48 protein-coding genes, 1 tRNA gene and 1 pseudogene (2 of these 50 running past the window's edge) are annotated in these 57671 nt (G+C 73.0%); 24 read left to right on the forward strand and 26 right to left on the reverse strand.

What is annotated here, in order from left to right; genetic code table 11:
* Positions 1–1981 carry the 5' portion of a YfjP family GTPase gene (locus tag QC283_RS01485; RefSeq protein ID WP_279559448.1) on the reverse strand. Its footprint begins 158 nt before the window's first position, so 1981 of the gene's 2139 nt are visible here — the first part of the coding sequence; it begins with the start codon at positions 1979–1981; its stop codon lies beyond the left edge, outside the window.
* Between the two features lie 3 nt (positions 1982–1984).
* Entirely contained in the window at positions 1985–3592 is a 1608-nt protein-coding gene (locus QC283_RS01490) for a dynamin family protein (protein ID WP_279559449.1), read from the reverse strand.
* Between the two features lie 321 nt (positions 3593–3913).
* On the opposite strand from QC283_RS01490, the gene QC283_RS01495 reads away from it, so the two are divergent.
* Positions 3914–3989, forward strand: a tRNA-Arg gene (locus tag QC283_RS01495).
* 30 nt (positions 3990–4019) lie between these two features.
* Positions 4020–4979 (forward strand): D-2-hydroxyacid dehydrogenase family protein, encoded by a 960-nt coding sequence (locus QC283_RS01500; protein ID WP_279559450.1) that lies wholly within the window; start codon positions 4020–4022, stop codon positions 4977–4979.
* 52 nt (positions 4980–5031) lie between these two features.
* Here QC283_RS01500 and QC283_RS01505 read toward each other — a convergent pair whose 3' ends face one another.
* Positions 5032–5661, reverse strand: coding sequence for a DUF2087 domain-containing protein (locus tag QC283_RS01505; protein WP_279559451.1), 630 nt, complete (start codon positions 5659–5661; stop codon positions 5032–5034).
* Between the two features lie 205 nt (positions 5662–5866).
* Here QC283_RS01505 and QC283_RS01510 point away from each other — a divergent pair, with 205 nt between their 5' ends.
* Positions 5867–6163: a chaplin gene (locus QC283_RS01510; RefSeq protein WP_383527392.1), complete on the forward strand. Its 297-nt coding sequence runs from the start codon at positions 5867–5869 to the stop codon at positions 6161–6163.
* Positions 6164–6246: 83 nt separating this feature from the next.
* Here the strand turns inward: QC283_RS01510 and QC283_RS01515 are convergent, their stop codons facing one another.
* The 5 genes from QC283_RS01515 to chpG all read right to left on the reverse strand — a co-directional run bounded on the left by QC283_RS01515 (position 6247) and on the right by chpG (position 9596).
* Positions 6247–7113: a tyrosinase family protein gene (locus QC283_RS01515; protein WP_279559452.1), complete on the reverse strand. Its 867-nt coding sequence runs from the start codon at positions 7111–7113 to the stop codon at positions 6247–6249.
* Positions 7097–7684, reverse strand: a complete 588-nt coding sequence (locus tag QC283_RS01520; RefSeq protein ID WP_279559453.1) for a tyrosinase cofactor — start codon at positions 7682–7684, stop codon at positions 7097–7099. Before QC283_RS01520 ends, QC283_RS01515 begins: the two co-directional genes overlap by 17 nt.
* 111 nt (positions 7685–7795) lie before the next feature.
* Positions 7796–8077, reverse strand: a complete 282-nt coding sequence (locus QC283_RS01525) for a hypothetical protein (RefSeq protein WP_279559454.1) — start codon at positions 8075–8077, stop codon at positions 7796–7798.
* Between the two features lie 236 nt (positions 8078–8313).
* A complete protein-coding gene (locus QC283_RS01530) occupies positions 8314–9069 on the reverse strand; it encodes a hypothetical protein (protein WP_279559455.1) in 756 nt (251 codons plus the stop codon).
* Positions 9070–9356: 287 nt separating this feature from the next.
* Positions 9357–9596, reverse strand: a complete 240-nt coding sequence (gene chpG / locus QC283_RS01535; RefSeq protein ID WP_279559456.1) for a chaplin ChpG — start codon at positions 9594–9596, stop codon at positions 9357–9359.
* Positions 9597–9995: 399 nt separating this feature from the next.
* Between chpG and QC283_RS01540 the strand changes: the two genes are divergently transcribed.
* From QC283_RS01540 to QC283_RS01575, 8 genes are all read left to right on the forward strand, one after another.
* A complete protein-coding gene (locus QC283_RS01540) occupies positions 9996–11375 on the forward strand; it encodes a glycosyltransferase (protein WP_279559457.1) in 1380 nt (459 codons plus the stop codon).
* Positions 11372–12877: an exopolysaccharide biosynthesis polyprenyl glycosylphosphotransferase gene (locus QC283_RS01545; protein ID WP_279559458.1), complete on the forward strand. Its 1506-nt coding sequence runs from the start codon at positions 11372–11374 to the stop codon at positions 12875–12877. The genes QC283_RS01540 and QC283_RS01545 overlap by 4 nt, the downstream gene beginning before the upstream one ends.
* 5 nt (positions 12878–12882) lie before the next feature.
* Positions 12883–14433 carry an O-antigen ligase family protein gene (locus QC283_RS01550; protein ID WP_279559459.1) on the forward strand — a complete coding sequence of 517 codons (1551 nt, stop codon included), beginning with the start codon at positions 12883–12885 and terminating at the stop codon, positions 14431–14433.
* A complete protein-coding gene (murJ, locus tag QC283_RS01555; protein WP_279559460.1) occupies positions 14430–16322 on the forward strand; it encodes a murein biosynthesis integral membrane protein MurJ in 1893 nt (630 codons plus the stop codon). Before QC283_RS01550 ends, murJ begins: the two co-directional genes overlap by 4 nt.
* Positions 16323–16467: 145 nt before the next feature.
* Positions 16468–17154 (forward strand): polysaccharide deacetylase family protein, encoded by a 687-nt coding sequence (locus QC283_RS01560; RefSeq protein ID WP_279559762.1) that lies wholly within the window; start codon positions 16468–16470, stop codon positions 17152–17154.
* A gap of 1 nt (position 17155) precedes the next feature.
* Positions 17156–18316 carry a glycosyltransferase gene (locus QC283_RS01565; RefSeq protein WP_279559461.1) on the forward strand — a complete coding sequence of 387 codons (1161 nt, stop codon included), beginning with the start codon at positions 17156–17158 and terminating at the stop codon, positions 18314–18316.
* A complete protein-coding gene (locus QC283_RS01570) occupies positions 18313–19092 on the forward strand; it encodes a lipopolysaccharide biosynthesis protein (RefSeq protein ID WP_279559462.1) in 780 nt (259 codons plus the stop codon). The genes QC283_RS01565 and QC283_RS01570 overlap by 4 nt, the downstream gene beginning before the upstream one ends.
* Positions 19093–19136: 44 nt before the next feature.
* Complete coding sequence (locus tag QC283_RS01575) at positions 19137–20306, forward strand: GNAT family N-acetyltransferase (protein ID WP_279559463.1); 1170 nt, start codon at positions 19137–19139, stop codon at positions 20304–20306.
* A 43-nt stretch (positions 20307–20349) separates the two neighbouring features.
* Here QC283_RS01575 and QC283_RS01580 read toward each other — a convergent pair whose 3' ends face one another.
* The gene (locus QC283_RS01580; RefSeq protein WP_279559464.1) at positions 20350–21636 is read right to left on the reverse strand and encodes a glycoside hydrolase family 26 protein; all 1287 of its coding nucleotides are present in this window, start codon (positions 21634–21636) and stop codon (positions 20350–20352) included.
* 141 nt (positions 21637–21777) lie between these two features.
* On the opposite strand from QC283_RS01580, the gene QC283_RS01585 reads away from it, so the two are divergent.
* Complete coding sequence (locus QC283_RS01585) at positions 21778–23139, forward strand: carboxylate--amine ligase (RefSeq protein WP_279559465.1); 1362 nt, start codon at positions 21778–21780, stop codon at positions 23137–23139.
* Between the two features lie 90 nt (positions 23140–23229).
* Here QC283_RS01585 and QC283_RS01590 read toward each other — a convergent pair whose 3' ends face one another.
* The 7 genes from QC283_RS01590 to QC283_RS01620 all read right to left on the reverse strand — a co-directional run bounded on the left by QC283_RS01590 (position 23230) and on the right by QC283_RS01620 (position 33790).
* A complete protein-coding gene (locus tag QC283_RS01590; RefSeq protein WP_279559466.1) occupies positions 23230–24045 on the reverse strand; it encodes a chaplin in 816 nt (271 codons plus the stop codon).
* A 142-nt stretch (positions 24046–24187) separates the two neighbouring features.
* A complete protein-coding gene (locus tag QC283_RS01595) occupies positions 24188–24415 on the reverse strand; it encodes a chaplin (RefSeq protein WP_279559467.1) in 228 nt (75 codons plus the stop codon).
* A 229-nt stretch (positions 24416–24644) separates the two neighbouring features.
* Positions 24645–26570, reverse strand: a complete 1926-nt coding sequence (locus QC283_RS01600; RefSeq protein WP_279559468.1) for an AMP-dependent synthetase/ligase — start codon at positions 26568–26570, stop codon at positions 24645–24647.
* Between the two features lie 118 nt (positions 26571–26688).
* Positions 26689–28353, reverse strand: coding sequence for a vWA domain-containing protein (locus tag QC283_RS01605; protein WP_279559469.1), 1665 nt, complete (start codon positions 28351–28353; stop codon positions 26689–26691).
* A 252-nt stretch (positions 28354–28605) separates the two neighbouring features.
* Positions 28606–29487, reverse strand: a complete 882-nt coding sequence (locus QC283_RS01610; protein ID WP_279559470.1) for an ABC transporter permease — start codon at positions 29485–29487, stop codon at positions 28606–28608.
* Positions 29484–32135 carry a CocE/NonD family hydrolase gene (locus QC283_RS01615; RefSeq protein ID WP_279559471.1) on the reverse strand — a complete coding sequence of 884 codons (2652 nt, stop codon included), beginning with the start codon at positions 32133–32135 and terminating at the stop codon, positions 29484–29486. Before QC283_RS01615 ends, QC283_RS01610 begins: the two co-directional genes overlap by 4 nt.
* Positions 32136–32248: 113 nt before the next feature.
* Positions 32249–33790 (reverse strand): APC family permease, encoded by a 1542-nt coding sequence (locus QC283_RS01620; protein ID WP_279559472.1) that lies wholly within the window; start codon positions 33788–33790, stop codon positions 32249–32251.
* 345 nt (positions 33791–34135) lie between these two features.
* Here QC283_RS01620 and QC283_RS01625 point away from each other — a divergent pair, with 345 nt between their 5' ends.
* The gene (locus tag QC283_RS01625; RefSeq protein ID WP_279559473.1) at positions 34136–34993 is read left to right on the forward strand and encodes a hypothetical protein; all 858 of its coding nucleotides are present in this window, start codon (positions 34136–34138) and stop codon (positions 34991–34993) included.
* Between the two features lie 55 nt (positions 34994–35048).
* On the opposite strand, the gene mmsA is transcribed toward QC283_RS01625, so the two are convergent.
* Positions 35049–36551: a CoA-acylating methylmalonate-semialdehyde dehydrogenase gene (mmsA, locus tag QC283_RS01630; RefSeq protein WP_279559474.1), complete on the reverse strand. Its 1503-nt coding sequence runs from the start codon at positions 36549–36551 to the stop codon at positions 35049–35051.
* Positions 36552–36745: 194 nt separating this feature from the next.
* A pseudogene (locus QC283_RS01635) lies at positions 36746–36857 on the reverse strand (5-deoxy-glucuronate isomerase); the annotation flags it as partial.
* A 479-nt stretch (positions 36858–37336) separates the two neighbouring features.
* On the opposite strand from QC283_RS01635, the gene QC283_RS01640 reads away from it, so the two are divergent.
* From QC283_RS01640 to QC283_RS01655, 4 genes are all read left to right on the forward strand, one after another.
* Entirely contained in the window at positions 37337–37528 is a 192-nt protein-coding gene (locus tag QC283_RS01640; protein ID WP_279559475.1) for a helix-turn-helix transcriptional regulator, read from the forward strand.
* Between the two features lie 87 nt (positions 37529–37615).
* On the forward strand, positions 37616–38209 hold the full coding sequence (locus tag QC283_RS01645) for a GNAT family N-acetyltransferase (protein ID WP_279559476.1): 594 nt from the start codon (positions 37616–37618) through the stop codon (positions 38207–38209).
* Between the two features lie 78 nt (positions 38210–38287).
* On the forward strand, positions 38288–38527 hold the full coding sequence (locus QC283_RS01650) for a heavy-metal-associated domain-containing protein (protein ID WP_279559477.1): 240 nt from the start codon (positions 38288–38290) through the stop codon (positions 38525–38527).
* A gap of 78 nt (positions 38528–38605) precedes the next feature.
* A complete protein-coding gene (locus tag QC283_RS01655; protein ID WP_279559478.1) occupies positions 38606–40900 on the forward strand; it encodes a heavy metal translocating P-type ATPase in 2295 nt (764 codons plus the stop codon).
* 615 nt (positions 40901–41515) lie between these two features.
* Here the strand turns inward: QC283_RS01655 and QC283_RS01660 are convergent.
* Positions 41516–42805: a citrate synthase gene (locus tag QC283_RS01660; protein WP_279559479.1), complete on the reverse strand. Its 1290-nt coding sequence runs from the start codon at positions 42803–42805 to the stop codon at positions 41516–41518.
* 241 nt (positions 42806–43046) lie between these two features.
* Positions 43047–45305 carry an SF1B family DNA helicase RecD2 gene (recD2, locus tag QC283_RS01665; protein WP_279559480.1) on the reverse strand — a complete coding sequence of 753 codons (2259 nt, stop codon included), beginning with the start codon at positions 45303–45305 and terminating at the stop codon, positions 43047–43049.
* A 66-nt stretch (positions 45306–45371) separates the two neighbouring features.
* On the opposite strand from recD2, the gene QC283_RS01670 reads away from it, so the two are divergent.
* Positions 45372–45944, forward strand: coding sequence for a Uma2 family endonuclease (locus tag QC283_RS01670; RefSeq protein ID WP_279559481.1), 573 nt, complete (start codon positions 45372–45374; stop codon positions 45942–45944).
* Between the two features lie 129 nt (positions 45945–46073).
* On the opposite strand, the gene QC283_RS01675 is transcribed toward QC283_RS01670, so the two are convergent.
* The 4 genes from QC283_RS01675 to QC283_RS01690 form a co-directional block, all read right to left on the reverse strand.
* Complete coding sequence (locus tag QC283_RS01675) at positions 46074–48398, reverse strand: hypothetical protein (protein ID WP_279559482.1); 2325 nt, start codon at positions 48396–48398, stop codon at positions 46074–46076.
* 153 nt (positions 48399–48551) lie between these two features.
* Positions 48552–48731, reverse strand: a complete 180-nt coding sequence (locus QC283_RS01680; RefSeq protein ID WP_279559483.1) for a DUF397 domain-containing protein — start codon at positions 48729–48731, stop codon at positions 48552–48554.
* Between the two features lie 38 nt (positions 48732–48769).
* Positions 48770–48958 (reverse strand): DUF397 domain-containing protein, encoded by a 189-nt coding sequence (locus QC283_RS01685; RefSeq protein ID WP_279559484.1) that lies wholly within the window; start codon positions 48956–48958, stop codon positions 48770–48772.
* A 5-nt stretch (positions 48959–48963) separates the two neighbouring features.
* Positions 48964–49800, reverse strand: a complete 837-nt coding sequence (locus QC283_RS01690; RefSeq protein WP_279559485.1) for a helix-turn-helix domain-containing protein — start codon at positions 49798–49800, stop codon at positions 48964–48966.
* A 220-nt stretch (positions 49801–50020) separates the two neighbouring features.
* Between QC283_RS01690 and QC283_RS01695 the strand changes: the two genes are divergently transcribed.
* Both QC283_RS01695 and QC283_RS01700 read left to right on the forward strand, forming a co-directional pair.
* Positions 50021–50431 carry an ATP-binding protein gene (locus tag QC283_RS01695; protein ID WP_279559486.1) on the forward strand — a complete coding sequence of 137 codons (411 nt, stop codon included), beginning with the start codon at positions 50021–50023 and terminating at the stop codon, positions 50429–50431.
* Between the two features lie 194 nt (positions 50432–50625).
* On the forward strand, positions 50626–51417 hold the full coding sequence (locus QC283_RS01700) for an ArsR/SmtB family transcription factor (protein ID WP_279559487.1): 792 nt from the start codon (positions 50626–50628) through the stop codon (positions 51415–51417).
* Between the two features lie 50 nt (positions 51418–51467).
* Here QC283_RS01700 and QC283_RS01705 read toward each other — a convergent pair whose 3' ends face one another.
* Entirely contained in the window at positions 51468–52457 is a 990-nt protein-coding gene (locus QC283_RS01705; protein ID WP_279559488.1) for an RNA polymerase sigma-70 factor, read from the reverse strand.
* A gap of 130 nt (positions 52458–52587) precedes the next feature.
* Between QC283_RS01705 and QC283_RS01710 the strand changes: the two genes are divergently transcribed.
* Complete coding sequence (locus tag QC283_RS01710) at positions 52588–53073, forward strand: carboxymuconolactone decarboxylase family protein (RefSeq protein ID WP_279559489.1); 486 nt, start codon at positions 52588–52590, stop codon at positions 53071–53073.
* A gap of 333 nt (positions 53074–53406) precedes the next feature.
* Here the strand turns inward: QC283_RS01710 and QC283_RS01715 are convergent, their stop codons facing one another.
* Entirely contained in the window at positions 53407–54087 is a 681-nt protein-coding gene (locus QC283_RS01715) for a hypothetical protein (protein WP_279559490.1), read from the reverse strand.
* 184 nt (positions 54088–54271) lie between these two features.
* Here QC283_RS01715 and QC283_RS01720 point away from each other — a divergent pair, with 184 nt between their 5' ends.
* The 3 genes in view from QC283_RS01720 to QC283_RS01730 are tightly spaced (each overlapping or abutting the next) and all read left to right on the forward strand, a layout consistent with a single transcriptional unit that may run on beyond the window.
* A complete protein-coding gene (locus tag QC283_RS01720; RefSeq protein WP_279559491.1) occupies positions 54272–55321 on the forward strand; it encodes a LacI family DNA-binding transcriptional regulator in 1050 nt (349 codons plus the stop codon).
* Positions 55318–56907 (forward strand): sugar ABC transporter ATP-binding protein, encoded by a 1590-nt coding sequence (locus QC283_RS01725; protein ID WP_279559492.1) that lies wholly within the window; start codon positions 55318–55320, stop codon positions 56905–56907. The genes QC283_RS01720 and QC283_RS01725 overlap by 4 nt, the downstream gene beginning before the upstream one ends.
* On the forward strand, positions 56897–57671 hold the 5' end (the start) of the coding sequence (locus tag QC283_RS01730; RefSeq protein WP_279559493.1) for an ABC transporter permease/substrate-binding protein. 1178 nt of this gene lie beyond the right edge of the window; the window shows 775 of its 1953 coding nt (coding positions 1–775); its start codon is at positions 56897–56899; the stop codon falls past the right edge of the window. The genes QC283_RS01725 and QC283_RS01730 overlap by 11 nt, the downstream gene beginning before the upstream one ends.

The raw sequence follows: 57671 nt of genomic DNA on the forward strand, positions 1-57671 counted from the left end.
GTGCCGGTCCGCGTGCCGCGATGCGGCAGCTCCACTCGATGAGGGGTCCGCCGATGATGCCGGCCACCATCAGCAGCACCGGCACGCCCAGGTTCGGCGGCAGGAAGCCGATGATCTGGCCCAGCAGCCACAGGCCGCCCACCACCTGCAGCAGGGTCATGGACGCCTGGGCCAGCACGGCCACCGGCCACCAGCCCGGCCGCGGCGGACGCCCCGGCGGCAGCCCGGTGCGCACCGCCAGCTCGTCCAGGGCCTCCGGCAGCCCCTGGGCGCCCCGGCCGGCCGCCTCGCGCATGGCCTGCGCCCACGGCGCGGGCAGCCCCGCAGACGCCCGGTCGGACACCGTACGCACCGCCTGCTCGACGCGCTGTCGGGCCGTGGCCTCCTCGTCCGCCTGGGCGCGCAGTGAGATCCGTCCCGTGGGGGGTTCGCGCCGGTCGCGGTGCCAGCGCCACAGGCGCAGCCAGGGCGTGCCGCACGCGCGGTTGGCGTTGCGCAGCCAGGCGCGTTCGGCGGCCTCGCCGGCCGCGGTGGCACCCACCGCGTCCGCGAGCCGGTCCGCGAACTCCTCCCGCGCCTCCTCGCTGAGCCCGGTCCGCCGGCCGGTGACGTAGACGGGGCGCAGGCGCCAGGCCGCGGCGTCCACGTCGGCCGCGATACGGCGCGCCGGGGCTTGCCGTTCGGCGACGAACTGGCCGAGCACCTCGCGCAGTTCGCCGATGCCTTCCCCGGTGAGCGCGGACAGCGCGAGCACGGTGGCGCCGGGCTCGTCGTACTCGCCGAGGGGGATGCCGTCCTCGTCGAGCAGCCGCCGCAGGTCGTCGAGGACCTGTTCGGCGGCCTCCCCGGGCAGCCGGTCGACCTGGTTGAGGACGACGAAGGTGACCTCGGCGTGGCCGGCCATCGGCCGCAGATAGCGCTCGTGGAGCACGGCGTCGGCGTACTTCTCCGGGTCGACGACCCAGACGACGGCATCGACGAGCGCCAGGATGCGGTCGACCTGCTCGCGGTGCTGCACGGCGGCCGAGTCGTGGTCGGGCAGGTCGATCAGGACCAGCCCGCGCAGCGGCGAGTCGGCGTCCGGGTGCTGCAACGGGCGGCGACGCAGCCGGCCGGGGATGCCGAGCCGGTCCAGGAGGCTGGCCGCGCCGTCGCTCCAACTGCACGCGATGGGCGCCGCGGTGGTCGGGCGGCGGACACCCGTCTCGGAGATGGTCACCCCGGCGAGCGTGTTGAACAGCTGCGACTTGCCGCTGCCGGTCGCCCCCGCGATGGCGACGACGGTGTGCTGCCCGGACAGCCTGCGCCGCGCGGAGGCCTCGTCGAGCACCCGGCCCGCCTCGGCCAGGGTCCCGCTGTCGAGCCGAGTACGGGAGAGTCCCACCAGCTCGCGCAGCGCGTCGAGCCGTGACCTGAGCTGTCCGTCGTACGCGAGTGGCATCAGGGCGGCCGAGGAAGCGGGCCTGCTCGGGAGGACGGCGAACTGCTCCGGCCCGCCGTTCTCGTCCACCCGCCGCGCGATCAGCCCGTCGCCCCAGGCGCCCTCACCGTCCCCGGAACCGGACGCGGGCGAACCGCCGGCCGCGCGCTCCCGATCCACCTCGCGCTCTCGGCCGGCCGCACCCTCCGTACGACCCCGGTCCGACGTACGGTCCCGGTCCGACGTACGGTCCCGGTCCGACGTACGGTCCCGGTCCCGGTCCGGACGGCGGGGCGTCGCGCCGTCCGGCACGCGCGCGTGGGGGCCGCGTGCGCGTTCGTTCGGGCGCTCCTGCGGGCGTGTCCCCTGCCCGGCCTCCCTGGGGTGCCCGGCGTCCCCGGTGGCGGCCTCCCGCGCGGCGTCCTCCTGGGCGGCCCGCTCCGGGCCACGGCCGCCCCCGGGACCCGCTTGGCCTTCCTGGCTCCCCGGACCCGTCCGGCCCGCCTCCTGCGTCGTGTGGTCGGTGTGCTCGGTGGGGTCCTGGTCAGTGACGGCGGTCACCGGTCACCTCTCCTTCTGCAGTACGGACAGCGCGGCGATGAGTTCGGCCTGCGGCTCGGGATGGACCTCCAGTCCGTCGAGCGGCGCCAGCCGGCGTTCGCGCTCGACGTGCACGACCCGGTCGACGTGTTCGTCGAGCAGCCGTCCGCCCCGGTCGCGCAGCCGCAGCGCGCCGCGGGCGCCGATCCGCTCGGCGAGCCGCTCCCCGGCGATACGCGCCCGTCGCCCGCCCAGCAGCACGGTGGCGACGAGGGCGGCGACCACTCCCGGATCGGGGGCCATGCTCCGGTCGAGCTGGCCCACTTCCTCCTCGGCGTACTCCTCCAGCTCCCGCCGCCACCGCCGTACGGCCATCCCGATGCGGTGTTCGGCGCTCTCCGGGGCCGGGTCGCGGTCGGCGAGTTCCGGTGCGGCGGCCGCCGGTTCGCGCCGCCATGCCTCGTCGACGCGTTCGTCGGCGGCGGTGACGGCGCACAGCAGCAGCGCGCCCAGGCTCTCCACCAGCGAGTCGAGGAGTTCCTCGGGGGAGCAGTCGAGGGGGAAGGCCCGCCACCGCTTCAGCGCGTCCCCGGCGAGCACGGCCCCCGCCTGCAACCGCCCCCGTACGCGCGCGTGCTCGCCGTCGTACGCGCCGTCGACGGCCGCGGTGAGGCGCAGCGCGGCGGCGTACTGCGCGGCGGTGGCGCCGGCCAGTTCGGGCATCCGGGACCTGAGGGAGTCCAGGATGCCGTTGGCCGTACGGGCCATGGTGTGGTGCCGGGCTTCGAGGTCCTGTGCCCGGTGGACGAGCCAGGACCGCAGCGGTGCCACGGCGGTGGCCGGCAGCAGTCCGCCGCCCCAGGCCGACTCGGGCAGTTCGGGCACGGTGAAGCGGGGGACCTCGCCCAGGCCGGCCTTGGTGAGCAGTGCGCCGTACTGCCGCGCCACCTCGGCCACCACCTGGTGGGGCACCCGGTCGAGCACGGTGACCAGGGTGGCGTCGTACTCCTTGGCGGTGCGCAGCAGATGCCAGGGCACGGCGTCGGCGTACCGGGCGGCGGTGGTGACCATCACCCAGATGTCGGCGGCGCAGAGCAGTTCGGCCGCCAGGACGCGGTTGTCGGCGACGAGGGAGTCGATGTCGGGCGCGTCGAGGAGGGCGATGCCGGGCGGCAGGGTGTCGGCGGTCTCGACGCGCAGTACGCGCGCGGGGTCCTCGCCCGGCAGGAGCAGGTCGTCGTCGGGTTCCCGGTGGGGCACCCACACGCGCGTGAGGTCGGGCAGCACCCGCATGCCGCTGAACCAGTGGTGGTCCTCCGGATGGCAGACCAGCACCGGCGTCCTGGTCGTGGGCCGCAGCACCCCCGCCTCGCTGACCCGCCTCCCCACCAGGGAGTTCACCAGCGTGGACTTCCCGGCGCCGGTGGATCCGCCGACGACGGCCAGCAGGGGCGCTTCGGGCTCCTTCAAGCGGGGCACCAGGTAGTCGTCGAGCTGTGCGAGCAGTTCGTCGCGGTTGGCACGCGCGCGTGGGGCCCCCGCCAGGGGCAGCGGGAAGCGTGCGGCCGCGACACGGTCGCGCAGGGCGGAGAGTGCGTCGAGCAACTGAGGCCGTACGTCCAAGGTCACCACATGTGAAGAATGCCCAATTTTAGGGGAATTCTGAAGCATATGAGTATGTCTGCGCGCCGACCGGACACTCCGGACGGAAGGGACTACTGGGACGCGACGAGACTCCAGGCATAACGAGTGCACAACACCCGATGCGCGAGACGCCAAAAGCGATGCACGATTCGTACCTGCCTGCGATTATCAGGACCGCTTCACTGAACCTCCACATCGAGCCACGGAGGCGCAGCATCAGGGACATGGAGCCGGGAGCCCTATCCTTGTCCCCGGCACCGTCACGGATTCGCCCACACCCGGGCACCACGACCGAGGCCACCACACCAGGCCCCCGTAGCTCAGTGGATAGAGCAGGCGCCTTCTAAGCGCTTGGCCGCAGGTTCGAGTCCTGCCGGGGGCGCCACTGCCCGTTTGGCGGGAGGGACCGGACGACGTGCGACTGCGCTGTGCGGTACTCGACGACTTCCAGCAGGTGGCGACCGAGATCGCCGACTGGACCCCGGTCGCGGACGACGTGGACGTGGTGTCCTTCGACACCCACTTCGACGACGAGGACTCCCTCGCCGAGGCGCTCGCCGAGGTGGACATCGTGGTCACCCTGCGCGAACGCGTCCCCTTCCCCGGTTCACTGATCGCCCGGCTGCCCCGGCTGAGACTGATCGTCGCCTCCGGCATGCGCAACAATGTCATCGACTACGCCGCCGCCGACGCCCACGGCGTCACCGTGTGCGGCACGGCCTCCTCGTCGACCCCGCCCGTGGAGCTGACCTGGGCCCTGCTGCTGGGCCTGGCCCGCGGCATCGTCCAGGAGAGCGAGGCGCTGCGCGAGGGCGGCCCCTGGCAGCAGACGGTGGGCGCCGACCTGCACGGCCGCCGCCTGGGCCTGCTGGGCCTGGGCAAGATCGGCGGCCGGGTGGCCCAGGTCGGTCTCGCCTTCGGCATGCGGGTGAGCGCGTGGAGCCAGAACCTCACCCGCGAGCGCGCCGACGAGGCCGGCGTCGAACTCGCCGCCTCCCTGGCGGAACTGCTCACGACGGCCGACTTCGTCTCCGTCCATCTCGCGCTCGGCGACCGCACCCGCGGCCTGCTCGGCCCCGCCGAACTGGCCCTGCTCAAGCCGACCGCCTACCTGGTCAACACCTCGCGCGCGGCGATCGTCGACCAGGACGCCCTGCTCGCCGCACTGCACGAGGGCCGGATCGCCGGCGCGGGCGTGGACGTCTTCGACACCGAGCCGCTGCCCGCCGGCCACCCGATGCGCGGCGCCCCGCGCCTGCTCGCGACGCCGCACCTCGGCTATGTCTCGCGCGCCAACTACGCCACGTACTACGGCCAGGCGGTCGAGGCGATCCGCGCCCACCTCGCGGGCTCGCCCGTACGCCGTCTGCCCTGAGGGCCGCCCGCACCTGGACGATGCCGGGCTCCCCCGTTCCCGGGGCGGGCGCTCAGGCGATCCCCGCCCGGTCCGACTCCGCCGGCCGCCAGTAGGTACCGCCGCTCCGGCGCAGGTGGTCGAGGTCCACCAGGTGGCGCCGGAGCGTCACATGGTCGACGTCGCCGTCCTGGCACCACGCCCGCAGCTTCTCGTCGACGGTGCGCTCCGGATACTCCACGCCGGGTACGAAGGTCTGCTCGGCGATGTGCCGCAGCACCACCTTCTTACGCGTCCAGCGGGCGGGAAGGCGGATCAGCTTCCCGTCCTTGACGAAGGTCCGCACGATCACACCGGCCCGGTCGTCGCCCGCGTCGGCGCCGTCGGCGGCCTCCATCGCCTGCCGGCCCGCGCGGGCCAGCTCCCTGAACCGGTCATGGGCGACGACGAGCGCGCCGCCGCCCTCGGACGTCACCACGCCGTGCTCCCGCAGCCGCCGCAGCGCGGCGGCCGTCTCCTTCGAGGACAGGCCGGCCGCCTCGGCCACCTGCGCGTCGCTGCCCGCCCCCAGCGCCACGGCCGCGAAGGCGCGCAGCCGGTTCTCCTCGGCGAACAGACCCGAAAGACCGGACAGCACCGTCAGCGCGGACGGCTCCGACGCGTCGGCGAGGCGGTGTGGTCGGCCGGTTTGCTCGTTGTCCATGCCGAGACGCTAGTGGAGACCACGGCGGGAGGGGAACGATTTTCCGTCCCCCGCCGCCGTCCCCCGACGCGCTCACTCCACCCCTCCGGCCCAAAAAGGGTGATTCTCACATTCTCCCCGTGACCCCCCTTCGACCCGTCGCGTTGGACCAGCAGTGCGGTGGCGCGTCCTGCTGCCGTGCTCCCCGAGTCAAAAGGAGAACGTGATGTCTCGCATCGCGAAGGCCGCCGGCGTCGCCCTCGGCACCGGTGCCGTGATGCTCAGCGGCACCGGCATGGCCATGGCGGACGCGGGCGCCGAGGCCGCAGCCGTCGGCTCGCCCGGCGTCCTGTCCGGCAACGTCGTCCAGGTCCCGGTCCACGTGCCGGTCAACGTGTGCGGCAACACGATCAACGTGATCGGCCTGCTGAACCCGGCCTTCGGCAACACCTGCGTGAACGGTGACGTCGAGAAGAACGACAAGCACAGCGAGGACGGCAAGAACGGCGGCCACGGCCACTGAGTCCCGTAGACACACAGGAGAGCCCCGGCCTTCCCAGCCGGGGCTCTCCCGCGTCCGCGTCGCTTGCCTGCTTGCCTGCTTGCTCAGGCGTACCGGTAGATCCGGCTGTGGTCCTCCAGGTCGTCCGGCGTCACATCCCACGGCGGCAGCCTCTCGTGCCGCGCGACGATCCGGCCGTGCTGCGCGCCGCCCGCGCCGGGCGGCTCGGCGGGCAGGTAGCGGGCGCCGCGGTGCCGGGCCTGCCAGCGGGACCACTGGAGGTCGACGAAGGCGTGGTGCAGCCAGAACACCGGGTCGTTGACGGAGGCGCCGCCGACCATGGCCCCGCCGACCCAGCGGTGCACCCGGTTGTGGTTGCGCCAGGAGACACTGCCGCGGCCGGTCCCCCACCCCTCCAGCTTGTTCCGGAAGCCCTTGCGGGCCGTGGAGTCCCAGGGCGCGGTGTCGTACACCGGGTCGTCGAGCGCCCACTCCACATCGCTCCTGGCCGGCAGGTCGAGGGGATTCCCGGCCCGTCCGAGGTCCCGCGTGAGGTACGGGGTGTCGGTGACGTTCACCTTGATGGTCCAGTTGCCCTCGGCGTGGGCGAACGGCCCGGTGGTGACCCGGTGGTCGGAGCGCCGCCCGGTGCCGCCCAGGAGGTCTGCGGTCCAGGGCGCGGACGTGGTGGTGCGGTCCTTCGTCCAGTCCCAGTACGGCACCGTCACCGACGAGTCGATCCGGCGCAGCGCCTCCTCCAGGTCCAGCAGGAACCTGCGGTGCCAGGGCAGGAAGGACGGGGCCATGTGTGCCGTACGCAGTCCGTTCTCGCCGTCGGAGACGTAGTACGCGATGTGGGTGCGTACGAACTCGTCGTACTCACCGCGCCGTTTCGTCTCCAGCAGCGCGGCGACGAACCGCCGCTTCTCGGTGCGGGTCAGCGTGCTGACGTCCTTACGCGTGTACGCCATGGTGCCCCCCGGAGTGGTGCCGGCCGTCATCGGCCGGCGCGTCGTGCAGGTGTTCGCCGGGGCCGAGTTCGTCGACGGCGCCGCGGGCGGCGGCGAGCGGGGTGGGGTACGACCGGTAGTGGTCGACCATGCTCAGCCAGCCGCCGTCGGCCCTGCGCATCAGGTGCAGCGGGCGGCCGTCCACGGTGACGTGCCAGATGGCCGCGCCGACGGCGTGCCCCGCGGCGGCCCGGACGCCGCGGATGCGGCGGCCCCGGTAGGTCTCGTCGAACGCGGCGCTTGTGGCCGGCTCGACCGGGTGCGGCTCGGGGCGCGCGGGCCCGGTGCTTCCGGCGTCCTCGGCGGCGTCGGATGCCGGGGAGGGCCGGGAGGCCGCGACCAGGGGCGCCAGGGTCAGGGCGAGGGCAGGGGCGAGCAGTCCCCGCATCATCCGGCGCCGGGTTCGGTGTCCGGGCGCGGGTGCTTGTGCGGATGCCGGTGCTGGTGCCGGTGCTGGTCCGGGTCCGCCTCTGGTGGGGCCCGTCGGCTCCCGCTCCGCGCGGCTCCCTGCTCCGCCCACGTCGACGATCATGGCTCGCTCCTCGTCCGGTTCGGTGATCCGTACCGCTAACCGGACGGCGGGCCCCGCGGTCACTACGCGCAGGGCCACACGGAGCACCGGCCGCCGGCGCCGGGGCGCGGATCAGCCGCCCAGCGGGAGGCCGCCGAGCAGTCCGCCCTTGGAGTTCAGCTCGGTGGTCGCCTTTTTGAGGGTGTGCAGCACGGATTCCTTGTTCTCGGTGTCGAGCGCCTTCGACTGGTCCTTCGACGGCAGGACGTTGGCGGGCTCCGCGGTGAGCGCGTTCACGGCGCTGCCGAGGCTGCTGGGCGAGAGATCGGCGGCGTCCTGGGCGAACGCGGGCGCGGCGGAGCCGGCGATGGCCAAAGACCCGGCGACGACAGCGGCGGCCTTGAGGGACTTCATCGTGTTCCTTTCTTCGGCGACTCGCGTCACCGGCGGAAGTGCTGACGCCCTGCCTAACGACCTGCGCCGGGCGCGGAAACCCCGCGCCCGGGAAGACATATGAGATCTCCGGAGAGCGGAATGGGACCGGGGACGGAAAGGGAAGCGGGAGCGGGGGAAAGGGAGAAAGGAATGGCAAAGGGCCGTCGCGCCACCCCCGGAAGGGATGGCGCGACGGCCCGGAACGCCGTGGGGCGTCAGGAGGGGTTCGCCGGCGTGGCGGCTTCCGGCGTGGCGGCTTCCGGCGTGCTCGGCAGCGCGGGCAGCCCGGCCAGGTCGGCGGCGGGCAGCCCGCCACCGACCAGCGTGGCGGCGACGACGTTGACCACGCCGGTCACCACGTCCTCGACGGCCGGGCTCACCTGCCCTGCGGTACCGGAGGTGGTGGCCTCGACCAGGGCGTCGATGCGCACCTGCAGGGCGGCTTGCGCGGCGGCGGCCAGGTCGGCAGCCGCCTCGGTCGCGGCCGTGGTGCCGTCGTCGCTCTGCGCCACGACGGGCGCCGGCAGCGTGACCGGCGTCTCGGCCTCCGGCGCGGTCACGACCGGCGGCTGCGCCGGGGTGGTCGTGCCGGGGGTCGTGGTGCCGGGCGTGGTCGTGCCCGGCGCGGTCACCGCGTCGTCGGCGTCCGCGTCCGCGGCTTCGGCCTTGGCGAGGGCGTCCTTGGCGGCGGCGGCGAGCTTGTCCGCCTCCTCGGTGGTCAGGCGGCCGTTGTCGGCCCCGAGTACGGCGCTGAGCAGGTCGGTGACCGGCGTGAGCACTCCGCCCAGGCCGGCCAGACTGCCGACCTGGCTCTGCAGTTCCGCGGCGTCGGGCAGGGGTGCGTGGGACGCCGCGTGGGTGCGTTCCCTGGCCGATTCGCCATCGGCCGCCATCACCGCCGGACCGGAAAGGCCGATCAGCAGGCCGGCGCAGAGAGCGGAGGTGGCGATTCGCCGTGCGGGCAGACGCATGGGGGGTTCCTTTCGGTGGTGCGTCGGATCTTGTGCCCACCGTGAAAGCGCCCATGGCGCTCTGCAACCGAGCGGTGACCCGGCGCATCGTCCCGCCCTTCCCCGCACCGGCGTCCTACCTGGTGAGACGCCCTGTCAAGGTCCGCACGCCGTGTCGGCACGCAGACCCCCCATTCGGGGCAGCACACCGCCGTCCGTGCGGCAACCGTCCGCATACGACGCACACCGGCCGCCCGTTCGCGGGGAACCGCGGCACGGACGGCCGGTGCGGGGCTCTCGAGCCGACGTCAGTCGTTCTCGCACTCGTTGCCGAACGCCGGGTTCAGCAGGCCGACGATGTCGATCGTGTTGCCGCAGACGTTGACCGGGACGTGCACCGGAACCTGCAGCACGTTGCCCGAGAGGACACCCGGGGAATGGGCGGCGACGGCCTGCGCGCCGCTGTCGGCGACGGCGACACCCGTGGTGCCCGCGGCCGCGGCGGCGGCGGCGGAGGTCAGGGCCAGGCCCTTCGCGATACGCGACATGGGGAGGTGCTCCTTGGGATCGACACGAACATCCGGGCGGGTGCCCGGCTCAGTGTCAACGCGTGCCACCCACACGGGTTGTGCCGCCGAACGAGTGGTCTCACGGGAGAGCGACCTTCACCAATCCAACACACTTGCCCGGTTTCGCCGGATTGGTACGGATAGCGGCTAGAGTCCCACACCATCCGACGCATCCCTGTGCACCACTGCGGGACATCGGCCAAGGGCACTCCCCGGGAGCTCCGAACGCGGTGGTGGTCCGCAGGGTCTCCCGGCTCGTTTCCCCCGCGGGACGCGGCATGCGCCGCTTCCCGGCCGGCGCCCTGCGGTGAGCCGCTCTGCCGCGAGACGCCCTCCCGCCCGTCCCGAGCATTTTCCGTGAGCGAGCGAGGAACGCGTATGCACCTGCCACCGACCGACTCAGCGCCACGGGTTCTCCACGTCACCCAGCCGGTGGACGGCGGGGTCGCCCGGGTCGTGACGGACCTGGCGCGGGCTCAGCTCGCCGCCGGACTGCACGTCACGGTCGCCTGTCCCGGCGGGGTCCTCGCGGGCGAACTCCGCTCGCTGGGCGCCGACGTGCGGCACTGGCCGGCGACGCGGTCACCGGGCCCCGGGCTGGTGCCGGAGGTCCGGCGGCTCGCGCGCGTGATCGCGGACGTACGGCCCGACCTGGTGCACGCGCACAGCGCGAAGGCCGGTCTCGCCGGGCGGCTCGCCGTGCGGGGGCGTGTTCCGACCGTGTTCCAGCCGCACGCCTGGTCGTTCGAGGCCGTCGGAGGACCCGCCGCGGCCCTCGCGCGCGGCTGGGAGCGGTGGGGAGCCCGGTGGGCGGCACGGACGGTGTGTGTGAGCGAGGCGGAGCGGCTGCGGGGGACGCGGGCCGGAGTGCACGCGCGATGGGCCGTGATCCCGAACGGCATCGACCTCGACCGCTTCGACGACGCGGACAACCCGGATAACGCGGCCACGGTACGGCTGCGGGCCGGCGCCGGCCCGCACACTCCGCTGGTGGTCTGCGTGGGACGGCTGTGCCGGCAGAAGGGGCAGGACGTCCTGCTGGCGGCGTGGGAGTCCGTCCTCGCGCGCGTGCCGGGTGCTCGACTGGTACTGGTCGGCGACGGCCCGGAGCACGCCCGACTCACCGCACGTGCCTCGGCGTACGGCTTCCTCGGCGACGGCATACTGGCCCCGCGCCGCTCCGGTGCGCACGGTTCGCACCGTACGCACGGCTCGCACGGTACGCAGCGTACGCACGGCGCACACGCCCCGGCGTCCGTGCTGTTCGCGGGCGCCGTCGCCGACGCCGCCCCCTGGTACCGGGCCGCCGATCTGGTCGTCCTGCCCTCGCGCTGGGAAGGCATGGCGCTGGCACCGCTGGAGGCGATGGCCTGCGGGCGGCCCGTGGTGGTGACCGACGTGGACGGCGCCCGCGAGGGCCTGCCACCCGCTCTCGTACGGCACTGCCTGGTGCCGCCACAGGACCCGGCGGCGCTGGCCGACGCCGTCACCGGTCTCCTGCTCGACGTTCCGCTGCGCGCGTCGCTCGGCCGCCGGGGGCGCGCGCACGTCCTGTCCACACGCGACGTACGGCTCACGGCCGGCGCCGTCACGGCGGTGTACCGCGCCCTTCTTCACGACGGGCGGTCGACCGGACCGCGCCCCCTCCCCGGCCGCGGGCCGGCACCCGCGGAGCCCCGCCCCTCCGGCGACCGGACGGCAGCCGTGGGCCGGTCGTCCGTCGTGCCCATCGAGTACAGGGAGTCCACGCACCCGTGACCGCGGAAAGCACCGTCCCCAACCCCGCCGGCCAGCCGCACGACCTCGGCTCCTCCTTCCCCGTCTCGGTGCTGGCGCCGCGCGCCGGCACCACGGGTCCCGGGCTGCCCACCGGGCGCCCCGCCCCACGACCGGACTCCTCACAGCCTGGCTCCGCGCGGCCGGGCTCGTCACGGTCGGACTCCCCTCTGCCGCTGCTCGTCGCGGACGGCGCGGCCGCCGCGCTGCCGGGCTCGCTGGCCCTGGCCGGTACCCCGCACCAACCGCTGCTCGCCACCCTGCTGGTCGCCGCCGCGCTGCTGCCGCGTCCGCGGCCGCGCCGACGGCTGCCGGGTGTGCTGGACGACCTGCCCGCCCTGTGCGGCCGGATCGCGGTGCTCTGGCTGGCGCTGGCGGCGCTCGTCGCGGCGTACGCCCCGTCGCACGCGCTGTCCGCCCGCACGCTGCTCCTCGGCTTCCTGCTGCACGCGGCGACGGGCTGCGCCGGCCGGGGCGTCGTACACCGTCGGCGCCACGCCGCGCTGCTCAGCCGTCCGCGCGCGGCGCTCGTCGTCGGTCCGGCCGCGACCGCGCAGCGCGTGGCCTCGGCGGTGCTGCGCCACCCGGGCTGCGGGGTCCGCCCCGTCGGCATCGTCACCGACGACCCGGGCGGCGCCACCGGCCTGCCCGCGCTGACCACGGGAGAGGAGGTGCGGCGGGCGGTCGTGCAGAACGGCGTACGGGACGTACTGACCGTCGACCCGTCGGTACGGACCCGGCAGGGGCCGCTGCTGCGGGCGCTGGCCGAGTCCGGCTGCGTGGTGTGGGAGGTCGACGCCGACACCCCCGTCGACGCGGACGCCCCGGTCACTCCCGGGAACGCGGGCGGCCGGGACCGGATCGCCGGGTTCCCCTGCCGGCGTCCGGAGCCGGTGGCGCGGCGGTCGGGCGGCGCCGGCAAGCGGGTGCTGGACGTGACGGTGTCCGGGACGCTGCTGGTGCTGCTGAGCCCGCTGCTGCTGGTCTGCGCCACGCTGCTGAGGGTCATCGGCGGGCCCGGCGTACTCTTCCGGCAGGAGCGCGTCGGCAAGGACGGCAGGCCGTTCACGCTGCTGAAGTTCCGCACCTACCGCCCTGCCGACGAGCACGAGTCGGCGACCCGGTGGAGCGTGGCGGACGAGCGGCGGATGCCGTGGTTCTGCCGCTTCCTGCGCCGCACGTCCCTCGACGAACTGCTCCAGCTGTGGAACGTCTTCCGGGGCGACATGAGCCTGGTCGGACCCCGCCCCGAACGGCCCTACTTCGTGGCGCAGTTCAGCCGGACCCACCCCGGTTACGCCGCCCGCCACCGGATGCCGGCCGGCATCACGGGCCTGGCCCAGATCAACGGGCTGCGCGGCGACACCTCCATCGAGGACCGGGCCCGCTTCGACAACGCCTACATCGACGACTGGTCGTTGTGGCAGGACGTCTGCATCCTGCTGCGCACGGCCGTCGCGCTCGTGCGCCCCACCGGGAGCTGAGCGAGGTGTCCCAGACCCTGCCCCCGTGGTCCGCCCCGCGCGTACGGCGGCTGCCGCCCGTGCTGGCCGTGGTCGCGGTCGTCGCGCTGCTCGCCCTGCCGGTCGCACCGGACGGCGGGGGCGGCGCGCACCCGGCCGACGTGGTCTCCGCGCTGGCGGTGCTGTACTGCGCCCTGCGCCTGGTACGGGACCGACGGCGCCCTCTGTCCCGTACGGCGGCCGTGGTGCTGGGTCTGCCCGTGCTCGGACTGGCGGTGGCCGCCATGGGCGCGGTGTCGCCGGAGGCCGGGCTCACCGGGCTCGGCCGCTACCTCCAGGTCTTCGTCCTCGTTCCCGCCGCCGTGCTGCTGCTGATCCGCGGCCGGGACGACGTACGGCTGCTCGCCTGGTCGATGGTGGGGCTGGCGGTGTGGCAGGGGGCGGTCGGCGTCCACCAGTACGTCACCGCGACCGGCGCCTCGTACCAGGGCGAGCCGATCCGGGCCGTGGGCACCTTCGGGGCGCAGGACGTGATGGGGATGGCGACCGTGGTCTCCCTGGGGCTGGTCTGCGCGGTCGGTCTGGCGCTGGGCCGGACGCCGGTGCGGCACCGGCTGTTCGCCGCCGGGTGCGTGCTCGCCCTGCTGCTGCCGCTCGCCCTGTCGTTCAGCCGCGGGGCGTGGATCGCCACGGCGGTGACGTGCGCGGCGCAGCTGCTGCTCGCCGGGGTGCGCCGGGCGCTGGCGGTGGGGGCGGCCGTGGTCGCGGCGGGAGTGGTGCTGGTGGGCGGGTTCGGAGTCGGTACGGCGATGCTCCAGGAGCGGGTCGGCAGCATCACGCGGGTCACGGACTCCCCCGACCAGTCGGTGACCGACCGCTACACGATGTGGGCGGCGGCGGCCGGCATGTGGCGCGAACGTCCGCTGACCGGTGTGGGCCTGAAGGGCTTCCCCGAACACCGGGACGGACACGCCTCGTTGGCGCTGTCCTCGGGGAGCGAGACCGACGGCGCCGGTGCCGGATACCGCAAGCAGCCGCTGCTGTCCCCGCACAACATGTACCTGCTGGTCCTGGCCGAGCAGGGGCTGATCGGGCTGCTCGCGCTGGCGGGCAGCTGGCTGGCGCTGCTCGTGCTGGGGTTGCGCGGGCTCCGTGCGGCACGGCGTTCGCGGGGCGGGTCCGGGCCGGACCGCGCGGACTGCGCGCTGGTCGCCTGCGGGCTGCTGGTGTGGCAGCTGACCGACTTCGCGTACGCCGACATCGGCGGGCCCTCGACCGTGCTGACGGCGGTGTGCTTCGGGCTGGCGGCGTGGTGGGCGCTCGGGGGCGGGGCCGGGAACGGGGCCCTTGCCGGTGCCGGGGCCGGGCCTGAGGCCGGGGGCGAGCCTGAGTCCGGTGCCGGATCCAGTGCCGGGTCTGGGTCCGGTGCCGGTGCCGGTGCCGGTGCCGGTGCCGAGCCTGAGGCGGGGGCCGAGCCTGTTGCCGGTACCGGGCCCGAACCCGAGCCCGGGGCCGAGTCCGGTTCCAGGTCCGGGTCCGGCTCCGGCTCCCGCTCGGAGGAGGGACCCGTCCGGTGAAGGCGACCCCGCTCCGTGCGGCGGGCGAGGCTTCCGTGCCGCCGGCCCGGCCCGTCGCGCCGGACACGGACACGGGCACGGGCACGGGCGCCGGCACCGCGACCGCGACCGCGACCGCGACGGCAACGGCGACGGCAACGGCAACGGCGACCGACGCCGCGACCACAGCCGAGGCCCGTTCCTCAGGTGGCTTCCTCGCCCGGGCCGCGCTGGTCACCGCCGTGCTGTCGGTGGCCGGGTCGGTGCTCGGGCTGGCGCGGGACCAGGCGCTGGCCCGGCTGTTCGGGGCCGGCAGCGAGACGGACGCCTTCCTGGTGGCGTGGACGGTGCCGGAGTTCGCGGCGACGCTGCTGATCGAGGACGGGCTGGCCTTCGCGCTGGTCCCGATGTTCAGCCTGGCCCTGGCCCGCCGCGCGCGGGGCGCCCCCGGCGACCCGGTCCGCGACCTGGTCGCCTCGACCCTGCCCCGGCTGGCGCCGGCCTTCGTCGCGGTCGGCGCGCTGGTCGTCGTATGCGCCCCGCGGTTGGTGCGGGCCCTGGCGCCGGGGCTGCCCGACCATGGGCTCGCCGTGGACTGCACCCGGCTCACCGCCACCTGTGTCGTGAGCTTCGGGCTGGCCGGGTACTGCAGCGCGGCCCTGCGGGCGCACCGCCGGTTCCTGGCGCCCGCGGCGATCTACGTCGCCTACAACACCGGCATCATCACCGCGATGTACGTGCTCGGCGACCGTTGGGGGGTGCGCTCGGCGGCGGTCGGGGTCGCGGTGGGCGGCTTCCTGATGGTGGCGGCGCAACTGCCGTCGCTGCTGCGTCAGCTGCGCCGCCGGGACGACGGCGAGCGGCCGTCGGCCGTCGAGGACCGGGCGCGCCCCCTGGCCCTCGCCCTGTTCACCACCGTCCTGCTCTTCGCGCTGTGCCGCCAGTCCCAGGTCCTCATCGAACGCTTCCTCGCCTCCGGGCTCCCCTCCGGCGCCATCTCGCACCTGAACTACGCGCAGAAGGTGGCCCAGATCCCGATGACGCTGTCGCTGATGCTGTGCACGGTCACCTTCCCGGTGGTGGCCAGGGCCATGGCCGACGGCGACACCGAACGGGCCCGCGACCGCGTCGAGCGGGATGTGGCACTGGCGGCCTGCCTGGTACTGCTGGGCGCGGCCACGGTCGTCGCCTGCGCGCCGCAGATGGCCGGGCTCCTCTTCCAGCGCGGCGCCTTCACGGCGGCCGACACGGCGGCGACCGCGAGCGTCATGCGCGTGTACGCCCTCGGGCTGCTCGGCCAGACCGTGGTGGGCGCGCTGGCCCGCTCCTACTTCTCGGCGGGCCGTGGCAGCTGGTACCCGCTCGGCGCGATGGCCGTCGGGCTCGCCGTCACCGCCGGTGCCGGCGCGTGCGCGGTCGGCCCGTGGGGCGTGAGCGGCATCGCCGCCGCCAACGCCGCCGGCATCACCGTCACCGCCGCCCTGCTGCTCGCCGGGATGGGCCCGCGCAGCGTCCCGGTGCGCGTCCGGCGCGTCCTGGGCGACCTGGGCCGGCCGGTGGCGGCGGCCGGCGTGGCGACCGTCGCGGGAGCCCTGGTCGCGGACCGGTTCACCGTGCCCGCCGCCTCCCGCGCCTCCCTCACCGTCTCCCACGCCTCCCTCACCGTCTCCCACGCCTCCCTCGCCATCTCACTCGCCGCCGGTGCGGCGACCGTCGTCGGCGTCTTTGTCCTGCTCGGCCGGGTCCTGCGCGTCCAAGGCGTCGCGCCGGCCCTCGATCACGTCCGCTCCTCCGTCACACGAAGGCTCCCGCATGGCCGCTTCAGCTTCCGTCCCCGCACACTCCCCCGCCCCCGCCCCCGCCCCCGTCCCCGTCCCCGCTTCCGGTCCCTCCTCCGGCGATCCCGTTGACGCCCGCACACGCGCCGGCGTCCGCGCGCCCACCGGCGTCCGCACCCGCCCCGGAGTCCACGGGAGCCCCGGAGTCCACAGGAGCCCCGGAGTCCACGCCGGCCCCGAAGACCGCCCACGTCCGGCCACCGCCCCCTGGGTGGCGATGTACCACTCCGTCGGCGACTGCTCGGACGACCCGTACCGCGTCACGGTCACGCCCGGCCGGCTGGACGCGCAGCTCGGCTGGCTGCGGCGGCGGGGACTGCGCGGGGTGTCGGTCGCCGAGTTGCTGGCCGCCCGGGCCCGCGGCGAGGGCCGCGGTCTGGTGGGGCTGACCTTCGACGACGGGTACGCCGACTTCGTCGAGCACGCGCTGCCACGCCTGCGCCACTGGGGCTGCGGGGCGACCCTCTTCGTGCTGCCGGGCCGGCTCGGTGGCGACAACGCGTGGGACCCGCTGGGCCCGCGCAAGCCGCTGCTGACCGCCGACGGCATCCGGCACGCCGCCGCCGAGGGCATCGAGATCGGCTCGCACGGGCTCACCCACGTCGACCTGACGAAGGCGGACGATGCCGCGCTGACGGCCGAGACCCTCGAAAGCAGAACACTGCTCTCGGAGTTGACCAGTGCTCCGGTCACCGGCTTCTGCTACCCGTACGGCACGGTCGACGCCCGCGCCGCCGACGCCGTACGGGCCGCCGGATACGCCTACGCCTGCGCGATCGACCCCGGCCCCCTGACCGGCCCGTACGCCCTGCCCCGCGTGCACGTCGGGCAGCGGGACACCGCCGTGCGCCTGCTGCTGAAGACCCGGCTGCACCGTCTGCGCCGCCGGGCCACGGGGGTGTGAGGTGAAGGCCCTGCACATCATCACCGGCCTCGGCGTGGGCGGCGCCGAACAGCAACTGCGGCTGCTCCTGCGCCACCTCCCCGTCGACTGCGACGTCGTGACGCTCACCAACCCGGGCGCGGTCGCCGACGGACTGCTGGCCGACGGCGTCAAGGTCGTCCACCTGGCCATGACCGGCAACCGCGACCTGGGCGTCCTGCCCCGGCTGACCCGGCTCATCCGCACCGGCGGCTACGACCTCGTGCACACCCACCTCTACCGCGCCTGCCTCTACGGCCGTCTCGCCGCGCGCCTGGCCGGCGTCCGCGCCGTCGTCGCCACCGAACACTCCCTCGGCGACTCCCAGATGGAGGGCCGCCCGCTCACCCGGGGCGTCCGCGCCCTGTATCTGGCCGGGGAGCGGCTGGGCAGCGCCACGGTCGCCGTCTCCCCCACCGTCGCCGACCGGCTGCGGCGCTGGGGGGTGCCCGCGCCCCGCATCGAGGTCGTCCCCAACGGCATCGACCTGGCCCGCTTCCGCTTCGACCCGGTCGCCCGCCTGCGCACCCGCAGCCGCCTCGGCCTGCCGGACGGCGCGTACGTCGTCGGCGGCATCGGCCGGCTGACCGCGGGCAAGCGGTTCGACGTCCTGGTCCGGGCCCTGGCCCGGCTGCCGGACGACTGCTGGCTGCTGCTGGTCGGCGGCGGCCCCGAGGAGCACGTCCTGCGCCGCACCGCCCGCGAGGCCCAGGTCGCCGACCGGGTCCTGCTCACCGGCGAACGCCCCTACGTCACCGACGGCTCCCCCGGCCCCGACCTGCCGTCGCTCACCTCCGCGATGGACGTGCTCGCCTCTCCGTCGCCGGAGGAGGCCTTCGGCCTGGCGGCCGTGGAGGGCCTCGCCTCCGGGCTGCCGGTGCTCTACGCCTCCTGCCCGGCCGTCGAGGACCTGCCCCCGGACGCCGCCCCCACGGCCCGGCGCGTCACGGGCGGCGACGAGGAGTTCGCCCGCGCCCTCGCCGAGGTCCGGGCGTCCGCCGGTCCGGGCCCCGGCCCGCGCACCGTGCCCGAGGCCGCCCGCCACTACTGCGTCACCCGCAGCGCCGCCCAGTTGATGGACGTGTACTCGACCACCCTCACGCACCCGTTGTCCCCGGCACCCCAGGGAGTGAGTCCCGCATGACCGAGTCCCTCACCCGGCCCCCGGCCGCCGACCCGGCGGCCGCGAACCCCGCCGACCGGCCCACCCGCCCGGGCCGCGTACGCGCCGCCCTGCACCGCGTCCGGCCCCGGAACCGGACGCGGCCCCGAACCGGGAACCGGACCGGCAACCGGACCGGACCCCGGACCCTTCCGCCCTGGGCCGCGGTCGCGGCCACCGCCCTCGCCGGCGGACTCCTCGGCGCGGGCTACGGCCTGGCCACCACCCCGCGGTACACCGCGACCAGTTACGTCGTCGCCGTCCCCACCGACAAGTCCGACCCGGCGTCCGCGCTGGGCTTCGCGCAGGCCTACGGCCGGGTCGCCACGCAGCTCGCGGTGCTCGGGGACGCGCAGATGTGGGCGGGCGTGCCGGTGACGACGCTGGAGAAGAGCGTCCGCACGGCGACCTCGCCGGACGCGCCGATGGTCTCGGTGTCGGCCACCTCCTCCCGCCCGGAGGAGGCCGCCGACATGGCCAACGCGGTCTCCCGCGCGCTGACCCGGCACGCGGAGACCTCCGCCGACGACACCCACGTCGAGCTGCGCCAGTTCGCGCGCGCCACCGAGCCCACCGAGGCGTCCTCGGCCTCGTCCACCGTGACGGGGCTGGTGGGGGCGAGCGCGGGCGGTCTGCTCGGCGGGCTGGCGCTGCTGGTCCGGCCGCGCCGGTCCGCGCGGGAGCCCGGCCGCGCGGCGGCGGGACCGGCCGCCGTACCGGGCCCCGCCTCGGCGGCCGACGTCCGCGGACAGCTGTGACGTACCCGCCGGCGTCCCCGGCGACGTCTTCGACCACGTACCCGATGCCGCGTCCGACGCCGTATCCGGGCGCGCACCCGCCGTCGTCCCCGGTCCCGCCCCCGGCGACGTACACGACCGAGCTGGTCACCGACGAGCGCGGCTTCGCCGAGCTGGCCCCCGAGTGGGGGCGGCTGTACCGCCGGTGCGCCGCCGCGACCCCGTTCCAGAGCCACGCCTGGCTGCACTCGTGGTGGCGGTCGTACGGCGGGCGCGGCCGGCTGCGGCTGCTGCTGGCCCGCGACGGCCGCGAACTGGTCGCCGCCGCGCCCCTGACGCTCGTACGGTGTCCGGTGCCGGCGCTGGTGCCGCTGGGCGGGGCGATCTCCGACTACGGGGACGTCCTGCTGGACGACGAGCGCGGCCAGGACGCGGTGGCCGCGCTCACCGAGGGCCTGTCGGCGGCGGCCCGTACCGCGCTGATCGACCTGCGCGAGGTACGGCCCGGCGCCGCCGCCGAACGCGTCTACGACCACTGGCGCGGACCCCGGCACCGGGTACCGGGGTCCCTCTGTCTGGAGCTGCCCGCGGCCCCCATGGAGGAGCTGGTCGCCCGGCTGCCCTCGGCCAAGGCCCAGCAGCGGGTGCGCGCCAAGCTGCGCAGGCTGGAGGCGCTCGGGGTCGGGAGCCGGGCCGTCCTTCCCGGTGAGGTGGACGCGGCGCTGAGCCGGCTGCTGGAGCTGCACCGGCTGCAGTGGCAGGGGCGGAAGGTGACCGGTGAGCATCTGCGTCCCCGGTTCCGCGAGCACCTGGTGCGGGCGGTGGGGCCGATGGTGCGTTCCGGGGACGCGGTGGTGACCGAGTTCCGGATGGACGACGAGGTGGTGGCCGTGGACGTGACGCTGCTGTCGCGGCGGCTGGCGGGCGGCTACCTGTACGGCGCCCATCCCCGGCTGCGGGAGCGCAAGGCGGACGTGGCGGTGATGCTGCTGGCCGCGTGCGCGGAGCACGCCCGCGCCCCGGAGCGCGGCACGCTGAGCCTGCTGCGGGGCAACGAGCCGTACAAGCACCACTGGCGTCCGGAGCCGGCCCGGAACCAGCGGTTGCTGCTGGCCCGCCGTCGCACGGCCCCGCTGCTGGCGGCGGCCCTGTGCGACGTCGCCGCGCGCCGGCGGGGCAAGGAGCTGCTGCATCGCCGGGAGGAACGGAAGGAGCCCGACGGTGGCGGGACCTGACCGGCCCCGCCGCCCCGGCCACCGCCGTCGTCGCCGCGAGCCGCTACTCGCCGCGCGAGAACCAGTCGAGGCGCATGCAGAGCTTCCCGCCGAGCCAGTACTCGACCCAGTCGCCGAGCTCCAGCGGCGAGCAGTCGGCCGACGGCTCGGTCGCGGTGGCCGGTACCGCGGACACGGCCGGGGCGGTGGGCACGGGCGGGGCGGTGGGCACGGTGGGCGTGGCCGGCTTTCCGGTCGCCGCCGGGTCCGGCTCGTCGGTGCGGCCGAACAGTACGGACCGGTAGACCGCCGTGGACCGGGGGTTGTCGTCGCACTGCCACACGCCGTGCGGGCAGTAGTCGGTGACCGTGTTGTACACGGGTTTGTGCTCGTCCATCCAGGCGAGCATGCGCCGCATGTACTCGGCGTTGTCGCCATTGCGGAAGAGACCCCATTCCGGATAGGAGATGGGCTTTCCGTGGGCCTTGGCGAAATCCACGTGCGCCTGGAGTCCGTACGGTTCCCTCACCTGTTCGTCGAAGGACATTCCGCGTGGCTGGTCGTACGAATCCATGCCGATGATGTCGACCGTGGCGTCCCCCGGATAACACCGCGTCCAGGGAACGGCGTCCCGGCCGCGACTCGGGGTGAAGTCGAACCGGAACTTCTGACCGGGCACCGCGCGCATGGTGGTGACGATCCTGTTCCAGTACGTCTTCCAGGCCTCCGGGTCCGGCCCGCAGCGATGGGTGTACGTGACGCCGTTCATCTCCCAGCCGAGGACCAGGACCGTGTCCGGCACTTTCAGTTCGACCAGCCGTTCGGCGAGGGCCCTGAAGTGGTGATCGAAGCGTCCGGCGGCGCCCTGACGCAGCAGCTCGCGCACCTCGTCGTCGTCGACGCCCTTCTCGTTGCGCTCCATCATGGGCACGTTGAGGACGAGCATCCGGTCGGGCTCGCTGGTGCGCCAGTCGGCCCACACGTCGAGGAAACCGGGGGCGCCCTCGATGTTGCTCCAGCGGTCACCGGGCAGGTAGGTGTGGCCCACGCGCAGGTCGGCGCCGCCCAGCCAGTGGCTGAGCTGCGCCATCCGGGCCACGCCGCGGGTGCCGTAGTCCAGGTACGCGCCGAACGCGGGGGTGGACCCCACGGCGGCTCCCGGCGCCGTTCCCGGGGCCGGGGCCGCTCCCGCGGCGGCGCCCGGCGGGGCGCCGGGGGCGGGCGGAGGTGCCGGGGACGCCGGGGGTGTCGGGGTGGTGCCCGGTTCACCGACGGCGACACCGGGACCGGCGGCCAGGAACGCGGCCACCGCGATCGCCGCCGCCGCTACGCAGGACTGCCGTACGACCATGCCGGCCTCTTTCCTCTTTCCTCGCCGATTAGCTACTGACACTCAGTCATATGAAATGCCATCACGCCACCGCCGCTACGGCTTTCGAGTGCGCTGATCGCCCGCTCCGGTGACCTGAATCCCATTGGAAGAGAGAATCCCGTGTCGCTGTTCGACACCCGAGTCCCCGCCGTACTGCTGCGGATCGACCGGAATCCCTTTCACCACGGAACGCTGGGTGCCGTGCGTTCGCTCGGCCGCGCGGGAACGGACGTGCACGTGGTCGCCGACTGCGCGCACAGCCCGGTCCGCTTCTCCCGGTACGTCAGCCGGCTGCACACTCCCCCGCCGCCCGGCGCGTCGCCCGCCGACATCACGGTGGTCCTGCGCCGCGTCGCCGCGCGGATCGCACGCCCCGCCGTACTGATCCCCATGGACGACGCGAGCGCGGTCGCGGTGGGGCGGACGCGCGGGGAGCTGGCCCCCTTGTTCCTGCTGCCCGACCTGCCGTTCGGACTGCCCGAGCGCGTGGCCGACAAGGCGGAACTGGCCGGCGTGTGCGCGTCCCTGGACATCCCGCACCCCGAGACCCTGGTCCCGGACGGTCCGGCCGAGGCCGCCCGCGCCGCCCGGCGGCTGGGACTGCCGGTGGTGGCCAAGTGGAGCCGGCCCTGGCTGGTGCCCCCGGGCAGCGGACTGCGCAGCACCGTGCTGGTGCACTCCGCGCAGGACGCCGGGGAACTGTACCGGCGGGCCGAGGAGGCCGGCAGCCGGCTGCTGCTCCAGGCGTTCCTGCCGCCGGGGCCGGACCGCGACTGGTTCTTCCACGGATACGCCGACCGCTCGGGCACGGTCCGGGCGGGCGGCGCCGGTCGTAAGACGCGCGCCAGGCCGCGTGGCGCCGGTCTGACGGCGGCCGGCCGCTGGACACCGAACCCTCCGGTGCGGGCGCTCGCCGAGCGGATCGCCGAAGAGCTGGGCTACCGGGGCATCTTCGACCTCGACTTCCGTCGCTGCGGTACGACGGGCCGCTATCACCTGCTCGACTTCAACCCGCGTCCCGGCGCCCAGTTCCGGCTCTTCACCGACACCGCCGGGCTGGACGTCGTACGCGCCCTGCACCTGGACCTGACCGACCGGCCGCTGCCGGAGGGGGCGCCGCGGCCGGGGCGGATGTTCGTGGTGGAGAACTACGCGCCGCTGAGCGCCCTGCGTCCGGCCCCCGGCGGGCGCGAGCTGGCCTGGCACGCCTCGGACGACCGGGCTCCCGGCCGCGCCCTGTGGACCCTGTGGGGGCGGCATGTGGCCAACCGGCTGCTGCACCGCCTGCGGTGCCTGTGGCGCTCGCACGGCCCGCACGGCACACGCGGCCCGCACCGCCTGCGGCGGAGGACCGACCGGCCGGACTCCGGGGGACCGGCCCGCGCCCGCGTGGTCCGCCAGGCGACCGCTCCCGCCACGGACCGTGCCGACCGCTCCGGCCGTGCCGACCGCCCGGACGACGAGAGGGCGGGCAGCCACTGACCGGCGCCCCGCCCGGATGTACCGGGCACGCCGACGCCCCCGGCAGACCGCAAGAGGTCGGCCGGGGGCGCTGGGGGCGGCGAGGGCGCGTCAGCGGCGGGAGGCGGCCCGGCCTCGGCGGTACAGGATCAGGCCTCCGGCGAGCAGCGCGGTGCCGGCGGCCGCGGCACCCACCGTGACCTCGTCGCCGGTCTCCGCCAGGACGGGCGGCTGCTCGGCGTCCGGGGTCGGCGGGGTCCACTCCTCGTCGGCGGGCGGCGAGTGCTTGTCCTCGTCGTCGGGCGGCGGGGGCTTCTCCTCCTCGGCGGGCGGGGGCTTCTCCTCCTCGGCGGGCGGCGGCTTCTCCTCGTCGTCGCCGTAGCCGCCCGGCGTGTTCTCCGTCTCGCAGTCGTTGCCGTAGGCGGGGTTGAGCGCGCCGACCACGTCGACGCTGTTGCCGCAGACGTTCACCGGCACGTCGACCGGCACCTGGACGTTGTTGCCGGAGGCGACGCCGGGTGAGCCCACGGCTTCACCGCTGGCGTAGGCACCGGACGGGTCCTCGGCGTCGTCGCCGTATCCCCCGCCGTAGCCGCCGTCCTCGTCCGAGCCGTAGCCCGAGCCGTCGTCGTGGGACTCGTCGTGGGACTTGTCGTGGGACTTGGATCCCTCGGCCTGCTCCTCCGACTGGTTCGCGCACTCGTTGCCGGCGGCCGGGTTGAGCGCGCCGACCACGTTGGCGCTGTTGCCGCAGACGTTCACCGGCACGTGGACGGGGGCCTGAACGGTGTTGCCGGACGCGACGCCCGGCGAGTTCTTGGCGACCGCGTCCGCGTACGAGTCGGCAAGGGCGGGGCTGCCGCACAGGGTAAGGATGCCCGTCGCGGCGGCAGCCGCGACCATCCCCCTGTTCAAGGTCTGTCGCACTCTGGTTGTCTTCCTACTAGAAGAGATGACTGAAGGATGGGCTGCACGACGACTGCGCAGAAGGAGGAAAAGCCGACCCCGGACCAACCGAGTTGGCCAGGGCCGGCGGTGACGCAGCCGGTCGGCTGGTGCGAGTACGACCTCAGTCGTTCACGCACTTGTTGTCGGCCGCCTCGTTCAGCAGACCCACGACGTTGATGCTGTTGCCGCACACGTTGACGGGAATGTGTACGGGGACCTGGACCACGTTGCCGGACAGGACTCCCGGGGAGCCGATCGCGGCGGCCTCGGCACCCGAGTCGGCGAAGGCCGGGGTGGCCATGCCGAGGGCCATGAACGCGCTCGCGACGACAGCAGCGCTCTTCCTCATGAACTTTCCCTTCCTTGCGGCCATGCCTGAATGACGGCAGAAACCGCGCGAGCACAGTCTTGACGGCTCGCACCATGACCTGCAGCCTTCCAACGAGGAATAGACCACCGGAGAAACGACGAAACGCCGAACTCCGGCGAATTCACTCGAATGCCTCATGGTGCGATGTGACCGCGCCTGTCACCCTGTCGGGGCCGTACGGCGCGCCCCGGTCGACGGCCCGCCCCGGTCAGCGGCCCGGCGCGTACAGCGCCTCGATCTCGTCCGCGTACGCCGCCACCGCCGCGTGCCGCTTCACCTTGAGCGACGGGGTCAGCAGCCCGTTCTCCTCGGTGAACTCGCCCTCCACCAGCCGGAAGGCGCGGATCGACTCGGCCCGTGAGACGGCCGCGTTGGCGTGGTCGACGGCCTTCTGGACGTCGGCGCGCATCCGCTCGTCCCGTACGACCTCGGACATCGGGGTGCCGGCGGGCAGCCCCCGGACCGACAGCCAGTGGGCGACGGCGTCCGGGTCGAGGGTGATCAGGGCGGCGACGAAGGGGCGGTTGTCGCCGACGACGAGGCACTGGGCGACGGGCGGGCGGCTGCGCAGGCGGTCCTCCAGGACGGCCGGGGAGACGTTCTTGCCGCCGGAGGTGACCAGGAGGTCCTTCTTGCGGCCGGTGATGGTGAGGTAGCCGTCGGCGTCGAGGGAGCCGAGGTCGCCGGTGGCGAACCAGCCGTCGGTGAGGGCCGCGTCGGTGGCCTCCGGGTTGTTCCGGTAGGCCCCGAAGACGATCCCGCCCTTGACGAGCACCTCGCCGTCGTCGGCGATGCGCACGGCGGTGCCGGGGACCGGGGTGCCGACGGTGCCGGGGCGGGGCCCCAGAGGCGGCACGATGGTGGCGGCGGCGGTGGTCTCGGTCAGGCCGTAGCCCTCGTAGACCATGATTCCGGCGGCGTAGAAGAACAGGTTGAGGTCGCTCCCGAGCGGGGAGCCGCCGCTGATGGCGTAGCGCATCCGGCCGCCGAGCTCGTCCCGGACCCGGCGGTAGACCAGCAGGTCGTACAGGGCCCAGCCGGCCCACAGGACGGGTCCGGGGCCCCTGCCGCGGCCGAGGAACCGCTCCAGGTGCGCGGCGCCGAAGCGGACGGCGAGGCGGTGGGCCCGCTCGAAGGAGGCGCCGCGGCCGATCTTCTCGGCGGTCGCCCGGCCCGTGTCGTGGATCTTCTCGAAGAGGTAGGGGACGCCGACCAGGAAGGTCGGGCGGAACGTCTTCAGCGCCGGGCGGAGTTCGTCCGGCTTGATGCTCGGGAAGTGGCCGATCTCGATGCGGGCCAGCAGGCAGGCGATCTGGATCGTGCGGCCGAGGATGTGGGCGAGCGGGAGGAAGAGGAGGGTCGAGGCGGCCTGGCCGGTGGCCTCCTTGAAGATCGGGTGCAGCAGCTCGACCGTGTTGGCGGCCTCGGCGTGCAGGTTGGCGTGGGTGAGGACGCAGCCCTTGGGGCGTCCGGTGGTGCCGGAGGTGTAGCAGAGCGTCGCGACCGTGTCGGGGGTGAGGGCGGTGCGGCGCTTGGTGACCTCCTCGTCGCTCACGCCCAGGCCGAGGGCGGTGAGGTCGGTGAGCGCGCCGTCGTCGAGTTCCCAGGCGCGCGGTCGCTCGGGGTGGCCGGCGGTGCCCGCCAGGACGGTGGCGGTGTCGGCGGCGGTCTCGGTGACGACGTGGCGGGCGCCTGAGTCGCGGACGATCCACTCGACCTGGTCGGCGGAGGAGGTGGCGTAGACGGGGACGGTCTGGCCGCCGGCCGCCCAGATCGCGAAGTCCAGGACCGTCCACTCGTAGCGGGTGCGGGACATGACGGCGACCCGTCCGCCGGGTTCCAGCCCGGCGGAGATCAGGCCCTTCGCCACGGCGGTCACCTCACGGGCGAACTCCGCGGCCGTGACGGGCTGCCAAACCCCTTTCACCTCGCGGCGCAGGACCACCGCGTCGGGGGCCTCGGCCGCGTTGGTGAACGGGATGTCGGCGGTGCTGCCCGTGGTGGGGCGGGGTGCGAGGGGCGCGGTGCGGGCCTCGCGGACGGCGCCGTGCTCGTCCTCGACGGTCTCGGTCCTCGCCCGGGAGGCCAGGTCGCCGCGCTTCCTCGCCCGTTTCAGTTCCTTGCGTACGCCCATGACGGCTCCCGGTCGCGGATCGGAGTGACGTTCTGTCGCGTGCGTCGACGTTTACTTACTCTTGAGTAAACTTACTTGAGAGTAGGCACAGGTCAATGGTCCGCCCGCGATACGGCGCTCAGGTCAGCCGGTTCGCCGTGCCGATCGCCTCGGCCAGCCCCCGTACGTCCTCGTCCTTCGTCCGGCCGGCCAGGGCGTCGGCGCGCTCGGCGAGTTCACCGAGGCCGGGCGCCCCCGGCAGGGAGCCGTAGCGGCCCTGGTCGCCGTAGCGGCCCTGGTCGCCGTAGCGGCCCTGGTCGCCGTAGTCGCCGTGGCCTTCGTGGGCGTCACCGGTCGAGGAGCGCAGCGCGTCGGCGAAGTAGGCGGCGGTCGCCGTGACGCGCAGGCCGTGGTCCGCGTCCCAGACGGAGTCGCCGAGGGCGTCGGTCTCCACGTCGCCGGACTCCTCGTGCGGGGCCCGGGTGCGGGGGTCGAGCCAGCGGACGGTGGCCGTGGCGAGGTGGCCGTCGGCGCCGGGCCGGACGCGGACGGCGTACAGGGCGGTGACGGTGTGGCCGGGGCCGACCTCGCCGCCGTCGACGCGGTCGTCGCGGAAGTCGTCGTCGGCGACCCGGCGGTTGTCGTAGCCGACGAGGCGGAACTCGGCGACCGTCTCCGGATCGAAGGCGACCTGCGCCTTGGCGTCGCGGGCGGTCAGCTCGATGTGGCGCGGGAGCTGCTCGCAGAAGACCTCGCGGGCGTCCTCGGTGGTCGACACGTACGTGGTGTGGCCGTCGCCCTTGTCGGCGAGGCGTTCCATCAGGGCGTCGCCGTAGTCGCTGCCGACGCCGACGCCGAAGAGGGTGACGCCGTGCTCGCGACGGGCGTCCGCGACGCGTTCGAGGATGGCGTCCGCGTCGGTGTCGCCGGTGTTGGCGAGGGCGTCGGAGACGAGGACGACGCGGTTGGTGGCGCCTTCGCGGCGGCCCTCGACGGCGGTGGCGTAGCCGGTCTCGACGCCCGCGCCGAGGTTGGTCGACTCGGCCGGCTCCAGGCTGTCGATCGCGTCGTGGACGCGGCCGCGGCCGCGGCCCTCGCCGAGCCGGGTCATGGGCAGCACGGTCTCGGCCTCGTCGCTGAAGGTGACGAGCGCGACCGAGTCGTCGTCACGGAGCTCGTCGGTCATCGTGCCGAGGGACTCCCTGGCGAGGTCGAGCCGGCCGGGTTCGTCCATGGACCCGGAGACGTCGATGACGAACGTCAGGGCGGCGGGCGGGCGTTCGTCCTCCTGATCGGCACCCCGCGTGGCCAGGCCGACGCGGACCAGCGACCAGTCGTCCTCGTCGGTGCGGGCGCCGTCCACGGTCACCGTGAAGCCGTCGCCGTCGGGGCGGTCGTAGTCCTGGCGGAAGCTGTTGACGAACTCCTCGGGCCGGACCGTCGAGGGGTCGGGCAGCCGGCCGTCGGAGAGGGTGCGGCGGGCGTAGCCGTAGGAGGCGGTGTCGACGTCGAGGGCGAAGGTGGAGAGGTGGTCGGGGGCGGGGGCGACATCGCGGGAGTCCCCGGTCTCCCCCGGCTCCCTCGTCCCACCGGTGCTCGTGCCGCCGTCGTAGCGCTGTTCGCCCTGGCCGCGGGGGCGGCCGGGCGCCGGGAGCGGGGCCGAGCCGCCCCGGGAGTCGGACGCGGCGTCCTTCGCCCCGTGGTCCGCGACGCCCCCGCTGTCGCAGCCGGTGAGCAGCAGGCCGCCCGCCGCCGTGAGCGCGAGCAGCACGCCGACCGGCCTTCGTGTCCGGTACCGCTTCATCTTCCGTGCCCCCTGGTTCCGTTGACGCCGGTGTACGTGACTGTGACGGCGCGGTGGGGCGGAACGTGCGGCACGGGGCGTCACGGGTGCGTCTCGAAGTGGGCACGGCGACGGGCCGCCGAGACCGGTGGGTGACCCTCCGGTGACCTGGCCGAAGTCCCGGGGGCCCGGAGGCCGGGGCCCCGAGGGCCCGGGATCCCGAGGGCCCGGGGCCCCAGGTCTCAAGCCCCCGGCCCCAGGCCTCAGGGCTGCCTAGGACACCACGTCCTTGCGGGCGAACCCCCGGAAGGCCAGGGCGAACAGCACCAGCGCGTACGTCACCGACAGCGACGTGCCCTGGATCAGGCGGGTCCAGTCCAGCTCGGGGCGGACGGTGTCGAGCCAGGCGTACTGCCAGTGCGCGGGCAGGAAGTCGCGCCAGTCGCCGAGGGCGGTCACCTCGTCCAGGACGTTGCCGATGATGGTCAGGCCGACCGCGCCGCCGACCGCGCCGAGCGGGGCGTCCGTCTTGGTGGAGATCCAGAACGCCAGGGCGGCGGTGACCAGTTGCGAGACGAAGACGTACGCCACCGTGATGGCCAGGCGCTCGGCCGCGACGCCGCCGGACAGGCTGCCGCCGGTGGGCAGTTCCAGCGGCCCCCAGCCGTAGGCGACCGTGCCGACGGCGAGCGCGACCAGCGGCAGCAGGACGATCGCGGCGAGGCTGAGGGCGAGGGCGACGACCAGCTTGGACCAGAGCAGGCGCGCGCGGGGCACCGGCGCCGCGAGCAGATAGCGCAGGGACGACCAGCTCGCCTCCGAGGCGACCGTGTCCCCGAAGAACAGGGCGACGGGCACGACGAGGAGGAACCCCGCGGAGGCGAAGAGGTTCACCGCGGCGAAGTTCGCCCCCGACGCGGTGGCCGAGTCCATCAGGCTGACCTGGTTGCCCGCACCGTCCGGCTCGCCGCCGATCCGGAAGGCGACGAGCAGCACGAACGGCAGGGCGAACAGGATGCCGCCCATGACGAGCGTGCGCCGCCGCTTCAACTGCCGGACCAGCTCGACCCGGACGGGCAGCGTACGGCCCGCGCGGTAGCCCTCGGCGACCTCGTGGGAGCCGGCGGGCGCGGCGCGTTCGGCCAACTTGCTCATGCCGGCTCTCCGATCAGGGTGAGGAAGGCGTCCTCGAGGCGCCGGTGGGGGCCCACCGACTCCACGGGCACGTCCAGGCGTACGAGTTCGGCGATCAGGTCCCTGGCCGTTCCCCCGGCGTCGAGCCGGACCAGCAGGCCTGTGTCGGTGGCGGTCGCCGAGGCGACGCCCGGCAGGGCGGCGACCTTCTCGACGAGCGGCGCGTCCACGGGCTCGGGGGTGCCCACCAGCAGGGTGTCGCCGGAGCCGACGATCTCGCCGACCGGGCCGGCCTGCACCAGTCGGCCGTGGTCCATGACCACCAGGTGGGTACAGGTCTGCTCGACCTCGGCCAGCAGGTGGCTGGAGACGATCACCGTGCGGCCGGCCGCCGCGTACCGGATCATCACCTCGCGCATCTCGCGGATCTGCGGCGGGTCCAGGCCGTTGGTCGGCTCGTCCAGGATCAGCAGGTCGGGCAGGCCCAGCATGGCCTGGGCGATGGCGAGGCGCTGGCGCATGCCCTGGGAGTAGGTGCGCACCGCGCGGGCGAGCGCCTCACCGAGGCCGGCGATCTCCAGGGCCTCGTCGAGGTGGGCGTCCCCGGGCGGGCGGCCGGTGGCCCGCCAGTACAGCTCCAGGTTCTCGCGGCCGGACAGGTGCGGCAGGAAGCCCGCGCCCTCGACGAAGGCGCCGACCCGGGAGAGCACCGGGGCGCCGGGCGCGATGGCGTGGCCGAAGACGCGGATCTCGCCGCCGTCGGGTGTGATCAGGCCCATCAGCATGCGCAGGGTCGTGGTCTTGCCCGCGCCGTTCGGCCCGAGCAGGCCCAGGACCTGGCCCTGCTCCACCCTCAAGGACAGGTCCCGGACGGCGTAGCGGTCGGTGGACCTGGCGTACCGCTTGGTCAGGTCCGTGATCTGGAGCGGTACGCCGGCCAGCGCCGGGTCGGGGGGCGGCGCGGTGGTGCGGCGGCGGGCGGTCAGCAGCAGGGCCGCGGCCACCGCCGCTCCCGCGAGGGGTGCCCACCAGACCCAGGCGGGCAGTCCGGCCGTCGGGCCGGTGTCGCCGAGGGCCGTCGGCACCCGCAGGTCGCCCTTGAGGGAGACGGTGTACGTGGCGGGGGCGGCCGGGGAGGCGTAGCCGAGGTCGGTGGAGGACAGGACCAGGCGCAGCCGGTGGCCGCGCTCCACCTCGTGGTCGATGGCCGGAAGGGTGATCTTCACGTCCTTGCCGCCGCTCCCGATGTCCGCGACCCGGACGGGCGTGACGAGTTGGGAGGGGAGGACCGGCTGGGTGCCGCCGGGGCCGACGTCGTACACCTTGGCGAAGAGCACGGCGTCGTCCTCGGTGGACTTCACGTGGACGGTCGCGGTCGGTGAGCCGGTGACGCGGAGGTCCTCCCGGACGGGTGCCGACTCGAAGGCGGCGTGCTGGCCGGGGAATTCGAGGGAGACGCCGATGCCGAGCGAGGAGAGCTGGGAGAGTCCGCCCGAGCCGCCGATACCGGGCAGCGCGGAGACGGCGGGCGGACTGGCGCCGGCCGGGTTGTCGAAGCTCTGCTCGCGTCCGCGCAGTTCGATGGCGCGCGGCTCGCTCTCCAGGCCGGGGTAGGAGTCGGCGCCGACGCCCTCCAGGCGGGGCTCGCCGTCGCCGCTTCCGGTGCCGAGGGTGCGGCTGACGCGGAAGTCGGGGCCGGTGCCGGCCGATTCGTCGTCCTTCAGGTAGCGGTCGAACCACGCCCCGACGCGGGCCTGGGTCCGGTCCGTCTCGAGGTCACCGCCGTCATGGCCGCCCGCGATCCAGTCGACGGCCACCGGGGCGCCGTTGGCTCGGATCGCCCGCGCGGCCCGGTCGGCGTGGTCGAGCGGGAAGAGGGAGTCGGTCTGGCCCTGCGTCAGCAGTGTGGGGACGGAGATACGGTCGCCGACGGCCTGCGGGCTGCGCCGGCCGAGGAGTTCCGCGGCCTCGGCGTCCGGCTTCCCGGACTCGGCGACCCGCTGGTACATGCGGCAGAGTTGGTCCTCGAACCGCTCGCAGCCGCCGCCCAGGTTGACGAAGATGCCGGCCCACAGCTTCTTGAGGACGCCGTTCGGGAAGAGGGCGTCCGAGAGGTTCCAGTACGTGATGGCGGGGGCGATCGCGTCGACCCGCTGGTCGTGCCCGGCGGCCAGCAGCGCGACCGCGCCGCCGTAGGAGGCGCCGGCCATGCCCACGCGCGGGTCGCCCTTCTCGTCCAGCCGGATCTCGGGCCGCTCCGCCAGCCAGTCGATCAGCCGGGACACGTCGGCGACCTCGCCGTCCGGGGCGTTCAGCCCGATCTTCCCCGTGGACTTGCCGAAGCCGCGCGCCGACCAGGTCAGCACCGCGTACCCGTCCCGGGCGAGGTCCTCGGCCTGCTCCCGTACGTCGGCCTTGCTGCCGCCGAAGCCGTGCGCGAGCAGGACGGCCGGGCGGCGGTCGCCGGAACCCGCCGTGAAGTAGGAGGTGTCCAGGCGCACCCCGTCACCCACGGCCATGATCCGGTCGGCGCGGTGCACCGGGGGCGGGTCGTCGCCGGCGACGGCCGTCCATGTCCCGGCGCCGGCGAGTACGACGACGGCCGCGGCGGAGAGTATCCGCCGCGGCCCCCGAAGCAGTCCTCGCGCGCGGGGCAGTCGAAGATCCATGCGTCAACGGTACGGGCCGCCGCCGACAGCGGGGGCAGCCCCGGGGCTGAACCTCCGCCCCTCCCACGGAAGTACGGCGCCGTCGCCGCGTACCACGGGCGCGGTAGGGCGGGTCACGGCCGGGCGGGCGCCTGGGCGTCGCCCTTCCGGGCGTCCTCCGGGGCGTCCTGGGCGTCCTGGGCGTCCTCCGGTACGGTCACCAGCCAGCGCGTGTCACGGCGGGGGCGCAGGTACAGGGCCCAGTACAGGGTGGCGAACGCGGTGATGCCGCCGGTCCACAGCAGGTGGCTCGTCTCCTGCCGGGTCAGGATGTAGGCGAGGACCGCGATCAGCAGGACCGGCACCGCGGGCCACAGGGGCATGCGCCACGCGTGCGCGTGCCGGTGGGAACCGCGCCGGGCGAGCAGGGCGGCGACCGCGACGAGCAGGTACATGCCGGTGACGGAGACTCCCGTGACGCCGTACAGGGTGTCCAGGTCGACGAAGCACAGCACCGCGCCGGGCACGCCCACGGCGAGGGTGGCGACCCAGGGGGAGCCGAACCGGCCGAGCCTGGCGAAGAGGCCGTTCACCGGGGCGGGCCAGGCCTTGTCGCGGGCGGAGGCGAACAGGACGCGCGAGTTCTGGATGACCATGACGATGCCGGCGTTGACGATGGCGAGGGCCACGCAGAGGCTGACGAAGGTACCGACGGCGGAGTTGGACCAGGCGGTGACCATGGCGCCGATGTCGCCGCCGGTCAGCTCCGCGAGGTCAAAGGCGCCCAGGGTGATGGCGACGACCGGGACCAGGATGATCACGGTGGAGATGCCGAGGGTGGCGAGGACCGTACGGGCGACGTTGCGGCGCGGGTTCTCCAGCTCCTCGGAGAGGTAGACGGCGGTGGAGAAGCCCTGGGTGATGAACAGGGCGATGGCGAGCCCGGAGACGACCAGCATGGCCGTCACGGGGTCCGTGCCGCCGTCCGTACCGGTCACCTCCATGGAGGCGAGGCTGCCGGGGCCGCGCTCGGCGTGGGCGAAGCCCAGCACGGCGACGACGGCCGCGGCGATGACCTCCAGGACCAGGAAGACGCCGGTGATCCAGGCGTTGGCGCGCAGGTCGAGCAGGCCCGCGAGGGTGGCGAGCAGCATGACGCCGGCGCCCGCCAGGGACGGGTCGAGGCGCACGACCGGGGCGAGGTAGTCGGCGGTGCCCATCGCGATCACCGGCGGCACGATCATGACGACCAGCAGGGACAGCACGAAGACCAGCCAGCCCGCGAGCCGCCCGGCCATCGTCGACACCATGGCGTACTCGCCGCCCGCGCTGGGGACGAGGGTGCCCAGCTCCGAGTAGCAGAACGCCACGGCGACACAGAGCAGGGAGCCGATGGCGATGGTCAGGGCGGTGGCGGTGCCGAGCGAGCCGAACAGGTCGGGGACGACCACGAACAGCGTGGAGGCGGGGGTCACGCACGAGAGCGTCAGGAGAGTGCCGCCGACTACCCCGATGGAACGCTTGAGCGTCCGGGACTCCGGAAGCCCCGGGTGGTCCGGAGCACCCGGGCGGACGAGGTGGTCCGGAGCACCCGGGCGGACGGGGTGGTCCGGATCGACCGGGTGGTCCGGGGGCGCCGCTGCGGCGGTCTCGGTGGGGCGGAGCGTGTCGGTCATGGAGCGGTTCCGATCGACTCGTGCGGCGTGGTTCGAACGGGAGCGCTATCGCCTCCGGCGGCTTGGTCGTACGTGGTTCTCGTCTGCTCCCGACGCCAGATGGAATACCGACGAAAACCAGCGCGTCAATGGGTGTTTACCTACGGAATCCGTTGGCATATCGCGGCACGACTTGCGGAAACCGCATCAGGTTCCGTCCGGCAGAGCCTCTTTGAGGCGTACGGGAACCGTAGGGAGCGGGGCAAAAAAAGTGCCGGCTTTCCGGTGTCCGGACGCTGTCGGTGGGGCCCGATAGAGTCCGGGACACAGGCGAATCAGAGGAACACGGCGACGGGGTGGGGACTCATGAAGCTGAAGTACACCGCGGCCTGGGTGGGGCTGACGGCGGCGGCGATGGTCGCGGCGACGGCGTGCGGTTCGGGCGGGGCCGAGAAGGCGGCCGGGACGACCGACCAGGCCGTGGACAAGACGGACATGATCACGGCGGCCCTCACCCGGGCCACCGACCGGACCGAGGAGCTGGGCTCCGCCGAGGTCAGGACGACGACCACGCTGGACGCGACCGGCGGCAAGCCGGTCTCCATGGACGGCACGTACTCCTGGGGGGACGGCGCGGCCATGGACGTCGAGATGGACACCGCCGCCGCGCGGATGAGCACCGTCCAGGACGACCCGACGACGCGGGTCATCATGGTCGACGGCGCCTACTACTACGACGTCGATCCCCAGCCGAGCGGCCCGATCGCGGGCAAGGAATGGATGCGCGTCGACGTCGCCGCCGTGGTGGGCGACGCGGGCGCCGACAACATGGCGGCCAACGCCGACCCCACCGCGACGCTGCGCTACATGACGGCCTCCACGGAGGTGGAGGACCTTGGCGAGGACACCGTCCTCGGCAAGAGGACCACCCACTACCGGGGCAGCGTCGGCGCGGAGCACATCGAGAAGTCCGATTTCACCGCGGCCGAGAAGAAGGCCGCCATCGCCGCCCTGGAGGCGAGCGGCGGGAAGCTGACCTGCGACATCTGGGTCGACGGCAAGGACCTGCCGGTGCGGATCTCGCAGACCGGCGCCGGAATGACCGTGAACATGGACTTCGTGAAGTTCGGAGCCACCGAGGAGATCACTGCTCCGCCCGCCGACCAGACCGGCGACCTCTCCGACCAGGTCAGACAAGAGCGGGACACGGCGATCGGCCAGTGACCCGCCGGCGCCCCGGTCCGCCGCGCGCTCGGCGGGCCGGGGCGTCGGGGCCGCCTCAGTGGTTGCGCGGGAAGCCCAGGTCCACGCCCGCCGGGGCGTCGGCCGGGTCCGGCCAGCGGGTGGTGACGACCTTGCCGCGGGTGTAGAAGTGCGTGCCGTCGTTGCCGTAGATGTGGTGGTCGCCGAAGAGCGAGTCCTTCCAGCCGCCGAAGGAGTGGTAGCCGACGGGGACCGGGATCGGCACGTTCACGCCGACCATGCCTGCCTCGATCTCCAGTTGGAAGCGGCGGGCCGCGCCGCCGTCCCGGGTGAAGATCGCGGTGCCGTTGCCGAAGGGTGAGGCGTTGATGAGCGCCACGCCCTCCTCGTACGTCTCGGCGCGCAGCACGCACAGGACCGGGCCGAAGATCTCGTCCTGGTAGGCCTTGGCCGTGGTCGGCACCCGGTCCAGCAGGGAGATGCCGATCCAGTGGCCGTCCTCGTGGCCGTCGACCGTGTGGCCGGTGCCGTCCAGGACGACCTGGCAGCCCTCGGCCGCCGCGCCCTCGACGTAGGACGCCACCTTGTCGCGGTGCGCCTTGGTGATCAGCGGGCCCATCTCGGAGGACGGGTCGTCGCCGGGGCCGATCTTGATCTTCTCGGCGCGCTCGCGGATCTTCTCCACCAGCTCGTCGCCGACGGCGCCGACCGCGACGACCGCGGAGATCGCCATGCAGCGCTCGCCGGCCGAGCCGTAGGCCGCGCTGACGGCCGCGTCGGCCGCCGCGTCGAGGTCGGCGTCGGGCAGCACCAGCATGTGGTTCTTGGCGCCGCCGAGCGCCTGGACGCGCTTGCCGTTCGCGGAGGCGGTGGTGTGGATGTAGCGGGCGATCGGGGTGGAGCCGACGAAGGAGACCGCCTTGACGTCCGGGTGCTCCAGGAGGCGGTCGACGGCCACCTTGTCACCGTGTACGACGTTGAAGACGCCGTCCGGCAGTCCGGCCTCGGAGAGCAGCTCGGCGACCTTCACGGCGGCCGACGGGTCCTTCTCGCTCGGCTTGAGCACGAAGGTGTTGCCGCAGGCGATGGCGATCGGGAACATCCACAACGGCACCATCGCCGGGAAGTTGAACGGCGTGATCCCGGCGACCACGCCGAGCGGCTGCCGGATCGAGGCCACGTCCACGCGGGTGGCGACCTCGGTGGACAGCTCGCCCTTGAGCTGCACGTTGATGCCGCAGGCCAGGTCGACGATCTCCAGGCCGCGCGCGACCTCGCCGAGCGCGTCGGAGTGCACCTTGCCGTGCTCGGCGGTGATCAGTTCGGCGACCTCGTCGCGGTGCGCGTCCAGCAGCGCCCGGAACCTGAAGAGGATGGAGGTGCGCTGCGCCAGCGAGGACTGACCCCAGGTCAGGTACGCCTCCTTGGCGGCGGCGACCGCGGCGTCCACCTCGCCGACGGAGGCGAAGGCGACCTTCGTGGTGACCGCGCCGGTGGCCGGGTTCGTCACCGGCCCGTACGTTCCCGAGGCGCCTTCGGCGGTCTTGCCGCCGATCCAGTGGTTGACGATGTTCGTCATGACCGAGAACTCCTTCACAGATGGCGGCGACGGGTCGAGACGTGCCGTGGGGGCCTGCTCACCGGCCGCGACCGGCGACGTTCGGGTCGCGGCCTCGGCCATGGCTCCATCCCAGCAGCCGGGCGCCGCGGGCGGGCCCGACACTGTGTATGCGGTTTGGGCGTCCGCGTAGACACGTGGGCGAGTGTGGGCGGGCCCGCGCCCCGGCGGGACGCGGGAACCTCCGGCGCGGAGCCGGTGCGAGCGGGGAGTCGGCGCTCGTGCTTCGCTCCTGCCAGGGCGAAGTGGCCTTCCCGCGCCGGAGGCGTCTCATGGGGGAACCACCGGCGACGGCGGGAGCGGACTGCGGCTCCCCGGCGATCAGGTCGTGCGCCATCGCGTTCCCCTTCGTGCCCGCCCTCACGGGCCCGCCTTCGCGGGTCCGCCATTGCGTCTCCCCCGGTTTCTAGCCCCGCGCGTGCGGCCTGTCAACGTTTTGTCCGGACATTCGGATGACGTGGTGGGTGACGTCGTCCGGGTGGCGCCACACCCCGGCACCCGGCGCACCGCCTCACGTCGGCCGCTCACGTCGGCTGCTCACGTCGGCCGCTCATGTCACAAAAGCAACCGTTCCGTCACACATGTCACGCGCAGGCGAGCCTTCCGTCACATCCCGGAACGGCCCCTGACCGTCCCTCACCGCACGTCGTTCATCCGGCAAGGCTTGGTGATCGCCAGCGCAGCGTCCGGCTCCCCCCGGCGGCCGCCCCCGGCCGCCACCGCGGTGCGCGCAGGGAGGTGCAACCGTGACCGACCGAAGGCTCTGGTCCTACCAGGACATCGCGGCCCACATCCGGGTACGACCGGACACCGTGCGGTCGTACCGCAAGCACGGGCTCCTGCCCCCGCCCGACCACGTGGAGGGCGGAAAGCCCTACTGGTACGCGGACACGGTCCGGACCTGGGTCGCGTCCCGCCCCCGCAACCGGAACCGGTAGGACGACCGCCGCCCCACCGCGCGACGGCCGGGCGGCGGTCGGAAAACCGTTTAGTATCCCGCGGCCGCGTGGGGCACAGTGCCGCACATGGACTTCTCCGTGAAACCCGTCCTGACCGGCGACAGGACCGTACTGCGACCGTTCACCGAGGCCGACGCCGACCGCATGTGGGAGATCATCAACGACTCCGAGGTCCAGCGCTTCACCGGTTCGCCGACGCATGAGCTCACCCCGGAGGTGCTGCGCGACTGGTACGGCTCCCGAAGCGCGCGGCCCGACCGTCTCGACCTCGCCGTCACCGACCCCGCCGACGGCGAACTCCTCGGTGAGGTCGTGCTCAACGAGTGGGTGCCCGAGGAGCGTTCCTGCACCTTCCGCACCCTGATAGGCGCGCGGGGACGCGGCCGGGGCGTCGGCACCGAGGCGACCCGGCTGATCGTCGGCTACGGCTTCGAGGAACTCGGCCTGCACCGGATCGGGCTGGAGGCCTACGGCTACAACCACCGAGCCCTGCGCGTCTACGAGAAGGTCGGGTTCGTGACGGAGGGAGTGCGGCGTGAGGTGGAGTGGCGGGACGGCGCGTGGGTGGACGAGGTGCTGATGGCCGTCCTCGACCACGAGTGGGCCGTCCACCGCGGGCACCCCCGGACCGGCGGGCTGACGCACTCCCATACCCCCTAGGGGTACAGTGGACGGTACGTGGTCCACGCTGGACCACGGGTACCCCCGCCCACGCACGCCCCGACGAGGAGTAACGACATGACCACCCAGACCGACACCCAGGGCTCCGTCACCACCGTCTACAAGGTGAGCGGAATGAGCTGCGGACACTGCGAGGGCGCCGTCTCCGGCGAGATCTCCGAGATCGCGGGCGTCGGCTCGGTCCAGGCCGTCGCCTCCACCGGCGAGGTCACCGTCGTCTCCGAGTCGCCCCTCGACGACGCGGCGGTGCGCGCGGCCGTGGACGAGGCGGGCTTCGAGCTCGTCGGCAGGGCCTGAGCCGCAGCGCCCCAGCAGCACCCACGCCTTGCCGGCCGGGCCGCGCGCGGTCCGGCCGGCCCGTCTGGAGCCCGGACCATGACCAGCACCACCCCCACGGCCGCCGAGCCGGACCTCGCCCGGGTCGAGCTGCTCATCGGCGGGATGACCTGCGCCTCCTGCGCGGCCCGCGTCGAGAAGAAGCTCAACCGCATGGACGGCGTCACCGCCACGGTGAACTACGCCACGGAGAAGGCCCGGATCACCCACCCGCCGACCACCGAGGTCGCCGACCTGATCGCCACGGTCGTCAGGACGGGATACACCGCCGAGGAGCCCGCGCCGCCGCCGGAGCCCACCGACGAGACACCGTCCCCGGAGGGCGGCGGTGGGGCGGACACCGACGACCCCGAGCTGTCCGCCCTGCGCGAGCGCCTCGTCGTCTCCGTCCTCCTCGCCGCGCCCGTCGTGCTGCTCGCGATGGTCCCGGCGCTCCAGTTCGACAACTGGCAGTGGCTCTCACTCACCCTGGCGGCGCCCGTCGTCGTCTGGGGCGGGCTGCCCTTCCACCGCGCCGCCTGGACGAACGTCCGGCACGGTGCGGCCACCATGGACACCCTGGTCTCGCTGGGCACCCTCGCGGCGTTCGGCTGGTCGCTGTGGGCGCTGTTCTTCGGGGACGCGGGCATGCCGGGCATGCGGCACGGCTTCGACCTCACCGTCTCGCGCGCGGACGGCGCCTCCATGATCTATCTGGAGGCCGCCGCCGGGGTCACCGCCTTCCTCCTCCTCGGCCGCTGGCTGGAGGCCCGTTCCAAGCGTCGCGCCGGCGCCGCGCTGCGGGCGCTGATGGAGCTGGGCGCCAAGGACGTCGCGGTGCTGCGGGACGGGCGCGAGGTGCGGATACCGGTGGCCCGGCTGGCGGTGGGCGACCGGTTCGTCGTACGGCCCGGCGAGAAGGTCGCCACCGACGGGACGGTGGTCGAGGGTGCCTCGGCCGTGGACGCCTCGCTGCTGACGGGCGAGTCGGTGCCGGTGGACGTCGGCGTCGGGGACGCGGTCACCGGCGCCACGGTCAACGCCGGGGGCCGGCTGGTCGTCGAGGCCACCCGGATCGGCGCCGACACGCAGCTGGCCCGGATGGCGAGGCTGGTCGAGGACGCGCAGGGCGGCAAGGCCGAGGTGCAGCGGCTCGCCGACCGGGTCTCCGGAATCTTCGTGCCCGTGGTGCTGCTGATCGCGGTCGCCACCTTCGCCGGGTGGCTGGGCGCCACGGGTGACACGGTCGCCGCCTTCACCGCCGCCGTCGCCGTACTGATCATCGCCTGCCCGTGCGCGCTGGGTCTGGCCACGCCGACGGCGCTGATGGTGGGCACGGGCCGGGGCGCCCAGCTCGGCATCCTCATCAAGGGCCCCGAGGTACTGGAGTCCACGCGACGCGTCGACACGGTCGTCCTGGACAAGACCGGCACCGTCACCACGGGCCGCATGACCCTGCACGAGGTGTACGCCGCCGACGGCACCGACGAGGAGGAGCTGCTGCGGCTCGCGGGCGCCGTCGAGCACGCCTCCGAGCACCCCGTGGCCCGCGCGATCGCGGCCGGCGCCGAGATGGGGGTCCCCCCGCTCGAGCGAAGCCGAGAGTGGGGGAGGGTCGGCCCCCTGCCCGGCGTCGAGGGCTTCACGAACCTCCCCGGGCGGGGCGTACGCGGGCGCGTGGAGGGCCGTGAGGTGGCCGTGGGGCGCCTCTACGACGCTCTGCCGCCCGAGGTGTCCCGCGCCAGGGACGAGGCCGAGAGGGACGGTCGTACGGCCGTCGTCGTCGGATGGGACGGCGAGGCGCGCGGGATCGTCTCCGTGGCGGACGCGGTCAGGGGGACCAGCGCCGAGGCGGTGGCCGAACTGCGCCGGCTGGGCCTGCGCCCCGTGCTGCTGACCGGCGACAACCGGCGCGTCGCCGAGTCGGTCGCGCGGGCCGTCGGCATCGACGAGGTGATCGCCGAGGTGCTGCCCGAGGACAAGGTCGCCGCGGTTGAGCGGCTGCGGGCCGAGGGCCGCACGGTCGCCATGGTCGGGGACGGCGTCAACGACGCCGCCGCGCTCGCCACCGCCGACCTGGGCCTGGCGATGGGCACGGGGACGGACGCGGCGATCGAGGCGGGCGACCTGACGCTGGTGCGCGGGGACCTGCGGGTGGCCGCGGACGCGATCCGGCTCTCCCGGCGCACCCTCTCCACGATCAAGGGCAACCTCGTGTGGGCCTTCGGCTACAACGTGGCCGCGCTGCCGCTGGCCGCCGCCGGGATGCTGAACCCGATGATCGCGGGGGCGGCGATGGCCTTCTCCTCGGTGTTCGTCGTCTCCAACAGCCTCCGGCTGCGGGCCTTTCGCTGAAACGCGCGTTCCACGCAGGTAGAGGGGGAGTGCCTCTGGAGTCCGGCACCCGCCTCACATAAGCTCTTCACAAGGCTCGCGCATCTTCCTTACGCTTGGGTCCCGTTCGGCGTATCGGGGCTCTTGCGCATCTAACGGACATATGCAAGAGACGCAGATCACAGTGATGTGAACGTAACCATCCAAGGGGTTCGACGGTCTAAGTTGGCGATGTCAGGCAGCGTCTTGGGGGGCGCCACCTGGCATCTGGGAGTGTCTTGGGGGACTTTCCCAGAGCTGCGTTGCCGGGACACGTACACCGGGAAGCTTTGAGCGGCCCTCCCGGGCGTGCGCTGTCCCGGCAGACCGCACGAACAGCACGACAGGCACTACTGGCACGACAGATGTACAGCGATTCAGGCGCTGTCCTCACAGACGCCCGGCCGGATCCCGTGGGGGGAATCCGCACCGGGACATGGGAAGGCGCCCTGGTTCGTCGGCCCGTGGGGGGACCGGCGCCAGGGCGCCTTCTGCTGTCTCGCACCGGTGCGGATGTCTCGTACCGGCACGGAAGAGTCCCGTGCCGCTCGGGGCGGCACGGGACTCCTCGGATGCGCTGCGGGGGTGCCTGGCGGCTCAGCGCTCCTCGACGGGAACGAAGTCGCGCTCGACGACACCCGTGTAGATCTGGCGCGGGCGGCCGATGCGGGAGCCCGGCTCCTTGATCATCTCGTGCCACTGGGCGATCCAGCCCGGCAGCCGGCCCAGCGCGAACAGGACCGTGAACATCTCGGTCGGGAAGCCCATGGCCCGGTAGATCAGGCCGGTGTAGAAGTCGACATTCGGGTAGAGGCTGCGCGAGACGAAGTAGTCGTCGGAGAGCGCGTGCTCCTCCAGCTTCAGCGCGATGTCCAGCAGCTCGTCGGACTTGCCGAGCGCGGAGAGGACGTCGTGCGCGGCGGCCTTGATGATCTTGGCGCGCGGGTCGAAGTTCTTGTAGACCCGGTGGCCGAAGCCCATCAGGCGGACGCCGTCCTCCTTGTTCTTCACCTTGCGGATGAAGGAGTCGACGTCGCCGCCGGCGTCGCGGATGCCTTCCAGCATCTCCAGCACCGACTGGTTGGCGCCGCCGTGCAGCGGACCCCAGAGCGCGTTGATGCCGGCGGAGATCGAGGCGAACATGTTCGCCTGCGAGGAGCCGACCAGGCGGACCGTGGAGGTCGAGCAGTTCTGCTCGTGGTCCGCGTGCAGGATCAGCAGCTTGTCCAGCGCGGCGACGACCGTCGGGTCGAGCTCGTACTCCTGCGCCGGCACCGAGAACGTCATGCGCAGGAAGTTCTCGACGTAGCCGAGGTCGTTGCGCGGGTAGACGAACGGGTGACCGATCGACTTCTTGTACGCGTAGGCCGCGATCGTCGGAAGCTTCGCGAGCAGCCGGATCGTGGAGAGGTTGCGCTGACGCTCGTCGAACGGGTTGTGGCTGTCCTGGTAGAACGTCGACAGCGCTGAGACGACCGACGACAGCATGGCCATCGGGTGGGCGTCGCGCGGGAAGCCCTTGTAGAAGTTCTTGACGTCCTCGTGCAGCAGGGTGTGCTGCGTGATCTCGTTCTTGAACGCGGCGAGCTCGTCGACGGTCGGCAGCTCGCCGTTGATCAGCAGGTAGGCGACCTCCACGAACGAGGAGCGCTCGGCCAGCTGCTCGATCGGGTAGCCGCGGTACCGGAGGATGCCCGCCTCGCCGTCCAGGTACGTGACGGCGGATTTGTAGGCGGCGGTGTTGCCGTAACCGCTGTCCAGCGTCACCAGACCGGTCTGGGCGCGGAGCTTCCCGATGTCGAAGCCCTTGTCGCCGACGGTGCTGTCGATCACCGGGTAGGTGTACTCGTCATCGCCGTACCGCAGTACTACTGAGTTGTCGCTCACGTCTTCCCTCACCACCGACGTAGTGCCTCATCTTCGAGGTGCCCTGACTGTCTCTACCATCCCCCACTTGGCTCAGGAGAGTGCACTCGGGGTCGACCATCGGGCCTATTGGCGGCACTCAGTGCCGCCAACTTGCTCATCCTGCCCCCTCTTCCGCCCTTCCGGAAGTGCTCTGTGACCTTTGCGACTCGTTTGATCGATCATTTTTTTTCACAGCGGCCGAGAGGTTTACCGGAAGGTTTCAGGTTCGGGAGCCCGTCAGCCGGAAGTCGAGCGCCGTGCAGCGCCTGCCCGCCGACACCGTGCGCACCGCCTGCCCGATCGCCCTGCGGGAGCCGACGAGGACGACCAGCCGCTTGGCCCGGGTGACCGCCGTGTACAGCAGATTCCGCTGGAGCATCATCCAGGCGCCGGTCGTCACGGGGATCACCACCGCCGGGTACTCGCTGCCCTGGGAGCGGTGGATGGTCACCGCGTAGGCGTGGGACAGTTCGTCCAGCTCGTCGAATTCGTACGGGACCTCCTCGTCCTCGTCCGTCAGCACGGTGAGGCGCTGCTCCACCGGGTCGAGCGAGGTGACGACGCCCACGGTGCCGTTGAAGACGCCGTTCTCGCCCTTCTCGTAATTGTTGCGGATCTGGGTCACCTTGTCGCCGACCCGGAAGACCCGGCCGCCGAACCGCTTCTCCGGCACGTCCGGGCGCCCCGGTGTGACGGCCTGCTGGAGGAGCCCGTTCAGCGTGCCGGCGCCTGCGGGCCCCCGGTGCATGGGGGCGAGGACCTGCACGTCCCGGCGCGGGTCCAGTCCGAACTTCTGGGGGATGCGCCGCGCGGCGACGTCCACCGTGAGGCGCCCCGCCTCCTCCGTCTCGTCCTCCACGAAGAGGAAGAAGTCCTTCATGCCGTCGGTGAGCGGGTGCTGCCCCGCGTTGATCCGGTGCGCGTTCGTCACGACGCCCGACTGCTGGGCCTGGCGGAAGACCCGGGTGAGCCGGACGGCGGGCACGGGGCTCCCGTCGGCGAGCAGGTCCCTCAGCACCTCGCCCGCGCCCACGCTGGGCAGCTGGTCGACGTCCCCGACGAAGAGCAGGTGGGCGCCGGGGGCGACGGCCTTGACCAGCTTGTTGGCGAGGAGCAGGTCGAGCATGGAGGCCTCGTCGACGACGACGAGGTCGGCGTCGAGCGGCCGGTCCCGGTCGTAGGCGGCGTCGCCGCCGGGCTTGAGCTCCAGCAGGCGGTGCACGGTGGAGGCCTCGGCTCCGGTCAGCTCGGCCAGCCGCTTGGCGGCCCGCCCGGTCGGCGCGGCGAGTACGACCTTCGCCTTCTTCGCGCGGGCCAGCTCGACGATGGAGCGGACGGTGAAGGACTTGCCGCAGCCCGGCCCGCCGGTGAGGACGGCGACCTTCTCGGTGAGGGCCAGCTTGACGGCCGCCTCCTGCTCGGGGGCGAGGTCGGCGCCGGTACGGCCCTTCAGCCATCCCAGGGCCTTGTCCCAGGCAACGTCCCCGAACCCCGGCATCCGGTCCTCGCCGGTGCGCAGCAGGCGCAGCAGCTGGGCGGCCAGGGCCAGCTCGGCGCGGTGGAAGGGGACCAGGTAGACGGCGGTGACGGGGTCGCCGCCCTGCGGGTCGGGGACCTTCTCGCGTACGACGCCGGGGTCCTCGCCCTCCTCCGGCTCGGCGGCCAGCTCGGCGAGGCACTCGATGACGAGCCCGGTGTCCACCTGGAGCAGCTTCACCGCGTCGGCGATCAGCTTCTCCTCCGGGAGGTAGCAGTGCCCCTGGTCGGTGGCCTGCGACAGGGCGTACTGCAGCCCCGCCTTCACCCGCTCCGGGCTGTCGTGCGGGATGCCGACCGACTGGGCGATCTTGTCGGCGGTGAGGAAGCCGATGCCCCAGACGTCGGCGGCCAGGCGGTAGGGCTGGTTCTTCACGACGGAGATCGACGCGTCGCCGTACTTCTTGTAGATCCGCACCGCGATCGACGTCGACACCTCGACGGTCTGGAGGAAGAGCATGACCTCCTTGATCGCCTTCTGCTCCTCCCACGCGTCGGCGATCTTCTTGGTCCGCTTGGGTCCGAGGCCGGGCACCTCGATGAGCCGCTTCGGCTCCTCCTCGATGATCTGGAGCGTGTCCACGCCGAAGTGCTGGGTGATGCGGTCGGCGAAGACCGGTCCGATGCCCTTGACCAGACCGGAGCCGAGGTAGCGCCGGATGCCCTGGACCGTGGCCGGGAGCACGGTCGTGTAGTTCTCCACGTGGAACTGCTTGCCGTACTGCGGGTGGGACCCCCAGCGGCCCTCCATCCGCAGGGACTCCCCGGCCTGCGCGCCGAGCAGTGCGCCGACCACGGTGAGCAGGTCGCCGGCGCCTCTGCCGGTGTCGACGCGGGCGACCGTGTAGCCGTTCTCCTCGTTGGCGTACGTGATGCGTTCCAGGACGCCTTCGAGGGTGGCGAGGCGGCGTTCGCCGGTGGCGGCGTCGGACTGGGTGGGCATGATCCGACGGTACCGGTGGGGACTGACAGGGGCTGCCGGGAGGAGACTTCTCAGTACGCTCGGGGCGTGGACTACGCGAGGATGCGCGCCATCGCCGAAGATCTCGGGGCGTATGCGGAACGGCTCGAAGGGACCTGGCGCGTGGAGATCGGGCCGTCCGGTCCCGTACTGGCCATGACGTGCCCGACCAAGCGGCATGCGGGCACGGTCCGTCGCATCCGTGAGCAGTTGGACGCGCAACTCCTCAGCGCCCACGCCGGTCATATCTGCGCGAACGGCCCTCAAATCGAGAGCCCGGCGATCGGCCGCATACGTCGCCCCGACGCCGTCGTCATCCCCGAGGCCGCCCTCGACGAGGAGGGCCTCGCTGTCGACGCGACGCAGGTCCTGGCCACCGTCGAGATCGTCTCACCGTCCAACCCGATCAACGACTACGCCGAGAAACTCGCCGACTACCCGGCCATGGGCATCCCGCACTACATGATCGTCGACCCGCGCACGGGCACGATCGAGGTGCACTCCGAACCGTGCGGGGGCCGCTACAGCCGGAAGGAGCCGTACATCTTCGGCGACTCGGTGCCGTTCGGACCGTGGACCGTGGAGACGTCGGAGGTCCGGCGCTACGGCAAGGACGGTTAGGGAGCCAGGGCGCGCCTTCCGCGTGCGCCGCACGGCCCCTCGCCGACCGGTCCGCCGGGTGTCGCCGACGACGAACGCCGCTGCGACCGGCACCGGCCGGTGGGGGTGCCGGTGCCGGTGGTGTCGACGTCAGTGGACGTACATCGTGACCCGGGCCCCGGTGAAGCGGCGGTCCACGAGGTCCCGCTCGCTCATCGCCCAGTACATGGTGACGGACTCCAGGTTGTACATCCCGGGATGCCACTGGGCCAGGAGCGCCCAGTTCCCGCGCCCTCGGCCGTCGTCCCCGGCGGCGTACGCGCACCCTCTCACCGGGTCGCCCCACCCGTGGGCGTCCAGGGCGTACCCGCCGATCTGCAGTTGCGGGCCCTTGTACCAGTAGCCGTCGGCCCGCACCTTCGACCACACCTCGCGCAGTTCCCGGGCCCGGGGATGCTCGTCGAGGAGCGGGTCGCCGTCGAAGTTGTCGTAGTCGGGCAGGGAGACGTCGTACTTCACGCGCAGCTCGCCACGCAGCTCCCCGTCGAAGTCGACGTCGCCCAACTCGTGGCCCGGCCCGTACTCGTACTCCACCTCGCGCTCCTCGACCACGGTGCCGGCGGGGACGTACACCGCGGAACCGCTCGTACAGGAGTCGTCCTCGCTCGCCTCCAGCGCGGGCCAGGCGAACAACAGCAGACGGCCGTCGGGCGGCAGCGGAAGGTTCGTCACGCCCTCGGGCAGGGCCGCGAGGTCGAGGGTCGCGACGAGGTGCTCGTACGCGGGCTCGCCGGACGGGTCGTCGGACAGCTCGCCGAACGGCACGTCGTGAAGGCGCGGGAGGGCGACGTCGGGCGGCAGCATCACCGGGGTGCCGAAGTGCCCGACGACCGGGCCGTCCACGTCCGACGCCAGTGTCAGGCAGGGCCGCGCCAGCCCCAGCCAGCGCTCCACGTCGGCGACGGGGATGCCGTGCGCGAGCGCCGCGTCGCGGAAGCGGTCCAGCTTCGCCTGCGACTCGCGGTTCCGGACGCCCGCCACCGGCTCATTCCCGTCCGGGGAGCCGACCCGCCCTCGCACCACCTCGTGGGCGACCGTCCTCCCCCGGTAGCCGACGGCGGGACCGTGCTCGTCGCGCAGGACACCGGAGAACTCCTGGCCGGTGGTGATCCGGCCGTCGTTCCGCTTCGCCACCAGCCGCACGCCCTGGAGCTGGATCTCGCCCACGCCCTCTGCGTTGGCGGTGATGTCCAGCCGGTACCGGGCGTACGGCGTCGTGGCGGCAGTGGTGAACTCCCGCGCCAGGAAGCGCTCGGTGAACATCTCTCCGGACCGCCGGTCGACGGTCACCCAGGTGCGTCCGTCCTGGGACCCCCGCAGCACCCAGTCCTTCGGGTCCCGCGAGCAGTGGTCGTCGGCGGACGTCAACGTGTAGGCCGTGACAACGCCCGGCTTGGCCAGGACGAAGTCCAGCGTCGCGGTGGACGAGAACGTCAGCCACTTGCCGCCGCCGGCGTCGAGCAGGTTGGCCGCGATCTCGCCGGCGCGCCGGTGCTCGCCGCTGGCCTCGATGCGGGTGACGGGCACGGGGGTGCCGACGAGTCCGGCGTCGTCCGTGGTGAGCAGTTCCACCCGGTTCAGCTGCGTCTCGGCCTGCCGCCCCCAGTTGCGGCCGATGTCGAGGCGGTACAGCGGGTACGGCGTCGAGTTGGCCACGGCGTACTCACGTACCTGATGGCGCTGCGGGAAGGCCTGGTCCAGGCGTGAGTCGAGGGTGATCCAGGTGCGTCCGTCCACCGATCCCCGCAGCCGCCAGTCGCGGGGGTCGCGGTCCCGGTAGTCGTTCGCCGCGGTGAGCCGGTAGGCCGTGACGACGGTGGGTTCGGGCAGCGCGAAGTCCAGCGTCGCGGTGGCCTCGAACGCCAGCCACTTGCCCCGGCCGGCGCCGAGCAGGTTGGCGGCGACCTCACCGGCCCTGCGGTTCTCCGCGCCGGCCACGACCTTCGTGACCGCCACCGGTACGGTGCCGCGGGCGGCGGACGGCGCGGGCCGCCGCAGCGTCAGGGACGCGAAGGTACCCCGCCGGTCCCGCCAGGTGACCCGCTCGACCGCGCCCCGACCGTCGTCCAACAGCAGGCTGAGTCGGCCCTCGGCGGTGTCGCCGTCGCCGTCCCGGTCCTCCTCGGTGGCGAAGACACGTACTCGGTCCTCCCACGTCCCTTCGAGGGCCGGCCGGCGCTCACACTCGACGCCGCGGTAGTCCTCCGACGAGCCCTCTGCGGAGCGCCGGTGTCCACGGAAGGCCGCCATCCCGTCGTCGAACGCGACCACGGCCTCCGCTCCGCCGTCGGAGCGCCAGGCCAGCTCCGTCAGGTCGGACGGCAACCCGCGGTCGAGGTGAACCATCAGCCGCGGCGCCTTGTGCCACTGCCCTCCGGCCCGCACCTCGGTGTCATAGACGACGACAACGGGCACACCGGGGGACTCCCCGGCGGCAGAGGTCGGTCGGGAACCGGACCGAACGGGCATGGAGTGCTCCAGTGAGTCGTCGACAGTGGCTGGTGCGAGGCACTCTCACACAGGGCTCTGACAATCACCCACCGCTCAACTCACGTGCCGCTCCCCTGCTTACGGCTGTGCCTTGAGGGCTTCGAGGAAGGGGGCGAAGGCCTTCGCCGGGAAGGTGAGGGTGGCGCGGGCGGGGACTTTGGAGTCGCGAACGGCGACGTGGGTGGGTGAGTTCGCGAGCTCCACGCAGCTGTCGCCGTCGCCCTCGCCGGAGTAGGAGGACTTTCGCCAGTTGTCCATTGGGTTCCTGTTCGGTTCTGTCGGTACGGCAAGGGCCGTCAGGGGCGGGGCGGCTGCGCCTTGAGGGCTTGGAGGAAGGGGGTGAACGCCTCCGGGGGGAAGGCGAGGGTGGCTCGGGTCGGAGCCTTGCTGTCGCGGACGGCGACGTGGGTGGGCGAAGGGGCTATCTCCACGCATTCGTTGCCGTCGTCGGGGCCCGAGTACGACGACTTCCGCCAGTTGTCCATGCGCCTCACAGCTCCTTCGACAGCCGGTCGATGAGGTCACGCGAGCGTTCGGGGTCGAGCGATACGGCTTCCACTTTACGGAAGCGAGTTCGAAAGGCGCTGAGCTGGGCTTCGGAGTCGATGAAAGCCGAGCCATGCGGTACGTCGCGCACCACAGTGTCCAACTTGGGCACCGTGCCGCCCACATACGTCATGGTGCTGGCAGCTCTGGCAAAGCCGTCCAGGTCGAAGGGGATGACACGCAACGTCACGTTGTCTACTTCCGAGCACTCCAGAAGCTTGGCCAGTTGGCCCCTTGAAGCGTCGCGGTCGGCGACCCTGATGCGGAGGGCAGCCTCGTGAATCACCAACTCGTACGGGACGGTGATCCGCTGCGACACCATGCGGTGACGGACGCGCAAGTCGAGTTCGTCACCGGTGAGCTCGGGCACCCGACCTGAGAAAACCGCGCGGGCGTACTCCTCCGTCTGCAACAACCCCGGCACGTACAGAATCGCCACATCCCGCCGGAACAAGGCGTGATGGTTGAGTTCGGACAGGTCCAGGAACGACGTGGGGAGCAGCCCCCGGTACTCCTCCCACCATCCGCGCGTCCGGTCGGTGGCCATCTCCACCAGGGCGCGAACGAACTCTTCGTCCGTACAGGCGTAATGAGACGCAAGGCGTCGGAGCCTCTGCTCACTCACCCCGGACAAGCCGGACTCGATCTGGCTGATCTGCACGTTGCTCACGCCGAGCATGGCCGCAGCCTGCCGAGCAGTGAGACCCGCTGCCTCTCGGAGTCTGCGCAGTTCCACCGCCAGGCGCAGTTGCCGCGCTGTTGGTTCGCGCCTCGTGGGCAATGGCCGCTCCTCACCTCAACGCGTCTCACGACACGACTCGTTCGGGGTGAAGATTACGCGACCGGCTTGCTACGCCGAAACTTTCAGGTCTACCGTCGGTGACACGAAGCACACGCTGCGACACCGGGTCGCCGGAAGTGCACCGCCCCGTCCTGCCACGACGGGTGCGGCAGTGACACCGGGCCCACATCCAACTCCCGCCCCCGAAACGGAGTCCCTCATGCCCGAAAACGAATCCTGGGAGTACTCCCTCTACATCCCCAACGACCTGCGCGCCGTCACCGTCAGCCGCCGCACCCTCCGCCTGATCCTCACCATGCACGGCCTCATCCGCCTCGTCGATGTCGCCGAGCTACTGGCGACGGAGCTGGTCTCCAACGCCGTACGGCACACGAAGGGGCCCGCCGCCCTCCGCGTGTGCTGGTCACCGCCGGGCACGCTGCGGATCGGGGCGTGGGACGCGGATCCCGAGCCTCCGGAGCCACCGCGGCCGTTCGGGCGGGTGGAGGAACTGGAGGAGGGGCGAGGACTGGCCCTGGTACGGGCGTGCGCCGACGTGTGGAGATGGCACCCGCTGTCCAGACTCGGCAACCGGGGCAAGTACGTGTGGTGCGAGCTGACCGCCGCCTGAACGAGGACATTCGCCGACATCCGTTCACCACCCGCTCACACGAGCGGGTGGTGAACGATCGAGGCAAATCGTTCACGATTTCACCGAAGGGGGCAGACCCGGCGGCGGCCAGGCCGACGACCCCGATTGACATGCAGGCGATCGGCTGCCTAACGTAATAAGCAGCCAATGGGCTGCATGTCAGAGGGGCGGAGATGGACGAGGTTTTCAAGGCACTGGCCGACGGCAGCCGACGGCGGCTGCTGGACAGTCTGAACGCGCGCGACGGGCAGAGCCTGCGCGAGCTGTGCTCCGGGCTGGACATGGCCCGGCAGTCGGTCAGCAAGCACCTGGCGCTGCTGGAGGCGGCCAACCTGGTCACCCCCGTCCGACGGGGCCGGGAGAAGCTGCACTACCTCAACGCCGAACCGATCAACGCCATCGCCGAACGCTGGATCAGCCGCTACGACCGCGAGCGGGTGCACGCACTCGCCGATCTCAAGCACGCGCTGGAGAACACCGCCATGGACAGCAACGCGTTCGTCTACACGACCTACATCAAGGCCACGCCCGAGCAGCTCTGGCGGGGCCTGACCGACCCGGCCTTCACCCGCCGCTACTGGGGCCTGGAGTTCGCCACCGACTGGAAGGCGGGATCACCCGTCGTCTGGCAGCAGGGGGGCGCGAAGACCGCCGACCCCGGGCAGGTGGTGCTCGAGTCCGACCCCTACCGGCGCCTGTCCTACACCTGGCACACCTTCACGCCCGAGTGGGCCGAGGCCAACGGAGTGGACGACGAGACCCTCGCCAAGCTGGCCGCCGAGCAGCGGTCGAAGGTCACGTTCGAGATCGAGGATCTCGGCGGGACGGTGAAACTGACCGTCGTCCACGACGGGTTCGAGCCCGGCAGCACCGCCCGCGAGATGATCCAGCACGGCTGGCCGGCCCTCCTCTCCAGTCTCAAGACGCTGCTGGAGACGGGCGACACCCTTCCGGACCCCGCGTAGGCGAGGGGCGACGGAACCGGGCTCAGCGACTCAGCGGTTCAGCGGCGCGCTCAGCGGCGCAGGGTGGTCTCCCTGCTCATGTGCGACAGCTTCTCCGGGTTGCGCACGGCGTAGAGGCCGGTGATCAGGCCGTCGTCGAAGCGCAGCGCCAGCACGGTGTCGAGCTCACCGTCGAGGTGGACGACCAGGGCCGGGTAGCCGTTGACCTGGGCCGGTCCCAGCGACAGCCTGGCGGCCTGCTTGAGCATCCCCCCGAGCATGAGGCGGGCCACCTTGTCGGCCCCCATGACGGGCCGCAGGACCGCCTGCTTGATGCCGCCGCCGTCGCCCAACAGGACGGCGTCCGGCGCGAGGACGTCGAGCAGGCCCTGCAGATCCCCCGTCTCGACCGCCCGCTGGAACGCGGCGAGCGCGTCCCTGCTCTCGGTGAGGGAGACGACTCCGCGCGGCCGGCGGGCCGCGACGTGCGCGCGGGCCCGGTGCGCGGTCTGGCGGACGGCGGCCGGACTCTTGTCGACGGCCTCGGCGATCTCGTCGTAACCGAGGTCGAACACCTCGCGCAGTACGAACACCGCCCGCTCGGTCGGCGTGAGCGTCTCCAGAACCAGCATCATCGCCATGGACACGCTGTCGGCCAGCTCCACGTCCTCGGCCACGTCGGGCGTGGTGAGCAGCGGCTCGGGCAGCCAGGAGCCGACGTAGGACTCCTTGCGGCGGCCGAGCGTACGCAGCCGGTTCAGTGCCTGGCGGGTGGTGATACGGACCAGGTAGGCACGCTGGTCGCGCACCGTGGCGAGATCGACTCCCGCCCAGCGCAGCCAGGTCTCCTGGAGGACGTCCTCGGCGTCGGCGGCCGAGCCGAGCATCTCGTAGGCGACGGTGAAGAGCAGGTTGCGGTGGGTGACGAAGGTTTCGGTGGCCGGGTCCGTGCGTCCGCCGCCGTCGGCGGCCCGCCCGGCCGTGCCGTCCTGTTCGCGTGCACTGTTCCCGCTCGTCACCAGCCGCTCCCGCTTCTTCGCCTCCGACGGTGTCATGCGCACAGGACACCGGTCGCCGCCGCCCGGTGACACCCGTCGGCGGTGGCCCACGTCACATCGGGGTTCCGTCACAGGGATCGGGCCCTCGGCGTCTTGTGTTCGTCAGTGAGGCACCGAGAGCGAGGACGAGGTCATGGAATCCCGATTCAACCTGTTCGAGAACGAACTCGGCGGCAAGTTCGCCAAGCGGTTCGCCGGCGCCGGCATGCTGGTTCACGAGTCGTCGCTGCCGAAGTCCACACAGGAACTGGTGTCGCTGCGCGCCAGTCAGATCAACGGCTGCGGGCACTGCGTCGACATGCACGTCAAGGAGGCCGCCGCCGCCGGTGAGAGCGCGGTCCGGCTCCACCTGGTCGCCGTCTGGCGCGAGTCCACCGTGTTCACCGAGGCCGAGCGGGCCGCGCTGGCGCTCGCCGAGGAGGGCACCCGGCTCGCCGACGCCCACGAGGGCGTGTCCGACGAGACCTGGGACCAGGTGCGCAAGCACTACGACGACGACCAGCTCGCCGCGCTGGTCTCCCTGGTCGCCCTGATCAACGCGGCCAACCGGCTCGCCGTGATCACTCATCAGCGGGGCGGCTCCTACGAGGCGGGCATGTTCGCCTCCGCGCTGGGCTGACCGACGGACGCGCGCCCGAGCCCGCACCCGTCGCGCGTGGTGCGGGCTCGGGTGCGGCTCCGGCGTGGCCCGCGTCCCGGTGCGGTCCGCGTCCGGGCGCGGTTCGCGTCCGAGCACGGCCCACGTCCCGGCGCGGTTCGCGTCCGAGCACGGCCCACGTCCCGGCGCGGCCCACGCCCGAGTACCGCCCACGTCCCGGCACGGTCCACGCCCGAGTGCGGCCCACGACCCAGCGCGACCCACGTCCGAGTGCGGTCCGCGTCCGGGGCACGGCAACGGCCGGCGGGGGCGGGGCGTAGCGGGCGTGCCTCGCACACGCGCGCCGGCGTCGTCCTACCGCCCCGCACTCGCGACGGTGAAAGGTCCGGCAGGGGGGACGACACACGCGGAGACATCCGTCTCCACGCCCGCCGCCAAGCCCTTCTCGCAGAGACGGCCGCCCTTCTCGCGCAGGTCCAGGTAGAAGCGCGTGGTCCTGCCGTCCTGCTTGAGGTCGTGAATGCGTTCGTCGATGTAACCGAGGTCGTTCAGGATCTTCCTGACCTTCGCGGGAGTGGGCTCCGGGACCCGCTGCAGCGCCTCGACAACACGCTGTTCGTGCTGGACACTCGCGCACCAGTCACGGTCGTTCAACTCCGCCGCGGGGCCCGTGGGGGCTCCGGGCTCGATCGGGTCGTCCGGAGGAGTCTCGCCGGGAGCGAGGCTCTCCTTCCCGTCCCCCGCGGGGCCGGTCGGCCTCGCGTCGGCCGGGCGGGGCCCGGTATCGACCTCGGTCTCGCTCCCCGTACCCGTCTCCGTCTCCGTCTCGCCGGTCGAAGAGCATGGCTGCGCGACCTCGGCGAGCATCGCCGTGAAACCCGCATGCTCGGTGCCGCTGCCCGGCTCGCTCTGAGACCTACCGCCGGCCGGGCTCTCGCTCCCGCAACCGACAAGCACCAGAGTGGCGAGGGCGGTCGCCGTGAGCGCACGCCGGGGGCGGGCAAGCATGCTGATGGAAGCGCGGATCCGTGTCATGGACGCAGTCTCCGGCCGCTGCCGCGCGCTCCGCATGAGTAGACGTACTCACGCACACCACCACTCACCCACACGCCCAGCTCCGGTCACGATTGGGTCTCGGCCGACTCCCACCCCTTGCGCCCCCCTCGTGTAATCGTCTCCAATCCTCCGTGTAATCGATTCCACAAGGAGGTGGAACGCGATGGCGAGCATCGGCATCAAGGACGTCGCCGCCGCGGCCGGCGTGTCCGTCGCGACGGTGTCGCGCGCGCTCAACGGCCACCCGTCGGTCAGCGCCGCCGCACGCGAGCGCGTCCTGGCCGCCGTCGAGACGCTGGGCTACCGCCCGAACGCCGTCGCCCGGTCGTTGCGCACCGACCAGACCCGCACCCTCGGCCTGGTCATCAGCGACGTCATGAACCCGTACTTCACCGAGCTGGCCCGTTCCGTCGAGGAGGAGGCCCGCGCGCTCGGCTACAGCGTCATCATCGGCAACGCCGACGAGCGGCCCGATCTCCAGGACCACCACGTCACGACGCTGCTGGACCGGCGTATCGACGGGCTCCTCGTCTCCCCCACCGACGGCGGCTCGCCCGGGATGCTGGCGGCCGCGCGGGCCGGGACGCCGATGGTGTTCGTCGACCGCTGGATCCCCGGCGTCGACGTGCCCGTCGTCCGGTCGGACGGGCGGACCGCCGTCCGGGACCTGGTGGCACACCTGCACGGGCTCGGTCACCGGCGGCTCGCCATCATCGCCGGGCCCGCCGCCACCACGACCGGACGCGAGCGCGTCGACGCCTTCCGCGAGGCGCTCGGCGCGTACGGGCTCCCCCTCCCCGACGCCTACATCGGCCAGGGCGACTTCCAGGCGGAGAGCGGACGGCGGGTCACCGAGGGGTTCCTCGACCTGCCCGAACCGCCCGACGTGATCTTCGCCGCCGACAACCTGATGGCGCTCGGCGCGCTGGACGCCGTACGCGCACGCGGGCTACGGGTCCCCGAGGACATCGCGCTCGCCGCGTTCGACGACATCCGCTGGTTCGTGCACACCGATCCGCCCGTCACCGCGATCGCCCAGCCCACCGGCGACCTCGGCCGAGCCGCCGTGCGCGCGCTGGTCGACCGCATCGAGGGCCGGCCCGGCGAGTCCGTCACCCTCCCGGCCCGGCTCGTCGTCCGCCGCTCCTGCGGTGAGGCGACGACCCCCCGACAATCCCCTTCCCCCTCCCCCGTACGAAGGAGTACGCCGTGAGCAGCCGCAGTCCGGACGAGTTGCTGCGCATCGAGGGCATCCGCAAGACCTTCCCCGGCGTGGTCGCGCTCGACAGCGTCGACTTCGACCTGCGCCGGGGCGAGGTGCACGTGCTCCTCGGTGAGAACGGCGCGGGCAAGAGCACGCTCATCAAGATGCTCTCCGGCGCCTACACACCCGACGCCGGGCGGATCCTGGCCGGTGGCGAGGAGGTGCGCATCCACGGTGCGCAGGACTCCGAGCGCCTCGGGATCGCCACCATCTACCAGGAGTTCAACCTCGTCCCCGATCTGACGGTCGCCGAGAACATCTTCCTGGGCCGCCAGCCGCGCCGCCTGGGGATGATCGACCGGAAGAAGATGGACGCGGACGCGGAAGTGCTGCTGAAGCGGGTCGGACTGAGCGTGTCGCCGCGCGCGCGGGTGCGTGAACTCGGCATCGCACGACTCCAGATGGTCGAGATCGCCAAGGCGCTCAGCCTGGACGCGCGCGTGCTCATCATGGACGAGCCGACCGCCGTACTGACCTCCGAGGAGGTCGACAAGCTGTTCGCCATCGTGCGGCAACTGCGCGAGGACGGTGTCGGCATCGTCTTCATCACCCATCACCTGGAGGAGATCGCCGCCCTCGGCGACCGCGTCACCGTCATCCGGGACGGACGGAGCGTCGGGCAGGTGCCCGCCTCCACGCCCGAGGACGAGCTCGTACGGCTCATGGTCGGCCGGTCGATCGAGCAGCAGTACCCGCGCGAGCGCGCCGACACCGGCGAGGCACTGCTCAAGGTGGAGGGGCTCACGCGGGACGGTGTCTTCCACGACGTCGGCTTCGAGGTGCGCGCCGGTGAGGTCGTCGGCATCGCGGGCCTCGTCGGCGCCGGGCGGACGGAGGTCGTCCGGGCCGTGTTCGGCGCCGACCCGTACGACACGGGAACCGTGCACGTCGCGGGCGACCGGCTCCGCCGCCACGACGTCAACGCCGCCATGGCGGCCGGTATCGGGCTCGTCCCCGAGGACCGCAAGGGGCAGGGGCTCGTCCTGGACGCCTCCGTCGAGGAGAACCTGGGACTGGTCACCCTCCGGTCCACGTCCCGCGCGGGGCTCGTCGACCTCAAGGGCCAGCACGAGGCGGCCGAGCGGATCGCCGGGCAGCTCGGCGTGCGGATGGCCGGCCTCGGCCAGCACGTGCGCACGCTCTCCGGCGGCAACCAGCAGAAGGTCGTCATCGGCAAGTGGCTGCTGGCGGACACGAAGGTGCTGATCCTCGACGAGCCGACGCGCGGCATCGACGTCGGCGCCAAGGTCGAGATCTACCAGCTGATCAACGAACTCACCGCGGGCGGCGCCGCCGTCCTGATGATCTCCAGCGACCTGCCCGAGGTGCTCGGCATGAGCGACCGGGTGGTGGTCATGGCGCAGGGCCGCGTCGCGGGAGAACTCACCGCGGAACAGGCGACCCAGGACACCGTGATGGCACTCGCCGTCAGCACACCCCACAGCCGCACCGACGACACCAGCCACACCAGTGACACCGGCGATACCGGTGACACCCCCCGCAGCAACGGAACGGAGGCCTCCCGTGGCCACTGACACGCTCAAGAGCAAGCCGGGCGCGCAGGGCGCCACGGGCGGCCTGCGCCGCCTGCTGCTCGACAACGGCGCGCTGACCGCGCTGATCGTCCTCGTCATCGCCATGTCGGCGCTGTCCGGGGACTTCCTGACCGCCGACAACCTGCTGAACGTCGGCGTCCAGGCCGCCGTCACCGCGATCCTCGCGTTCGGTGTCACCTTCGTCATCGTCTCCGCGGGCATCGACCTGTCGGTCGGCTCGGTCGCCGCGCTGTCGGCCACCGTGCTGGCGTGGAGCGCCACCGAGGCCGGGATGCCGGTCGTACTCGCGGTGCTGCTGTCCGTCGCGACGGGCATCGCCTGCGGCCTGGTGAACGGCTTCCTCATCTCGTACGGGAAACTGCCGCCGTTCATCGCGACGCTCGCCATGCTGTCGGTGGGACGCGGTCTGTCGCTGGTCATCTCGCAGGGCTCGCCCATCGCCTTCCCGGACTCCGTCTCCCACCTGGGCGACACGCTCGGCGGGTGGCTGCCGGTGCCGGTGCTCGTGATGATCGTGATGGGGCTGATCACCGCGTTCGTCCTCGGACGGACCTACATCGGCCGCTCCATGTACGCCATCGGCGGCAACGAGGAGGCCGCGCGCCTGTCCGGGCTGCGGGTGAAGCGGCAGAAGCTCGCCATCTACGCCTTCTCCGGACTGTTCGCCGCCGCCGCGGGCATCGTGCTCGCCTCCCGGCTCTCCTCCGCGCAGCCGCAGGCCGCGCAGGGTTACGAACTGGACG

The sequence above is a fragment of the Streptomyces sp. DH41 genome (assembly GCF_029813785.1).
Lineage (GTDB): Bacteria > Actinomycetota > Actinomycetes > Streptomycetales > Streptomycetaceae > Streptomyces.

What these genes read in the sequence shown, in the direction of transcription:
- QC283_RS01510 (WP_383527392.1), top strand. Translation starts at nt 5,867, where the DNA reads ATGTCTCGCATCGCGAAGGCCGCCGGCGTCGCCCTCGGCACCGGTGCC.
- QC283_RS01570 (WP_279559462.1), top strand. Translation starts at nt 18,313, where the DNA reads ATGACCGAGTCCCTCACCCGGCCCCCGGCCGCCGACCCGGCGGCCGCG.
- QC283_RS01525 (WP_279559454.1), bottom strand. Translation starts at nt 8,077, where the DNA reads ATGAAGTCCCTCAAGGCCGCCGCTGTCGTCGCCGGGTCTTTGGCCATC.
- QC283_RS01700 (WP_279559487.1), top strand. Translation starts at nt 50,626, where the DNA reads ATGGACGAGGTTTTCAAGGCACTGGCCGACGGCAGCCGACGGCGGCTG.
- mmsA (WP_279559474.1), bottom strand. Translation starts at nt 36,551, where the DNA reads ATGACGAACATCGTCAACCACTGGATCGGCGGCAAGACCGCCGAAGGC.
- QC283_RS01720 (WP_279559491.1), top strand. Translation starts at nt 54,272, where the DNA reads ATGGCGAGCATCGGCATCAAGGACGTCGCCGCCGCGGCCGGCGTGTCC.
- QC283_RS01540 (WP_279559457.1), top strand. Translation starts at nt 9,996, where the DNA reads ATGCACCTGCCACCGACCGACTCAGCGCCACGGGTTCTCCACGTCACC.
- recD2 (WP_279559480.1), bottom strand. Translation starts at nt 45,305, where the DNA reads ATGCCCACCCAGTCCGACGCCGCCACCGGCGAACGCCGCCTCGCCACC.
- QC283_RS01655 (WP_279559478.1), top strand. Translation starts at nt 38,606, where the DNA reads ATGACCAGCACCACCCCCACGGCCGCCGAGCCGGACCTCGCCCGGGTC.
- QC283_RS01680 (WP_279559483.1), bottom strand. Translation starts at nt 48,731, where the DNA reads ATGGACAACTGGCGAAAGTCCTCCTACTCCGGCGAGGGCGACGGCGAC.
- QC283_RS01505 (WP_279559451.1), bottom strand. Translation starts at nt 5,661, where the DNA reads ATGGACAACGAGCAAACCGGCCGACCACACCGCCTCGCCGACGCGTCG.
- QC283_RS01615 (WP_279559471.1), bottom strand. Translation starts at nt 32,135, where the DNA reads ATGGATCTTCGACTGCCCCGCGCGCGAGGACTGCTTCGGGGGCCGCGG.
- QC283_RS01605 (WP_279559469.1), bottom strand. Translation starts at nt 28,353, where the DNA reads ATGAAGCGGTACCGGACACGAAGGCCGGTCGGCGTGCTGCTCGCGCTC.
- QC283_RS01625 (WP_279559473.1), top strand. Translation starts at nt 34,136, where the DNA reads ATGAAGCTGAAGTACACCGCGGCCTGGGTGGGGCTGACGGCGGCGGCG.
- QC283_RS01715 (WP_279559490.1), bottom strand. Translation starts at nt 54,087, where the DNA reads ATGACACGGATCCGCGCTTCCATCAGCATGCTTGCCCGCCCCCGGCGT.
- chpG (WP_279559456.1), bottom strand. Translation starts at nt 9,596, where the DNA reads ATGTCGCGTATCGCGAAGGGCCTGGCCCTGACCTCCGCCGCCGCCGCC.
- QC283_RS01515 (WP_279559452.1), bottom strand. Translation starts at nt 7,113, where the DNA reads ATGGCGTACACGCGTAAGGACGTCAGCACGCTGACCCGCACCGAGAAG.
- QC283_RS01520 (WP_279559453.1), bottom strand. Translation starts at nt 7,684, where the DNA reads ATGATCGTCGACGTGGGCGGAGCAGGGAGCCGCGCGGAGCGGGAGCCG.
- QC283_RS01650 (WP_279559477.1), top strand. Translation starts at nt 38,288, where the DNA reads ATGACCACCCAGACCGACACCCAGGGCTCCGTCACCACCGTCTACAAG.
- QC283_RS01645 (WP_279559476.1), top strand. Translation starts at nt 37,616, where the DNA reads ATGGACTTCTCCGTGAAACCCGTCCTGACCGGCGACAGGACCGTACTG.
- QC283_RS01610 (WP_279559470.1), bottom strand. Translation starts at nt 29,487, where the DNA reads ATGAGCAAGTTGGCCGAACGCGCCGCGCCCGCCGGCTCCCACGAGGTC.
- QC283_RS01710 (WP_279559489.1), top strand. Translation starts at nt 52,588, where the DNA reads ATGGAATCCCGATTCAACCTGTTCGAGAACGAACTCGGCGGCAAGTTC.
- QC283_RS01620 (WP_279559472.1), bottom strand. Translation starts at nt 33,790, where the DNA reads ATGACCGACACGCTCCGCCCCACCGAGACCGCCGCAGCGGCGCCCCCG.
- QC283_RS01600 (WP_279559468.1), bottom strand. Translation starts at nt 26,570, where the DNA reads ATGGGCGTACGCAAGGAACTGAAACGGGCGAGGAAGCGCGGCGACCTG.
- QC283_RS01530 (WP_279559455.1), bottom strand. Translation starts at nt 9,069, where the DNA reads ATGCGTCTGCCCGCACGGCGAATCGCCACCTCCGCTCTCTGCGCCGGC.
- QC283_RS01685 (WP_279559484.1), bottom strand. Translation starts at nt 48,958, where the DNA reads ATGGACAACTGGCGGAAGTCGTCGTACTCGGGCCCCGACGACGGCAAC.
- QC283_RS01560 (WP_279559762.1), top strand. Translation starts at nt 16,468, where the DNA reads ATGTACCACTCCGTCGGCGACTGCTCGGACGACCCGTACCGCGTCACG.
- QC283_RS01695 (WP_279559486.1), top strand. Translation starts at nt 50,021, where the DNA reads ATGCCCGAAAACGAATCCTGGGAGTACTCCCTCTACATCCCCAACGAC.
- QC283_RS01575 (WP_279559463.1), top strand. Translation starts at nt 19,137, where the DNA reads ATGCCGCGTCCGACGCCGTATCCGGGCGCGCACCCGCCGTCGTCCCCG.
- QC283_RS01580 (WP_279559464.1), bottom strand. Translation starts at nt 21,636, where the DNA reads ATGGTCGTACGGCAGTCCTGCGTAGCGGCGGCGGCGATCGCGGTGGCC.
- QC283_RS01595 (WP_279559467.1), bottom strand. Translation starts at nt 24,415, where the DNA reads ATGAGGAAGAGCGCTGCTGTCGTCGCGAGCGCGTTCATGGCCCTCGGC.